This window comes from Massilia alkalitolerans DSM 17462, assembly GCF_000427785.1.
Classification (GTDB): Bacteria; Pseudomonadota; Gammaproteobacteria; order Burkholderiales; family Burkholderiaceae_D; genus Telluria; species Telluria alkalitolerans.
This window is the reverse complement of record NZ_KE386581.1, coordinates 72,634-121,940: the sequence shown is the minus strand read 5'-3', so window position 1 is coordinate 121,940 and position 49,307 is coordinate 72,634. Positions and strand designations below refer to the sequence as shown.

At 68.1% G+C, this 49,307-nt stretch carries 37 protein-coding genes, 1 tRNA gene and 1 pseudogene; 23 read left to right on the top strand and 16 right to left on the bottom strand.

Annotated elements, in window-relative coordinates:
* From YWC_RS0127405 to YWC_RS31275, 5 genes are all read left to right on the top strand, one after another.
* Positions 1 to 330 (top strand): transposase (locus tag YWC_RS0127405; protein ID WP_027868181.1); only part of this gene is annotated, 330 nt, incomplete at its 5' end.
* A gap of 143 nt (positions 331 to 473) precedes the next feature.
* On the top strand, positions 474 to 2,720 hold the full coding sequence (locus tag YWC_RS31285; protein ID WP_084416646.1) for a rhamnogalacturonan lyase family protein: 2,247 nt from the start codon (positions 474 to 476) through the stop codon (positions 2,718 to 2,720).
* Positions 2,721 to 2,746: 26 nt separating this feature from the next.
* Positions 2,747 to 3,274, top strand: a complete 528-nt coding sequence (locus tag YWC_RS0127395) for a PEP-CTERM sorting domain-containing protein (RefSeq protein WP_169728167.1) — start codon at positions 2,747 to 2,749, stop codon at positions 3,272 to 3,274.
* Positions 3,271 to 4,632 carry an acetylxylan esterase gene (locus tag YWC_RS31280; RefSeq protein ID WP_051306811.1) on the top strand — a complete coding sequence of 454 codons (1,362 nt, stop codon included), beginning with the start codon at positions 3,271 to 3,273 and terminating at the stop codon, positions 4,630 to 4,632. The genes YWC_RS0127395 and YWC_RS31280 overlap by 4 nt, the downstream gene beginning before the upstream one ends.
* 199 nt (positions 4,633 to 4,831) lie before the next feature.
* Entirely contained in the window at positions 4,832 to 7,582 is a 2,751-nt protein-coding gene (locus tag YWC_RS31275; protein WP_156923925.1) for a glycosyl hydrolase, read from the top strand.
* A gap of 43 nt (positions 7,583 to 7,625) precedes the next feature.
* Here the strand turns inward: YWC_RS31275 and YWC_RS0127380 are convergent, their stop codons facing one another.
* A complete protein-coding gene (locus tag YWC_RS0127380) occupies positions 7,626 to 8,450 on the bottom strand; it encodes a universal stress protein (RefSeq protein WP_027868179.1) in 825 nt (274 codons plus the stop codon).
* A 110-nt stretch (positions 8,451 to 8,560) separates the two neighbouring features.
* Positions 8,561 to 9,457, bottom strand: coding sequence for a LysR family transcriptional regulator (locus YWC_RS0127375; RefSeq protein ID WP_027868178.1), 897 nt, complete (start codon positions 9,455 to 9,457; stop codon positions 8,561 to 8,563).
* A gap of 154 nt (positions 9,458 to 9,611) precedes the next feature.
* Between YWC_RS0127375 and YWC_RS0127370 the strand changes: the two genes are divergently transcribed.
* Together YWC_RS0127370 and YWC_RS0127365 are read left to right on the top strand one after the other, a co-directional pair.
* Positions 9,612 to 10,661, top strand: coding sequence for an NAD(P)-dependent alcohol dehydrogenase (locus YWC_RS0127370; RefSeq protein ID WP_027868177.1), 1,050 nt, complete (start codon positions 9,612 to 9,614; stop codon positions 10,659 to 10,661).
* A gap of 59 nt (positions 10,662 to 10,720) precedes the next feature.
* Positions 10,721 to 11,296 (top strand): flavin reductase family protein, encoded by a 576-nt coding sequence (locus YWC_RS0127365; RefSeq protein WP_027868176.1) that lies wholly within the window; start codon positions 10,721 to 10,723, stop codon positions 11,294 to 11,296.
* Positions 11,297 to 11,319: 23 nt separating this feature from the next.
* Here the strand turns inward: YWC_RS0127365 and YWC_RS0127360 are convergent, their stop codons facing one another.
* On the bottom strand, positions 11,320 to 11,817 hold the full coding sequence (locus YWC_RS0127360) for a nuclear transport factor 2 family protein (protein WP_027868175.1): 498 nt from the start codon (positions 11,815 to 11,817) through the stop codon (positions 11,320 to 11,322).
* Between the two features lie 227 nt (positions 11,818 to 12,044).
* Between YWC_RS0127360 and YWC_RS0127355 the strand changes: the two genes are divergently transcribed.
* Positions 12,045 to 13,871 (top strand): PAS domain S-box protein, encoded by a 1,827-nt coding sequence (locus tag YWC_RS0127355; RefSeq protein ID WP_229413220.1) that lies wholly within the window; start codon positions 12,045 to 12,047, stop codon positions 13,869 to 13,871.
* A 3-nt stretch (positions 13,872 to 13,874) separates the two neighbouring features.
* Here the strand turns inward: YWC_RS0127355 and YWC_RS32540 are convergent, their stop codons facing one another.
* Positions 13,875 to 15,419 (bottom strand): aryl-sulfate sulfotransferase, encoded by a 1,545-nt coding sequence (locus YWC_RS32540; RefSeq protein WP_084416645.1) that lies wholly within the window; start codon positions 15,417 to 15,419, stop codon positions 13,875 to 13,877.
* 180 nt (positions 15,420 to 15,599) lie between these two features.
* On the opposite strand from YWC_RS32540, the gene YWC_RS0127345 reads away from it, so the two are divergent.
* The 4 genes from YWC_RS0127345 to YWC_RS0127330 all read left to right on the top strand — a co-directional run bounded on the left by YWC_RS0127345 (position 15,600) and on the right by YWC_RS0127330 (position 24,177).
* The gene (locus tag YWC_RS0127345; protein WP_027868173.1) at positions 15,600 to 18,074 is read left to right on the top strand and encodes a heavy metal translocating P-type ATPase; all 2,475 of its coding nucleotides are present in this window, start codon (positions 15,600 to 15,602) and stop codon (positions 18,072 to 18,074) included.
* 177 nt (positions 18,075 to 18,251) lie between these two features.
* Positions 18,252 to 20,909 (top strand): ATP-binding protein, encoded by a 2,658-nt coding sequence (locus YWC_RS31860; RefSeq protein WP_051306810.1) that lies wholly within the window; start codon positions 18,252 to 18,254, stop codon positions 20,907 to 20,909.
* Between the two features lie 90 nt (positions 20,910 to 20,999).
* Complete coding sequence (locus YWC_RS0127335) at positions 21,000 to 21,398, top strand: hypothetical protein (RefSeq protein ID WP_027868172.1); 399 nt, start codon at positions 21,000 to 21,002, stop codon at positions 21,396 to 21,398.
* 97 nt (positions 21,399 to 21,495) lie between these two features.
* The gene (locus YWC_RS0127330) at positions 21,496 to 24,177 is read left to right on the top strand and encodes a bifunctional acetate--CoA ligase family protein/GNAT family N-acetyltransferase (RefSeq protein ID WP_027868171.1); all 2,682 of its coding nucleotides are present in this window, start codon (positions 21,496 to 21,498) and stop codon (positions 24,175 to 24,177) included.
* A 34-nt stretch (positions 24,178 to 24,211) separates the two neighbouring features.
* Here YWC_RS0127330 and YWC_RS0127325 read toward each other — a convergent pair whose 3' ends face one another.
* The 3 genes from YWC_RS0127325 to YWC_RS0127315 form a co-directional block, all read right to left on the bottom strand.
* The gene (locus YWC_RS0127325; protein ID WP_027868170.1) at positions 24,212 to 25,459 is read right to left on the bottom strand and encodes a DEAD/DEAH box helicase; all 1,248 of its coding nucleotides are present in this window, start codon (positions 25,457 to 25,459) and stop codon (positions 24,212 to 24,214) included.
* Between the two features lie 74 nt (positions 25,460 to 25,533).
* Positions 25,534 to 25,662 (bottom strand): hypothetical protein, encoded by a 129-nt coding sequence (locus tag YWC_RS34090; protein ID WP_267872176.1) that lies wholly within the window; start codon positions 25,660 to 25,662, stop codon positions 25,534 to 25,536.
* 65 nt (positions 25,663 to 25,727) lie between these two features.
* On the bottom strand, positions 25,728 to 26,405 hold the full coding sequence (locus YWC_RS0127315; RefSeq protein ID WP_027868169.1) for a hypothetical protein: 678 nt from the start codon (positions 26,403 to 26,405) through the stop codon (positions 25,728 to 25,730).
* A gap of 217 nt (positions 26,406 to 26,622) precedes the next feature.
* On the opposite strand from YWC_RS0127315, the gene YWC_RS0127310 reads away from it, so the two are divergent.
* The 3 genes from YWC_RS0127310 to YWC_RS0127300 all read left to right on the top strand — a co-directional run bounded on the left by YWC_RS0127310 (position 26,623) and on the right by YWC_RS0127300 (position 29,256).
* Positions 26,623 to 27,912 carry a sensor histidine kinase gene (locus YWC_RS0127310; protein WP_027868168.1) on the top strand — a complete coding sequence of 430 codons (1,290 nt, stop codon included), beginning with the start codon at positions 26,623 to 26,625 and terminating at the stop codon, positions 27,910 to 27,912.
* Positions 27,905 to 28,696 (top strand): LytR/AlgR family response regulator transcription factor, encoded by a 792-nt coding sequence (locus tag YWC_RS0127305; protein WP_027868167.1) that lies wholly within the window; start codon positions 27,905 to 27,907, stop codon positions 28,694 to 28,696. Before YWC_RS0127310 ends, YWC_RS0127305 begins: the two co-directional genes overlap by 8 nt.
* Positions 28,697 to 28,788: 92 nt before the next feature.
* Complete coding sequence (locus tag YWC_RS0127300) at positions 28,789 to 29,256, top strand: hypothetical protein (RefSeq protein WP_027868166.1); 468 nt, start codon at positions 28,789 to 28,791, stop codon at positions 29,254 to 29,256.
* A 7-nt stretch (positions 29,257 to 29,263) separates the two neighbouring features.
* Here YWC_RS0127300 and YWC_RS0127295 read toward each other — a convergent pair whose 3' ends face one another.
* Positions 29,264 to 30,247: an aldo/keto reductase gene (locus YWC_RS0127295; protein WP_027868165.1), complete on the bottom strand. Its 984-nt coding sequence runs from the start codon at positions 30,245 to 30,247 to the stop codon at positions 29,264 to 29,266.
* Between the two features lie 147 nt (positions 30,248 to 30,394).
* Between YWC_RS0127295 and YWC_RS0127290 the strand changes: the two genes are divergently transcribed.
* Both YWC_RS0127290 and YWC_RS0127285 read left to right on the top strand, forming a co-directional pair.
* Positions 30,395 to 30,934, top strand: coding sequence for a DUF3592 domain-containing protein (locus YWC_RS0127290; RefSeq protein WP_036216479.1), 540 nt, complete (start codon positions 30,395 to 30,397; stop codon positions 30,932 to 30,934).
* Between the two features lie 67 nt (positions 30,935 to 31,001).
* Positions 31,002 to 32,303, top strand: coding sequence for an NAD(P)/FAD-dependent oxidoreductase (locus tag YWC_RS0127285; protein ID WP_027868163.1), 1,302 nt, complete (start codon positions 31,002 to 31,004; stop codon positions 32,301 to 32,303).
* Between the two features lie 104 nt (positions 32,304 to 32,407).
* Here YWC_RS0127285 and YWC_RS0127280 read toward each other — a convergent pair whose 3' ends face one another.
* A complete protein-coding gene (locus tag YWC_RS0127280) occupies positions 32,408 to 33,145 on the bottom strand; it encodes a sensor histidine kinase (RefSeq protein WP_036216476.1) in 738 nt (245 codons plus the stop codon).
* 184 nt (positions 33,146 to 33,329) lie between these two features.
* Here YWC_RS0127280 and YWC_RS0127275 point away from each other — a divergent pair, with 184 nt between their 5' ends.
* Entirely contained in the window at positions 33,330 to 33,785 is a 456-nt protein-coding gene (locus tag YWC_RS0127275; RefSeq protein WP_036208017.1) for a hemerythrin domain-containing protein, read from the top strand.
* A 52-nt stretch (positions 33,786 to 33,837) separates the two neighbouring features.
* Here YWC_RS0127275 and YWC_RS0127270 read toward each other — a convergent pair whose 3' ends face one another.
* Complete coding sequence (locus tag YWC_RS0127270; protein ID WP_036216473.1) at positions 33,838 to 35,460, bottom strand: ATP-binding response regulator; 1,623 nt, start codon at positions 35,458 to 35,460, stop codon at positions 33,838 to 33,840.
* A gap of 261 nt (positions 35,461 to 35,721) precedes the next feature.
* Here YWC_RS0127270 and YWC_RS31260 point away from each other — a divergent pair, with 261 nt between their 5' ends.
* Positions 35,722 to 36,171: a hypothetical protein gene (locus tag YWC_RS31260; RefSeq protein ID WP_051306809.1), complete on the top strand. Its 450-nt coding sequence runs from the start codon at positions 35,722 to 35,724 to the stop codon at positions 36,169 to 36,171.
* Positions 36,172 to 36,353: 182 nt separating this feature from the next.
* Here YWC_RS31260 and YWC_RS0127260 read toward each other — a convergent pair whose 3' ends face one another.
* From YWC_RS0127260 to YWC_RS0127245, 4 genes are all read right to left on the bottom strand, one after another.
* Positions 36,354 to 37,349: a GGDEF domain-containing response regulator gene (locus YWC_RS0127260; protein WP_027868159.1), complete on the bottom strand. Its 996-nt coding sequence runs from the start codon at positions 37,347 to 37,349 to the stop codon at positions 36,354 to 36,356.
* A 130-nt stretch (positions 37,350 to 37,479) separates the two neighbouring features.
* The gene (locus YWC_RS31255) at positions 37,480 to 40,557 is read right to left on the bottom strand and encodes a hybrid sensor histidine kinase/response regulator (protein ID WP_229413219.1); all 3,078 of its coding nucleotides are present in this window, start codon (positions 40,555 to 40,557) and stop codon (positions 37,480 to 37,482) included.
* Positions 40,554 to 41,639, bottom strand: a complete 1,086-nt coding sequence (locus tag YWC_RS0127250) for a uroporphyrinogen decarboxylase/cobalamine-independent methonine synthase family protein (protein ID WP_229413218.1) — start codon at positions 41,637 to 41,639, stop codon at positions 40,554 to 40,556. The genes YWC_RS31255 and YWC_RS0127250 overlap by 4 nt, the downstream gene beginning before the upstream one ends.
* Before the next feature lie 87 nt (positions 41,640 to 41,726).
* The gene (locus YWC_RS0127245) at positions 41,727 to 42,563 is read right to left on the bottom strand and encodes a response regulator (RefSeq protein ID WP_027868157.1); all 837 of its coding nucleotides are present in this window, start codon (positions 42,561 to 42,563) and stop codon (positions 41,727 to 41,729) included.
* A 374-nt stretch (positions 42,564 to 42,937) separates the two neighbouring features.
* Between YWC_RS0127245 and YWC_RS31250 the strand changes: the two genes are divergently transcribed.
* Genes YWC_RS31250 through YWC_RS31855 form a run of 3 tightly spaced genes read left to right on the top strand, consistent with a single transcriptional unit; the run spans position 42,938 to position 47,332 of the window.
* A complete protein-coding gene (locus YWC_RS31250; RefSeq protein WP_051306808.1) occupies positions 42,938 to 44,824 on the top strand; it encodes a TOL_0244 family TonB-dependent receptor in 1,887 nt (628 codons plus the stop codon).
* Between the two features lie 16 nt (positions 44,825 to 44,840).
* On the top strand, positions 44,841 to 45,440 hold the full coding sequence (locus tag YWC_RS31245) for a TOL_0243 family YfiR-like periplasmic protein (protein ID WP_169728166.1): 600 nt from the start codon (positions 44,841 to 44,843) through the stop codon (positions 45,438 to 45,440).
* Positions 45,440 to 47,332 carry a sensor histidine kinase, YfiR-like protein-associated gene (locus tag YWC_RS31855; RefSeq protein WP_051306806.1) on the top strand — a complete coding sequence of 631 codons (1,893 nt, stop codon included), beginning with the start codon at positions 45,440 to 45,442 and terminating at the stop codon, positions 47,330 to 47,332. The genes YWC_RS31245 and YWC_RS31855 overlap by 1 nt, the downstream gene beginning before the upstream one ends.
* A gap of 106 nt (positions 47,333 to 47,438) precedes the next feature.
* Here the strand turns inward: YWC_RS31855 and YWC_RS0127225 are convergent, their stop codons facing one another.
* Both YWC_RS0127225 and YWC_RS0127220 read right to left on the bottom strand, forming a co-directional pair.
* Positions 47,439 to 47,984 carry an FxDxF family PEP-CTERM protein gene (locus tag YWC_RS0127225; protein WP_027868155.1) on the bottom strand — a complete coding sequence of 182 codons (546 nt, stop codon included), beginning with the start codon at positions 47,982 to 47,984 and terminating at the stop codon, positions 47,439 to 47,441.
* Between the two features lie 498 nt (positions 47,985 to 48,482).
* Positions 48,483 to 48,559 (bottom strand) — tRNA-Arg (locus YWC_RS0127220).
* 385 nt (positions 48,560 to 48,944) lie between these two features.
* Here YWC_RS0127220 and YWC_RS34005 point away from each other — a divergent pair.
* Positions 48,945 to 49,280, top strand: a pseudogene (locus YWC_RS34005) (hypothetical protein); the annotation flags it as partial.
* Between the last annotated feature and the right edge of the window lie 27 nt (positions 49,281 to 49,307).

The following is a 49,307-nucleotide window of genomic DNA, read 5'->3' as shown; positions in this document are numbered from 1 at the left end:
CTGCACCGGTATCTGCTTCCGGTGCTGGACAGGGATGTCCTGCTGGTCACCGATTCCCATCCTGCCTACAAGGCGTTCGCTCGCACGGCCGCCATCTCGCACGAAGCGGTGAANCTGCGGGCTGGCGAACGCGTGCGCGGCGCCGTCCACGTCCAGAACGTGAATGCCTACCACCGGCGCTTCCGCCAATGGCTTGCCCGCTTCAATGGCGTGGCCTCACGCTATCTGCCCAACTATCTCGGCTGGCAGTGGGCGGTCGACGGACGTCGTATCGGATCGGCGGAGGCGATGCTGCGAATAGCGCTGGGCACGTCCAACACCGAACGGTGACAGCGCCAAAAAATCATCTGGATGAGTCATTGTGGAGGTGGCGATTTTTGCATGGGACAGCGGCTTATGATGCATCGCTGACATCGTTTTCATGTCAGGCAGTCGTAGGCAAAACCCATACCAAATACGCCAACGGAGACAACATGATTTACAAGAAAGCGAGAGCCTCGACCCTCGTGCTCGCATTGCTGGCCGCCGCCGGCAGCGCCAGCGCCGTCATCACCATCCCCGGCAAGCAGATCGAAAACCTGAACCGCGGCGCGGTCGCGATCGCGAGCGCGAACGTGTTCAACCCGGGGGTCTTCGTCAGCTGGCGCCAGCTGGCTACCGACCCCAGCGGCACCAGCTTCAACGTGTACCGCGGCGCGACCAGGCTCAACGCGTCGCCCCTGAATGCACTGAATTTCACCGACCCGAGCGGCACCGCCACCGACAGCTACACCGTGCGCGAGGTGGTGAACGGCGTGGAGCAGCCGGGCAGCCCTGCCGGCGCCACTTGGGCCAGGCCCTACAAGTCGATCCCGGTGCAGGCGCCCCCGAGCGGCGTCACGCCCGCCGGCGAAGCCTATACCTATGAAATCAACGACGGCAGCCCGGCTGACCTGGACGGCGACGGCAGCTACGAGATCATCGTCAAATGGCAGCCGAGCAATGCCAAGGACAACTCGCAGTCGGGCTACACCGGCAACACCTACCTGGATGCCTACAAACTCGACGGCACCCGCATGTGGCGCATCGACTTGGGCAAGAATATCCGCGCCGGCGCCCACTACACCACCTTCGTCGCCTATGACTTCGACGGCGACGGCCAGGCCGAGCTGATGGCGAAGACGGCCGACGGCACGGTCGACGGCCAGGGCGTGGTGATCGGTTCGCCGACTGCCGACCACCGCAACAGCGCCGGCTACGTCCTGGCCGGCCCCGAATTCCTCACCGTGTTCAACGGCCTGACCGGCGCCGCCATGAAGACGGTGAATTACCTGCCGGCGCGCGGCAGCGTGTCGTCCTGGGGCGACAACTACGGCAACCGGGTCGACCGCTTCCTCGGCGGCGTGGCCAACCTCGACGGCAACCGCCCGAGCGCGATCTTCTCGCGCGGCTACTACACGCGCGCCGTGATCGCGGCCTGGGACTGGCGCGACGGCGCCTTGACCAGCCGCTGGGTGTTCGACACCGACGTCGCCGGCAGCGCGGCCAGGGGGCAGGGCGCGCACTGGTTCGCCACCGGCGACGCCAACGGCGACGGCCGCGACGACATCGTCTACGGCGCCGCCACCATCGACAGCTATGGCCAACTGCTGTACACCACCAACCTGGGACATGGCGACGCGCTCCACTTCGGCAAGTTCGACCCGAACCGCGCCGGCCTGCAGGTCTACATGATCCACGAGTCGCCCGCGGCCTACGGCGCCAGCGGCTCCGGCCTGCACGACGCAGCGACCGGTGCGCTGATCTGGGGCGCGAGCGGCTCGAACGCCGACGTCGGCCGCGGCGTCTGCTTCGACGTCGACCCCAACTACCCGGGTGCCGAATGCTGGGCCTCGCGCGGCGGCCACCGCACGGTCACCGGCGCCCTGATCAACAGCACGGCGCCGAGCTCGATGAACTTCGGCGTCTGGTGGGACGGCGACCTGCTGCGCGAACCGATGGGCAGCGTGGCGGTCCAGAAATGGAACCCGGCCACCCGGACCTTCTCCACGCTGCTCGATACCGGCAGCTACGGCGGCACGACCAACAACGGCACCAAGGCCACGCCGGTGCTCACCGCCGACCTGTTCGGCGACTGGCGCGAAGAGATCGTCGTGCGCAACAGCAGCAATACCGAGCTGATGGTGTTCAGCACCGCGATTCCGACCAGCACCCGCATCAACACCCTGATGCACGACCCGCACTACCGCAGCCAGGTGGCGGCGCAGAACGCCGGCTACAACCAGCCGCCGCACACCAGCTTCTACCTCGGCCATGGCGCGACTTCCTTCCCGCAGGCCCCGGTGCACGTGCCCTACGACGGGACCGGGACGGTGCAGGCCGAGACCGCGATCGTCGGCGGCGGCACGGCCGTGAAAAGCGACCGCGGCGGCTACCGCCACCTGGGCTTCCTGAACTTCCCCCTGAACGGCGGCGCCGCGGAGTTCCAGCGCATCAACGGCGGGGCGGGCGGCGCCAAGACCATCACGATCCGCTACGCGAACGGCAACCCGACCCCGCGTACCGGGGTGCTGCGCGTGAACGGTGTGGCGCAGGCGGTCACCTTCCGGGTCACCGGCAGCTGGACCACCTGGAGCACCATGAGCGCCACCGTCAACCTGGCCCCCGGCCAGAACAACACGCTGCGCTTCGAATCGACCGGCCAGGGCCTGGGCAACATCGACGAGCTGATGGTCCCGTAATGAACAACATGCATAAGGTGATCCGGATGAAAAAACTTCACATGCTGTTTGCGCTGTTCCTTGGCCTGCTCTCCCACGCCGCGTGGGCCGCGCCGATCGGCTGGTACGAATACCAGGCGACCTGGCGCGACGGGACTTTCCAGGGCCGCTTCCACTACGACAGCGCGTCGCCGGCGCGCATCACGGCGGTCGAGGGCCTGCTTTCCACGTCGGTCCAGACCACGGCCGTCGACCAGGTCTACTACCTCGACTACGACCAGCCCGCAGACTGGAACTTCCTCGGCAATACCAACCCGGCCGACCCGGGCGGCCATGACGCGGGCTTCTACCTCACGCTGCTCGATCTCGGCGCTTCCTTGACCCTCGACCTGTCCGGCCAGAACGGACTGTATGACTGGAGCAGATTCGAGGAAGCCTACATCGACGACTCGCCCCTGCTGTCGTTCACGCTGCGGGAGGCGAGCGCCGTGCCGGAGCCGGGCAGCGCGATGCTGCTGCTGGGCGGGATGGCGGGCCTGGCCGCGCTGCGCCGCAGGAAGGGCAAGGGCGCATGAGGTCTTGCCGCCCGCTGTCGCTTGCCGCCGGTATCCTGCTGGCGCTCCAGCTGTCCTGGAGCGCCCCGGTCGGCGCCGCCGCACCCTCCGTGGTGCAGGTGGCGCAGGCGGCCTATCCCGAGCTGCCCCTGAAAGTGAGCCTCGACCGTCCGGACTGGACCTACCGCGCGGGCGAGCACGCGATCTTCCGGATCAGTATCGACAAGAAGCCCTATCCGCGCGAGGGCATCCGCATCAAATATCGCCTGGGACCGGACATGCTGGAGGGGCCGGAGCGCAGCGCGGTGGTGCCGGAGGACGGCCTGTTGCTGGCGGCGCCGGGCGGGGACAAGCCGGGATTCGTGCGCTGCATCGTCAGCGCCAGCATCGACGGCAAGGCGGTCGAAGCGGCGGCGACGGCGGCCTTCAGCCCGCTGGAGCTGCGCCCGGTGCAGCTTGAACCCGGGGATTTCGATGCCTTCTGGGCGGCGCAGAAGCGCGAGCTGGCCAAGGTCGAGCCGGCGTTCCGGCTGCTGCCGGCGCCGGCGCTGTCCACGCCGGAGGTCGAGGTGTCCTACCTCAGCTTCCAGAACGTGGGGCCGGGCACGCGCACGACCCGCATGTACGGCGTGCTCTCGGTGCCGCGCGGGGAGGGACCGTTCCCGGCGGTGCTGCAGGTGCCGGGCGCCGGCGTGCGCGGCTACAAGGGCACGCCGGAGCTAGCCGCGAAGGGCTTCATCACGCTGCAGATCGGGATCCACGGCATCCCCGTGGACCTGCCGGCGGAGCTGTACGAGCAGCTCAACTTTGGTGCGCTGGCCGGCTACAACCGCTTCAACCTGGACGACCCGCAGGCCTATTACTACCGCCGGGTCTACCTGGGAACGCTGCGCGCCCTCGACTACCTGGTCCAGCACCCGAAGTGGAACGGCCGCCAGCTCGCCGCCCAGGGCGGCAGCCAGGGCGGCCAGCTGGCGATCATGGCCAGCGCCCTGCATCCGCGCGTGTCGCTGACGATCGCGTCCTACCCGGCTTACAGCGACGTCACCGGCTACCTGCACGAGCGCGCCGGCGGCTGGCCCGGGCTGTTCCGCAAGGACGGCGAGGGCCGCCGGCAGGATCAGCCGGTCGAACCGAAGGCCGCCACCTCAGCCTACTACGACACCGCGAACTTCGCCAAACGCCTGCGCACCCCGGTGCTGTACTACGCCGGCTACAACGATACCGTCACGCCGCCGACCTCGACCTTCGCGGTCTACAACGTGATCCCGACCGCCCGCACCCTGGTGGTCGAGCCGGAGCAGGTGCACCTGACGTCGCAGGCGCACCGCGACATGATCGAACGCTGGCTGCTCGAGCATGCGGCGGGCAAGCGCTGATGGCCGTCCCGCGAAACGATCAAGTCCTTGATTACTTCGCGCCTGGTGGAGGATCGGCTGCCCGTCCTTCGTCTTTATGGATGACGGCCCCGTGCGGCCTGCCGCACGGCCGTCGACTCCATGGGCTTCTTTCGCTTGGAAGATGCTCTTACGCACGGCCCGTCGCGGCCGTGCTTTTTTTTGTCCAGCAGGAACATTCATGAGCAAGTCCTTCGTACACAAGCCCTCCCTCCTTGCCGGCGCCATCGGCGTTCTGGTGGCCTCGCTGTCCTGCGCGGCCGCCGCCCAGGATCCGGTGGTGTTCGACCGCATCGCCGACGTCGCCGCACGCGTGGCATCTCCGCCGCCGGATGCCAGGCCGCTGGTGCGCTGGTGGTGGTTCGGCCCCGCCGTGGTGCCGGCCCAGCTGGAACGCGAGATCGCGGCCATGAAGGCCGGCGGCTTCGGCGGCTTCGAGATCCAGCCGGTCTACCCGATGGAACTCGACGATGCGGCGCGCGGCATCAGGAACGTGCCCTACCTGTCGACGGAGTTCCTGGACGCCGTCTCCTTCGCCAACCGCCAGGGACGCGCGCAGGGCCTGCGCGTGGACATCACGCTCGGCTCGGGCTGGCCCTTCGGCGGGCCGCACGTCAAGATCCAGCACGCCGCGGCGCGCCTGCGCATGGCCAGCATCGAGGTGCCGGCCGGGAGCGGGAGCTTCGCGCTGCCGGCGGTGATGAACGGCGAGCGCCTGCTGGCCACCTTCGTCGCCCCCGGCAATGCCAAACAATACGAGACCGGCAAGCTGCAGCAGATCGGGGTCAGCCCGGATGCCGCCGGCCGCGCCGCGATCGCACCGAGCGCCGGGGAGCGCGTAGTGCTGGCCTACATCGCCAGCCGCACCGGCCAGCAGGTCAAGCGCCCGGCGCTGAACGCCGATGGCTTCGTGCTCGACCACCTCAGCCGCGAGGCGGTCGAACATCACCTCAAGCTTGTGGCCGAGCCCTTGCTGCAGGCCTTCGGCGACACACCGCCCTACGCGGTGTTCTCGGACAGCCTCGAGGTCTACGGCACCGACTGGACCGCCGACTTCGCCGAGGAATTCCGCAAGCGCCGCGGCTACGACATCCTGCCGCACCTGCCGGCGATCTTCCATGGCCAGGGCGAGCACGCGGGCTCGCTCAAGCGCGACTGGGCGCTGACCCAGACGGAACTGGTGAACGAGCGCTACCTCACCCCGATGGATGACTGGGCCAGGGCCCGCAAGACCCTGTTCCGCTCGCAGACGTATGGCTATCCGGCGGTCTCGATGTCGAGCAACCGCCTGGTCGCGCTGCCGGAAGGCGAGGGGCCGGAGCACCGCGCCTTCTCCTTCACCCGCCTGGCGAGCTCCGCCGGCCACCTGTACGGCCGCCCGGTGATCTCGGCCGAGACCTGGACCTGGCTGAATTCGCCAGCCTTCGCGGCCACGCCGCTGGACATGAAGGCCGAGGCCGACCGCATGCTGCTCGAAGGCGTGAACCTGTTCGTCGGCCACGGCTGGCCCTACACCCCGCCCGGGACCCGCGCACCCGGTTATTCCTTCTACGCCGCCGCCGTGTTCAACGACCACAACCCCTGGTGGAACGTGATGCCGGACGTGAATGGCTACCTGACCCGCATGAGCTGGTTGATGCGCCAGGGACAGCCGGCCAATCAGGTCGCGGTGTTCCTGCCCAACGACGACGTGTACGCCAGTTCCGTGCCGGGCAAGGTGTCGCTGTCCGACGGGATGAAACACTACGTGACGCCCGGGCTCACCGAACAGATCCTCGACGCCGGCCACAACCTCGACTACGTCGATGCCGAATCCATCCTCGCGCTCGGCCTGAAGCACCCGGTGCTGGTGCTGCCGCGCGTGAACCGGCTGGCGCCCGAGGTGCTGGACAAGCTGGCCGCCTATGTGCGCGGCGGCGGCAAGATCATCGCGGTGGGCGGCACGCCGTCGATGGCGCCGGGCTACCTTGATGCCGCGCGGATCTCCGCCCAGGTCGCGGCAAGGTCGACAGCCTTGTTCGCTTCCGGTCCGAACGTGGAGGTGGTGGCCGACGATACGGCGCTGGGCGCCGCGCTGGACAAGGCGCTGGCGCCGGACTTCAGGCTGGCGGCGAACGCCGCCCAGGTCGGCTTCGTGCGCCGCAAGCTGGTGGACGCCGACATCTATTTTGTCGCCAACACCGGCAACACGGCGGTGGACACCACGGCCACGCCCGGCGCGCGGCGCGCGCATGCGGCCTGGCTGGACCCGCACAGCGGCAAGTTGACGCGTGCTGCGGCCGGCGGCCCGCTGCCGCTGGCGCTGGCGCCCTATGAGTCGCGCGTGCTGGTGCTGTCCGATACGCCGCTGCCCGCCGCCGAGGCCCCGCGCCCGGGCCAGGCAAGCGTGCTGGCCGACCTCGGGCGCGACTGGCAGCTCGTCTTTCCCGGCAGCGCGGCCAAGCGGTCGATGCCGCAGCTGCGCTCCTGGACGGACGAGGAGGCGACCCGCTACTTCTCCGGCGTGGCGACCTACAGCAAGACCGTCAGGCTGGACGCCGCCCAGCTTGCGGGCCAGCGCGTGCTGCTGGACTTCGGGCCGGGCACGGCGCTGGCGAGCACGCCCAAGGTGCCGGCCGGAATGCGCGCCATGCTGGACAGCCCGGTGCGCGAGGCGGCCGAGGTCTGGGTCAACGGCAAGCGCGCCGGCGCAGTCTGGCATCCGCCGTATCGCGTCGACGTGACGCAATACCTGGCGCCGGGCAGCAACCGCATCGACATCAAGGTGGCGAACCTGGCCCTGAACGCGCTGGCGGGGCAGGCGCTGCCGGATTACCGGCTGTTGTCGGCGCGCTACGGCCAGCGTTTCGTGCCGCAGGACACCCAGCTGATCGCGCCGCGCCCGGCAGGCATCCTCGGGCCGCTCAAGCTGGTCGGGGAAAAGACCCTGTAAGCGGCGGGCTCAGGGCTGGAGTACGTACTGCCCGGGCGCGTCCTCAGTGCGCGAACAGGACCGGCAGCGGCGCGCGGTCGAGCAGCAGGCGGGTCACGCCGCCCAGCACGATCTCCCGGTAGCGGCTGTGGCCGAAGGCGCCGGTCACCAGCAGGCCGGCGCCGCAGGCCCCCGCGACGCCGAGCAGGGCCTCGCCCACCGGGACACTGGTGCGCTCCACCAGCACCTCGACGCGCACCCCGTGGCGCGCCAGGTAGAGCGCCATGTCGGCGCCCGGTTCCTCGCCGTGCAGGCCGGATTCGAGGTCCGGGTTGACCAGCGCCAGGCGCACCGTGCCGGCGCGCGCCAGGAGCGGCATGGCGGCGCCGATCGCGCGGATCGCCTGGGCGCTGCCGTCCCAGCCGACCACCACGCTGTCGGCGATCGGCGCGCCGCCGTAGGAGGGCGGCACCACCAGCACCGGGCGCACGCCGTGCATGGCCAGGTACTGCGGCAGGCCGCGCACGGTGGCGGCGTCGCCGGCGTCCTGGCCGGTCACGACCAGGTCGGCATAGCGCGCCTGCAGCAGCAGGGCGTCGCGGTTCTCGTCCTCGACCAGGCGTTCCTCGACCGAGGCCACGCCGAGCTGGCGGGCGCGCTCGGCGAAGCGCTGCAGGCTTGCCCGCGCCGTGCTGCGCAACGAGTCGAATTCGGCGACCGGCGACACCGCCATCGAGCCGGTGAGCATGGCGTAGGCGGGCCAGGACATGCCGGTGGCGGCGCAGCCCACCAGGTGCGCCTCGTGGCTGCTGGCGAGCCAGGCGGCAGCGCGCAGGCGGGCGTCCAGCAGCGGGCTTTCGTCGACATGGACAATGATGGTCTTGTACACGGCAGCACCTCCTGTGAATACGTCGCGGCAGCGATGACTCTACGCCGAGTGGAGGGCTGCGTCAGACGTGCGGCTGATACAGATCAAATCTTCGTCGAATTCCCCTGTGTTCATGCGCCGCGGTAGCGGATGGCGTCGATGACCAGGCCCAGCGCACGCGAGGAATGGCGCCGGCTCGGGTAGAAGGCGTGCAGGCCGGGAAAGCTCGGGCACCAGTCTTCCATCACGCTCGTCAGGCGGCCGGCCCGGACGTGGCCGGCGACCATGTCCTCGGGCAGGAAGGCCAGGCCGTTGCCGCTCAGTGCGGCATCCAGGTGGTGGCTGACGTCGTTGAAGACGGCCTGGCCGCGCACCCGCGCCTCGATGTCCTCGCCCTTGTGGCGCAGTTCCCAGGCGTAGATGCCGCCGCTGCTGGACAGGCGCAGCGTGATGCAATTGTGCTTCATGAGGTCGGCAACCGAGGCGGGCAGCGGGCGCCGCTCGAAGTAGGCGGGCGCGCCGACGATGCGCATCGGGACGTCGCTCGTGAGGCGCACGGCGATCATGTCCTTGTCGACCTGGTCGCCGTGGCGTACGCCGATGTCGAAGCGCTCGGCGGCGATGTCGACGATGCGGTAGTCGGCACTGAACTCGACGTGCAGGTCGGGGTATTGCGGCAGCAGCGGGGCGATGCGCGGCCACAGGACCTGTTCGATCACGTGGTCGACGGCGGTGATGCGGATGGTGCCCACCGGCTTGTCGCCGAGGTCGCTGATGTCCGCGATTTCGGCCTCGATCTCTTCCAGCCTGGGGGCGACGTTCTGGATCAGGCGCTCGCCCGCCTCGGTGGGGGAGACGCTGCGCGTGGTGCGCTGGAGCAGGCGCACGCCCAGGCGCTGTTCGAGCGAGCGCACGATGTGGCTGAGCGCCGACTGGGTCATGCCCAGCCTGGCCGCGGCGCGGGTGAAGCTGCGTTCGCGCGCGACGGCGAGGAACACGAGGATGTCGTTGATGTTGTCGCGAGCCATCGATAGGGGCATGTGTGGGAATTATGCAAATTTTCTCACGAATCGGGTGGGTCATTCATGACGTGCATTCATAAGCCCATGCAATTTCCAATACGTTTCTTGCGACCGCCAGCCGCTACCATGCTCCCTTTGCAAGAACATGGAAGGATCCAGCATGACTGTCAACGCATACGGCGCCCACGCGGGCGACCAGCCCCTCGGCCCGATCGCCATCACGCGCCGCGCGCCCGGCGCGCACGACGTCGAGATCGACATCGCCTTCTGCGGCGTCTGCCATTCGGACCTGCACCAGGTGCGCGGCGAATGGGCCGGCACGGTCTACCCCTGCGTGCCGGGCCACGAGATCGTCGGGCGGGTGGCCGCCGTCGGCGCCCACGTAGGAGGCTTCGCGGTGGGCGACCTGGTCGGTGTCGGCTGCATGGTCGACAGCTGCCGCAGTTGCCCCGACTGCGACGCGGGCCTGGAAAACTACTGCGACGGCATGGTCGGCACCTACAATGCGCCGACGCCGGACGCGCCCGGCCATACGCTGGGTGGCTATTCCGAGCGCATCGTCGTGAACGAGCGCTACGTGCTGCGCGTGCGCCACGATCCCTCCCAGCTGGCGGCGGTCGCGCCGCTGCTGTGCGCGGGCATCACCACCTGGTCGCCGCTGCGCCACTGGCAGGCCGGCCCCGGCAAGCGGGTGGGCATCGTCGGCATCGGCGGCCTGGGCCACATGGGCATCAAGCTGGCGCGTGCGCTGGGCGCCCACGTGGTGGCCTTCACCACCTCGGAATCGAAGCGCCGGGATGCGGAGGCGCTGGGCGCGCACGAGGTCGTGGTCTCGCGCGATCCGGAAGCCATGGCGGCGCAAGGGAGGCGCCTCGACCTGATCGTGAATACCGTGGCGGCCCCGCACGACCTCGACGCCTACCTCAGCTTGCTGAAGCGCGACGGCACCATGGTGCTGGTCGGCGCGCCTTCCTCGCCGCACCCCTCGCCGCAGGTCTTCAACCTGATCATGAAGCGCCGCGCGCTGGCCGGCTCGATGATCGGCGGGATCCCGGAAACCCAGGAGATGCTGGACTTCTGCGCCGAACACGGCATCGTCGCCGACATCGAGATGATCGAGGCAAGCGAGATCAACGCCGCCTACGAACGCATGCTGGAAGGCAAGGTCAAGTACCGCTTCGTGATCGACAGCGCCACCCTCAAGGCTTGAGGGAAAGCGCTGCTGCGGGCTTCCATGGCAGACTAGGGTTTTGCCGCACTGGAGTCCGCATGAACGAACACATCCTCCCTGTCCCCCTCGAGAAGGCCTACCGGCTGCTCACGCACGGCCCGACCGTGCTGGTGTCGAGCAGCCACGAGGGCGTGGACAACGTCATGGCCGCGGCCTGGGCCTGCGCCCTCGATTTCGCCCCGCCCAAGCTCACCGTGGTGCTCGACAAGTCGACCCGTACCCGCGCCCTGGTCGAGGGCAGCGGCAGCTTCGTGATCCAGCTGCCGACGGTGGCGCAGCTGCGCCTGACCCACGAGGTCGGGAACCGCACGCTCGATGCCGAGCCGGACAAGCTGGCCCAGGCCGGCGTCGTCTTGAAACGCATGGAAGGCGTGGCGGCGCCGCTGGTGGAAGGCTGTTCGGCCTGGCTGGCCTGCCGACTGGTGCCGGAACCGCACAACCAGCAGGCCTACGACCTGTTCATCGGCGAGGTGACGGCCGCCTGGGCCGATGCGCGCGTGTTCCGCGACGGCCACTGGCATTTCGAGACGGCCGATCCCTCCTGGCGCAGCATCCACCACGTCGCCGGCGGCAACTTCTATGCGATCGGCGAAGCGATGCGCGCCGCCGACTGAGGCCGCCGCGCCCTGGGGAAGCACTAGTGCGGGCCGCGGGTATCGGACTTGGCGGGCTGGGCGGCGGTGGTCTTGATCTCGGTGCCCTGGTGCAGCGAGATGCGCCAGCCTTCGGGCTGGCGGGTCCAGACCCGCACGTAGCGGCCGCGCAGCGGCTGGGCCGCGCCGAGGTCGAGGCGGGCGGCGCGGTAGGTGCCGGTGACGATCGCCACGTCCTCATTCACGACCTCGACCTCCATGTCTTCCAGCCCATAATTGCGGATGCGGTACTCGTCGCGCGCCAGTGCCTGCAGGAACTCGGTCTTGGACCGCAGCCTGCCGTTGGTCTCGACGTGGCGATAATTGCCGCCCATGAGGCGGCGCAGCAGCTCGATGTCACGTTCGTTCAGCGCGAGGGCACGCTGGCGCTCGGCTTCACGCACGCCGAGTCTGGCATCGCGCGCGGCGGCGTCGGAGGCGGCGGCGTGGAAGGGCAGCAACAGGCTGGCGAGGCAAAGGAGGACGACGGAAAGAGGGCGCATGGCGGGTCTCGAATCATACTGCTACGACGATGAACGGGCTTTCCTTAGAATAATGTCACAGATTTACCAGAATGCGACACATTGTTGGTACTTGTGACACGTTAATTTTGTGTCGGAAATGCAGTATCTGTTACAGTTCCACCTGGACGGCAGCCACGCCGTCACCTGACCACACGGACGTTATGCCTGCTGCCCCACTGCCTCCAGACGAACTTGACCGGCTGTCGATGCTCGACGCCCTCCACCTGCTCGATACCCCGCCCGAACCCGTCTTCGACCGCGTCACCCGCCTGGCCAGCCGCATGCTGGACGTGCCGATGGCGATGTTCTCGCTGGTCGATGCCGACCGCCAGTGGTTCAAGTCGCGCGTCGGCATGGAAAGCGCGGAGACGCCGCGCGAATACGCCTTCTGCGCCCACGCGATCGGCATGAGCACGCCGCTGGTGGTGCAGGACGCGCTGGAGGACGGGCGCTTCAGCGACAACCCGCTGGTCAACGGCCCGCCCAGGATCCGTTTCTATGCCGGGGTGCCGATCCGCACCACGGCCGGGCTGGCGATCGGCACCTTGTGCGCGCTCGACACCAGACCGCGCACGCTGAGCGAGGACGAGGCCGCGCTGCTGAACGACCTGGCCGCGATCCTGACCAAGGAAGTGCAGTACCGCGAGCGCATGGCGGTGGCGCGCGAGCAGCTGGCGCGTTCCAACGAAGTGCTGGGCGCCAGCGAGGCGCGTTTCCGCAGCGTGTTCGACATCGCCAGCGTGGGCATCGCGCTGGTGGCGCCGGACGGCGGCTGGATCAGCGTCAACAAGGCCCTGTGCGACGTGGTCGGCTACAGCGAGGAAGAGCTGTGGCGCCTCACCTTCCAGCAGATCACCCATCCCGACGACGTCGCGGCCGACCTGGAGCTGCTGCGCGCGATGGAGCGCGGCGAGCTCGACCAGTACCAGCTCGAGAAGCGCTACATCCGCAGGGATGGCAGCACGGTCTGGATCAACCTGGACGTCTCGCCCAAGCGCAATGCCGACGGGCAGGTCGAATACTACGTGTCGGTGATCAAGGACATCGATGCACAGAAGACCGCGCAGGCCGCGCTCACGGCCCTGAACCTCGAGCTCGAGCGGCGGGTCGAGGCGCGCACCGCCGAGCTGCGTGCGCGCGAGGCGGAAATCCGCAGCGTGGTGGAAAACGCCTACGACGCCTATATCAGCCTGGACGAGCAGGGCCTGGTCACGGCCTGGAACCGGCAGGCCGAGGACACCTTCGGCTGGCCGCGCGAAGAGGCCCTGGGCCGCAGCCTGGATGACTTGATCATCCCGGAAGAATACCGCGAGCGCCATCGCCACGGCATGCAGCGCTTCCTCGCGACCCGCTTCGCCAGCGCGGTCGACCAGCGCCTGGAACTGCCGGCGCTGCGGCGCGACGGCAGTGCGCTGACGGTCGAGGTGCGCATCCGCGCGCTCGAATCGAACGGGCGCACGATGTTCAGCGCCTTCCTGCACGACATCACCGAGCGCAAGCATGAACAGGCCCAGCGCGAATACGAGAACCGGCATGACCTGCTCACGGGCCTGTTGAACCGGCGCGCGCTGCTGGAAGCGATTCCCGTGGCCCAGTCGCGCGCCAGCCGCAGCGGCAAGGCGGTCGGCATGCTGTTCATCGACCTGGACGGCTTCAAGGCGGTGAACGATTCGCTCGGCCATGAAGCGGGCGACATATTGCTGCGCGAGATCGCCGGGCGCCTGCGCGCCGGGGTGCGCAAGACCGACAGCGTCTACCGCCTGGCCGGCGACGAGTTCACCGTGCTGCTCGAAGACATGGCCGATACCTTCGACGATGCCCACACCGTGGCCGAAAAGCTGATCTCGAGCATTTCCGAACCGGTGATGCTGCCGGGTCGGGCGATGCGCGTGCGCGCCAGTATCGGCATCTCGCTCGACAGCGGCAAGGCCGTGCGCTCCCCCGACGAGCTCCTGAAGGAAGCCGACCACTTCATGTACCAGGCCAAGAAGGCTGGGCGCGGCCGCGTGTGTTCGGCACGTTCTCCGTACTGAGTTCTAACGCAGTTTCAGGTCGTTCCAGGCCAGCGGCTCGGCAATGAACACCGTGTCGCAGATGGCGGCAGGGTAGCCGAAGTCGAAGGCCAGCTTGCCCTGGCTGTCCACGCCGAGCAGGCGGGCGCTGGTGCGCGCGGCGGCGGACGAGTAGGCGACCAGGTACTTGCCGGGCGTCGCTTCGTAGACGCTGGAACAGATGTCCGAATACAGCTCGCGTCCGCGCTCGTAGGTCCACACCTCGCGCGCGGTGCGCGCCTTGTCGTCGATCGCGTAGCGCGACGGCGCGCTGTAGCCGCGGGTGAGGCCGGGCGGGGCGCCGGCCGGCTGGTTCAGGCTGCCCAGGCCATTATTGAACAGCAGCAGCTGGCCATCCGGCGTCACCGACAGCGAGTGCTGCCCGATCGGGGCCTTGCCGGCCTCGAGCTTCAGGGCCAGGGCGCGCAGCGAGGGATAATTGACATACCAGTGCTTGCCCGTGTCGCCGAACAGCCAGCGGATCGCCCCGGTGTCGTAGTCCAGCTTGACGACGAAGTTCTCGCGGCTGGAGACCAGCAGCGAATTGTCGGCCGCGTGATAGATGGCCGAGTTCATGTGGAACCAGTCGAGGCCGTCGCGCACGAAATTGGCCGGGTTGTCGCCCTTAGAACGCATATATGCGGTGAAAATCCGGCCCAGGTCCCATTCCTTGAGCACCTTGCCGTTGGCATCGATCTCCGCCAGCAGTGATTCGAAACGCAGTACGCCGCCCTCGAGCGCATTGAGCTCGGCCAGCATGCCGGTCTTGCCGGGCGTCAGGTCATGGTGGAAGCCCGTGTACTTCGGGTCGGCCACCGGCACCGCGGTATAGGCGCCGTCCAGGCCCATCCGGTACAGCACCCGGTTGACCTGGTCGCCGATGAAGAAGGTGTCGCCGGCGAACATCGAGGTGAAGGAGTCGCCGAACACCGCGCCGGTCCAGCGCAGGTGGCCGTCGGTATCGATCACCACGGGCGAGGTGAGGCCGTTCTTGATCAGGACGAAATCGAAGCCGGGCACGCGCTCCGGGCTGCGCGCCACGTTGACGGCGGGCGCCGCGTAGACCCCGGCCGGCCCGCTGTAGGCCGTGGTGGCGATCGTGGTGCGGAACGCATGCCGCGAGCCGTCGCGGAAGCTGGCGCTCAGGCTGACGTCGTTGGGGTGCGCGGCGTACAGGCCGAACACGGGCAGCTCGAGCCGGCCGCTGCCGGACTGCCAGGCCGCGCGCCGGTCGAGCCAGGACTTGTCGAAACTGACCGCCAGCGGCTTCGAATGGCTGCCCGGGCGCGGCGCGATGCTGTAGGAGATGCCGGCCAGGTCGGCGTAGTTGCGCAGGCTGAAGCTGAGGTGCGCGATGAAGACCGTGGTGCCGGGCGCGTGGCGCAGGTCGCTGATCAGGGCCTGCTCGGCCTGGGTCCGCTTGTCGCCTTTGTCGCCTCCGGCGTCCTGCTCGTCCTCGCGTGCGCTGCAGGCGGTGAGCAGGGTGGCCAGTACGATCCATAGCAGCCGCCGCAAGAGAAAACTGGGCATGGACTTTCCTTTCTTGTCGTGTTCGGGATTCGACGGACAGCTCTGCCTTTAGTTCGCGCCCGGCGCGCGTGCGCCCGATGAGCTCAATCGTCACGCAGAATGTCCGGAAAAGATGCTTGACCTTCCCATCGTGGGAAGGAATATCCTTCGGGTATGGCATTCCACGATTGAAGGAAGCAAATGGACACGAGAACGCATCCCGAGGGCGCGACCCTCCTGAGTATCGAAGGCATGACCTGCGCGTCCTGCGTGGCCCGGGTCGAAAAGGCCTTGCAGAAGGTGCCCGGCGTAAGCGCGGCGACGGTCAACCTGGCCACCGAGAAGGCCAGCGTGCATGGCGGCGCCGCGCTCGACGCGCTGGTGGCGGCGGTGCGCGCGGCCGGCTACGAAGCCGCCGCGGTGCCGGCGCCCGGCACGGCCCGCTTGGCGCGCGACGGGAAGGCCGGCGCCGGCCTGCCGGCCTGGTGGCCGGTGGCCCTGAGCGCGCTGCTGAGCCTGCCGCTGGTGGCGCCGATGCTGGTGCAGCCCTTCGGCCTCGACTGGATGCTGCCGGGCTGGCTGCAGCTCATCCTGGCGACCCCGGTCCAGTTCTGGCTGGGCGCGCGCTTTTACCGGGCCGGCTGGAAGGCCGTGCGTGCCGGCAGCGGCAACATGGACCTGCTGGTCGCGATCGGCACCAGCGCCGCCTACGGCCTGTCGCTGTACCTGCTGCTGGCGGGCAGTCACCACGGCACGCCCCACCTGTACTTCGAATCCTCGGCGGTGGTGATCACCCTGGTCCTGCTCGGCAAGTGGCTGGAGGCCCGCGCCAAGCGCGAGGCGGTGGCGGCGATCGGGGCGCTGGAAGCCCTGCGCAGCAACGACGCCTTGGTGCGGCGCGACGGCCGCGACCAGCGCATCCCGCTGGCCGAACTGCGCGTGGGCGAGCTGATGGTGGTGCGGCCCGGGGAACGGGTGCCCGCCGACGGCAGCGTGGAAGAAGGGCGCAGCCACCTCGACGAATCGCTGCTGACCGGCGAATCGCTGCCGGTGGCGAAGGGGCCGGGCGATCGCGTGGCGGGCGGCGCCATCAACGCCGACGGCCTGCTGCTGGTGCGCGCCACCGCGGTGGGCGCTGATTCCATGCTGTCGCAGATCATCCGCATGGTGGAAGACGCGCAGGCGGTCAAGGCGCCGATCCAGCGCCTGGTGGACCGGGTCAGCGCGGTGTTCGTTCCGGCCGTGCTGCTGGTGTCGCTCGTCACGCTGCTCGGCTGGGGCCTGGCGACGGGCGACTGGCAGGCGGCGCTGCTCAATGCGGTGGCGGTGCAGGTGATCGCCTGTCCGTGTGCGCTCGGCCTGGCCACGCCCGCCTCGATCATGGTCGGCACCGGCGCCAGCGCCCGCCACGGCATCCTGATCAAGGATGCGGAGGCGCTGGAAACCGCGCATGCGGTGGGCGTGGTCGTGTTCGACAAGACCGGCACCCTGACCGAAGGCCGGCCGCGCCTGGCCGCGCTCGAAGGCGCCGATGCGGAGCGGGTCTTGCGGCTGGCCGCGGCCGTGCAGCAGGCCAGCAGCCATCCGCTGGCGCACGCGGTGCTGGAGGCCGCGCAGGCACGCGGCATCGCGCCGCAGCTGGTGGCGCAAGCCCGGGCGCTGCCCGGGCGCGGGATGCAGGCGGAGCTGGATGGTAGGATCGTCTTGCTCGGCAATGCGCGCCTGATGCGGGAGCAGGGCGCCGCCATCGCGGCATGGGAGGCGCAGGCCGCCGCGCACGAGGCGCAGGGGCGCACCGTGTCCTGGCTGGCCCTGGCGCGTCCCGAAGGCGCCGAAGTGCTCGGCCTGCTGGCCTTCGGCGACAGCCTCAAGCCGGGTGCGGCCGCGGCGGTGGCGCGCCTGGCCGCCATGGGCATCGAGTCGGTCATGCTCACCGGCGACAGCGAGGGCGCCGCGCGTGCGGTTGCCGACCAGGCCGGCATCGCGCGCTACCATGCCGGGGTACTGCCGGGCGACAAGGCCAGCCTGGTGGCGGAGCTGAAAGCGGCCGGCCGCAAGGTGGCGATGGTCGGCGACGGCATCAACGATGCGCCGGCGCTGGCGGCGGCCGACGTCGGCATCGCGATGGCCAGCGGTACCGATGTCGCCATGCAGACCGCCGGCATCACGCTGATGCGCGGCGATCCCGGCCTGGTGGCCGATGCGGTGGCGATCTCGCAGCGCACCTATGCCAAGATCCGCCAGAACCTCGGCTGGGCCTTCGTCTACAACGTGGTCGGCATCCCGCTGGCGGCCTTCGGCCTGCTCAATCCGGTGCTGGCCGGCGCCGCGATGGCGCTCAGCTCCGTCAGCGTGGTGGCCAATGCGCTGCTGCTGCGCGGCTGGCGGCCCTCGACAGCCGCCGCGCAGCAAGCCAACAAGGAAGATTTCATTCACCAAGGGCTGGAAACGCCCGTTCAACCAGGAGCACGAGAGATGTACCAACTGACCGTAGAAGACATGAGCTGTGGCCACTGCGTCGGCCGCGTGACCAAGGCCGTGCAGGGCATCGACGAGGCGGCGAAGGTCAGCATCGACCTGCCGAGCAAGCGCGTGAGCATCGACAGCGATGCCGATATCGACCGGATTGTTGCCGCGATCGACGCCGCCGGCTATCCGGTGAGCGCGCGGAGCTGAGATATCAGAAAAACAAGTGCTCAAATATCGCAAATGAGATATATTTTTATGTAGATTAAAAGAGGGCAAGATACGCGCCTGATACATATGCTCAGCATTCCACTGGGATGACCCATGCGATACGGTGTTCTAGCAGAACCGGCAGATCTGGCGAAACACCCTCCATCCGGTGCGCAAGTGCGCAACGTCCTCGTGGTGCTGGGGGTGCTGGCGGTCTTCTTTTCGCTGCTGGCGCCGTTTGCGCGCACGCCGCTGCCGGTGGCGCCGGAATTCATCCCGATGTACCAGTCGGTACTCATCGGCAGCAACCTGCTCACCGGCATCCTCCTGCTGGGCCACGTGCATACCAGCCGTTCCTGGTCGCTCGGCATCCTCACGCTGGGCTACCTGTTCACGGCGCTGATCGCGCTGGCCCACCTCCTGACCTTTCCCGGCCTGTTCTCTGCCCACGGTGTGCTGGGCGGGAACGACCAGACCACGCCGTGGCTGTTCATGATCTGGCATGCGCTGTTCCCGCTGTTCGTGCTCGGCTATGCCTGCAGCTACCGGCGCCCCTTGCCGGCGCACTTCATGCGGGTCGGCGCGCTCCTGACGGCGCTGTTCGTCTCGGCGCTGGTCCTGCTGTGCACCACCGGCGCCCCCTACCTGCCGGAGCTGATGGACGGGGACCGCTTCCGTCCCGCCTACCGCTGGATCAGCGCTTGCGTGCTGGCGCTGTCCCTGTTCGCCCTGTGGAAGACGGCCCAGAAGCGCCCGCGCGCCGTGCTCGACGTCTGGCTGACGATCGCGATGTCGGCCTGGGCCTTCGAGGTCTTGCTGTCCTGCCTGCTCAACGGCGGACGCTTCGACCTCGGCTTCTACGCCGGGCGGCTGTACGGCCTGGCGGCCTCGCTGTTCGTGCTCGGCGCCGTGGCCATCGACAACATCGCCCTGCACGGGCGCCTGCGCGACACCTTCGAAGAAATGATCGAGACCCGCTCGCGCGCGCAGTGGCAAAGCCTGCTCGGCTCGGTGCTGCGCCAGTTGCCCGACGGCGTGCTGATCGTCGACCGCGAGGGCCGCTGCGTGATGGCCAACGACCTGGCCGAGCAGATGGCCGCCCGTTTCGAGCACACCGGCACGGGCGGCATGGCCGGCCCGGCCGCGATGTTGTGCCTGATCGGCGAGCCGGTGCGGCGCGCGATCCGCGGCGAAGCCTTCCGCGATGCCGTGCTCGAGAGCCTGACGCGCGACGGGCGGCGCGTGTATTCGGTCAGCGGGGCGCCCCTGCGCGACGCCGCGGCCGAGCTGGCGGCCGCAGTGATCGTGCTCGACGACATCACCGAAAGGACCGAGGCGAGCGCCGCGCTGGCGCGCGCGCTCGACCAGACGCGCTACCTCATCGAAAACACGCCGCTGGCGGTGATCGAATGGGACCGCGACTTCGTGATCCGCCTGTGGAACCGGCGCGCCGAGGAACTGTTCGGCTGGACGGCCGAGGAAGCGGTCGGGCGCCGCATCGACGCGCTGCCGGTGATCCACGAGGAGGACGCCGGCATGGTGGCCGGCGCGATGGGGCGCCTGCTCGATTCGGCCACGCGCTACGTCGAGTCGAGCAACCGCAACCGCACGCGCGACGGCCGTACGCTCTGCTGCGAATGGTACAACTCGGTGCTGCACGACGAGGAAGGACGGATCGACCGGGTGTTCTCGCTGGTGCTGGACGTGAGCGAGCGCGAGGAAGCGATGGACGCTTTGCGCGAGGCCGACCGCCGCAAGGACATCTACATCGCCACCCTGGCGCACGAGCTGCGCAATCCGCTGGCGCCGATCGCCAACGCGGCCTCGCTCCTGCGCGGCAAGGCGCTGGCCCAGGACCGCATCGAATGGATCGCCGCCATGGTCGGACGCCAGACCGCCCAGATGGCGCGCCTGCTCGACGACCTGCTCGACGTCACCCGCATCAGCCGCGGCAAGATCGAACTGCACCGCGCGCCGGTGGAGCTGGGCCGGCTGCTGCGCGACACCCTGCAGACCAGCATGCCGCTGGTCGAGGCCGGGCGCCACACCGTGGCGCTCGATTTGTGCCAGGAGCCGGTCTGGGTCGATGCCGACGCCTTGCGCCTGACCCAGGTGCTGGCCAACCTGATCAACAATGCCGCCAAGTACACGCCGCCGGGCGGACGCATCGCGATCCTGCTGGAGGAAAGCTGCGGCGAGGCGCGGGTCGAGGTGAGCGACAACGGCATCGGCATCGAGCCGGATATGCTGGCGCGCGTGTTCGACGCCTTCGTCCAGGTGTCCAGCGCCAGTCACCTGGCGCAGGGCGGCCTGGGGATCGGCCTGTCGCTGGCAAAGGGCCTGGTGGAGCTGCACGGCGGACGGCTGGCGGCGCATAGCGAAGGGCCGGGACACGGCTCGGCCTTCACGGTGACGCTGCCGGCGATCCGGCCGGCGGCCACGCCTGAAGCCGCCGAGCAGCGCGGCGCCACGGGGGCGCGCCTGCGCAAGCACGTGCTGGTGGCCGACGACAACGTCGATGCCGCCGAGTCCCTGGCCTGGCTGCTGCGTTCGGAAGGCGCGACGGTGGACGTGGCGCACGACGGCGCGGCGGCCCTGCGCCTGTTCAACGAACACCCGGCCGACATCGCGGTGCTGGACCAGGGCATGCCCGAGATGGACGGGCTGGAGGTGGCGGCGATCCTGGCGCGGCGCCTGCCGCGCCCCTTCCTGGTGGCGGTGACCGGACGCGGGAGGCAGGAGGACCGCGCGGCCTCGCTGGCGGCCGGCTTCGACGAGCACCTCACCAAGCCGGTGGCGCCGCAGCAGTTGATCGACCTGCTGGGGAAGATATAGCTGTGCAAGCGCGCAACAGCAGCCCGGCGAGATATTGCCCCTAATGAAACGCACTGTTAGTATGCCCAGAATATTGACTTGGAGGGTGCGATGCAGATGCTGATCCGCCTGTTCGGCCCCCGTCGCAGGAAAAACCAGGAAGACATCGCCGCCCGCGCGGCCGAGGTGATCGTCCACGTCCTGTTCGACGTCGGGCTCGACCGTTTCCTGGCCGGCAGCATCCTGCTCGACCGTCAATTCCGCCTGCGCTTCTACGCAATGGCGCCGCAGCCGTCGCCCGCCATCCTGGCCTGCATCGCGGTGCGCGAGCTGGACGAGGCGCAGGTGTTCCGCGCCCAGGTGCTCGAAGCCGGGATCGATGCCCCCAGGCTCGCTACCCACACCCGCATCATGGCCAACGGCATCATGCGGGCGCTGCGCAGCCAGTCGCCGGCCCTGTGCGCGCTGCCGGCCACGCGCCGCGACCGGCGCAGCGTGCTGCGCCCTTAGAACGCGACAGGCCGTGCGCGCCGCCTCGTGAAGGGGCGCTATGCTTGGCGGGGCGGGGCGCAGGGGCGCTCCTGTTACCCGAGGAAAGGTCACCCGCATGAGCGTTCGCAACCTCGAGCACCTGTTCGCACCGAAGTCGGTGGCGCTGGTCGGCGCTTCCGAGCGGCCGGACAGCCTGGGCGCGACGCTGCTGCACAATCTGCTGGCCGGCGGATTCAAGGGCGAGGTGTGGCCGGTCAACCCCAAGTACGGCGAACTGGCGGGACGGCGCTGTTACGCCAGCGTGGCCGACTTGCCCGCGGCGCCGGCGCTGGCCGTGATCTGCACGCCGCCCGCGACGATTCCCGCGATCGTGCGCCAGCTGGGCGAGCGCGGCACCCGCGCCGCGGTGGTCCTGAGCAGTGGCATCAGCGATGGACGCACTGCGCGCGGCCGCGGCCTGCGCCAGGCCATGCTGGACGCCGCCCATCCCTACCTGCTGCGCCTGCTCGGGCCGAACAGCGCCGGCCTGCTGACGCCCGGCCTGGGGCTCAACGCCAGCGTCGCCACCAGCGGCGCGCTGCCCGGGCGGATCGCCTTCGTGTCGCAGTCTGGTGCACTGATGGTCGGGGTGCTGGACTGGGCGCGCACCCGCGGCATCGGCTTTTCCCACTTCATCGCGCTGGGCGACGCGGCCGACGTCGACCTGGGCGACGTGCTCGATTACCTCGCCAGCGACGGCGCCACCGGCGCCATCCTGCTCTACCTGCAGGACCTGCGCTACGCACGCAAGTTCATGTCGGCCGCGCGCGCGGCGGCGCGCAGCAAGCCGGTGCTGGTCCTTCGAGCCGGACGCGAGGACGATCCCCTGCCTTCCGCGGCGAGCGAAAGCGGCGCCCTGGCGGGGCGCGACGACGTGTTCGACGCCGCGATCCGGCGCGCCGGCATGCTGCGCGTGTACACCACCGACCAGCTGTTCTCGGCCGCCGAGACCCTGGCCTATGCGCGCCCGCTGCACGGCGAGCGCCTCGCGATCGTCAGCAACGGTGCCGGACCGGGCGTGCTGGCGCGCGATGCGCTGGCCTATGGCGGCGGGGTCGGGGCGCAGTTTTCGAACGAATCGCAGGCCCGCCTGGAGGCGCTGCTGGCGCCGGGCTGGCGGCGCGGGAACGTGGTCAACCTGCAGGGCGGGGCGGCGCCCGAACTGTACCGCGAGACCCTCGAGATCCTGCTTGCCGACCCGCAGGTCGACGCGCTGCTGCTGATCCAGTCGCCCACCGCGACGGTGCTAAGTCGCGACGTGGTGGAGGCCATCGCGCCGCTGGTGCGCAGCGCGTCCAAGACCCTGCTGTCGTGCTGGCTGGGAGGCGGCGCGGTATCCGAGGCCCGTGCCATCGCCTCCGGCGCGCGCCTGCCGGCCTACCGCACGCCGGAAGACGCGGTCGCCGGCTTCCTGCAGCTGGTGCACTACCGGCGCAACCAGAACCTCCTGATGGAGGTGCCGCCCTCGATGGCAGGCTCGGTGGCTCCCGACCGCGCCGCGGCGCGCGCGCTGGTGCGCGAAGCCGTCGCGAGCGGGCGCTACCTGCTGTCCGACCCCGAGACCAAGGCCATCCTGCGCACCTACGGCATGGCGGTGGTCGAGACGCGCCAGGCCGCCGGCGTGGAGGAGGCGGTGAGCGCCGCCCAGCGCATCGGCTATCCGGTGGCGGTCAAGATCCTGACGCCGGACGTGATGCACAAGTCGGACTTCGGCGGCGTGGCCCTCGACCTCGACGGCGACGAGGGCGTGCGCGCGGCCGCCACGCGCATGCGCCGGCGCCTCGCGGAGCTGTTCCCGCAGGCGAAGTTCGAGGGCTACTCGGTGCAGGCCATGGTCAGGCGCAGCAACGCGCACGAACTGATCGTCGGCGCGGCGCTGGACGCCGTGTTCGGGCCGGTGATCGTGTTCGGGCAGGGCGGGGTGACGGTGGAAGTGGCCGACGACCATGCGGTCGGCCTGCCGCCCCTGAACCTGGTGCTGGCGCGCGACCTGGTCGACCGTACCCGCGTGGCCAGGCTGCTGGCGGGCTACCGCAACCGGCCGGCGGCCAACATGGACGCGGTGCTGGCCACGCTGGTGCAGGTCTCGCGCATGGTCGCGGACATTCCCGAGATCGTGGAGCTGGATCTGAACCCGCTGCTGGCCGACAGCCGCGGCGCCGTGGTGCTGGACGCGCGCATGCGCCTGGCGCTGGCGGACCGCTCGGGCAGCACCCTGGACCGGCTGGCGATCCGGCCCTATCCGCGCGAGCTGGAAGAGACGATCGACTGGCAGGGCGCGCCGCTGCTGCTGCGGCCGATCCGCCCGGAGGACGGTCCCGCCCACCTGGCCTTTTTTGACGCGCTCACGCCGGACGACGTGCGCTACCGGATGTTCGTGCGCGTGCGCGAACTGCAGCCTTCGCAGCTGGCGCGCTTCACCCAGATCGACTACGACCGCGAGATGGCCTTCATCGCCACCCGCTTGACCCCGCAAGGCGTGGCCGAAACCCTGGCGGTGGGCCGGGTGGTGGCCGACCCGGACAACATCACGGCGGAATTCGCGGTGACGGTGCGCTCGGACCTGAAAGGCATGGGGCTGGGCAAGCTCATGATGCAAAAGCTGATCGACTACTGCCGTGCGCGCGGCACGCGCGAGATCGTGGGCGAGGCGCTGCCGCAGAATTCGCGCATCACCGGGCTGGCCAAGCGGATGGGCTTTACCGTCAAGTCGACCGGGCTGGAAGGCATGCGCGAAATGCGTCTGGTGTTGCAATAAAATTTCAAACTGGCCGCTTATATGAAATAATATTTCACTTCCTGAAGCGTACGTCCTCGACCACGACCTTCGCATCGCCCTTCGGTTTCTTGGGCTTTTTCGGCTTCTTGACGATCTGCCCGCCCGCGACCGTCTCGGGCACGCGGTGTTCCGGCTCGAAGCCGCTTTCTTCCACGCGCTTGATGGTCTGGCGCGTCAGGGCTTCGATCGCGGCCAGGAATTCGACCTCGTCGGCCGCCACCAGCGAGACCGCCTCGCCCGAGGCGCCGGCACGCCCGGTGCGCCCGGTGCGGTGCACGTAATCCTCGGCCACGATCGGCAGGTCGACGTTCACCACCACCGGCAGGTCGTCGATGTCGAGGCCGCGCGCCGCGACATCGGTTGCCACCAGCACCTTCACGTCGCCCGCCTTGAAGCGCTCCAGCGCGCGCAGGCGCGCCGGCTGCGGCTTGTCGCCGTGGATCGCATCGGCCGGAATGCGCTTGGCGTCCAGCAGGCCCACCAGCTCGTCCACGCCCTTGCGGGTCTTGGCGAAGGCCAGCACCTGGGTCCAGTCGTGTTTTTTCAGCAGGTGCAGGAACAGCTCGGGCTTGCGTTTCTTGTCCACCGGGACCAGCCACTGGGTGACCTTGGCCACCGTGGTGTTGCGCGGGCTCGCCTCGATGCGTACCGGCTCGCGCAGCAGGCGGTTGGCCATGGCGCGGATCTGGTCGGAGAAGGTGGCCGAGAACAGCAGGGTCTGGCGCTTCTTCGGCAGGGCCGCGAACACCTGGTCGAGTTCCTTCGAGAAGCCGAGATCGAGCATGCGGTCGGCCTCGTCCAGCACCAGGGTGATGACGTCGGTGAACTTCACCGCGTTCTGGCGGTGCAGGTCGAGCAGGCGGCCCGGCGTCGCCACCAGCACATCGACCCCCTTGCGCAGATTCATCATCTGCGGATTGATGCTGACCCCGCCGTAGGCCACCATGGTGCGCAGGTTCAGCCCGGCGCCGTAGCTGCGGAAGCTCTCGTGCACCTGCTCGGCCAGCTCGCGCGTCGGCACCAGGACCAGGGCGCGCGCGGCATTCGCGCCGACCGGCTTGTCGCGCTTGAACAGGCGCTGCAGGATCGGCAGGGCGAAGCCGGCGGTCTTGCCGGTGCCGGTCTGGGCCGCGGCCATGACGTCCTTGCCGGACAGGATGACGGGAATCGCCTGCTGCTGGACGGCGGTCGGAGTGCTGTAGTCGAGCGAAGCGAGGGTCTGGACGATCGGATCGATCAGTCCAAGCGAAGCAAAGGACATGGAAACCTTACGACGAGTAAATGTACAGGCCGTAGTTTAACTTGCCGGAGGCGGCAAGCGAAGGGCGCGCCGGCTCAGGCGAGGACAATCAGGACCGACAGGTCGACGATCGGCTTGACCGGCTCGCGCTGGTCCTTGCAGGCAGTCAGCAACAGGCAGGCAATTGCGAGCGCGGCGGCGGGGAAGAGGCGGCGCGGTGGCATGATGGCTCCTTGTCAAGAAACTCCATCATACGCCAGTCCGCGCCGAAAATGCATACGGCGCGAACTTAGAAGCTGTACGAGATGCCGGCGCGCAGTACCGGGTAGATCTTGTAGTCCGACACTTCTTCCTGCAGGCGCAGTTCTTCGACGTTGACGTCGCTCGCCAGCTTGCTGCAGAAGGTGACGTTGGTGCTGCAGCCGTAGGCGATCAGGTTGACGCGGGCCTTGCCCTGGTGGAAGACGCCGATGTCGGCATTGAAGTTCCAGCGCTTGTTCGGGGTGAGGGCGTTGCCCCAGCCGATGCCGATGTACGGCGCGGCGCGGCGGAAGTTGACTTCGCCTTTCAGGGCGCCGAAGTCGGCCGCCAGGTAGTTGATGCCGTTGAAGTTGAAGCTGCCGTTCGCGGTCGGGACGCCAAGGGCCTTGAAACGGGTGCCGTTGTACAGGATGCCGCCGGTCAGGCGGAAGCTGCTGTGCGGAATGACATACCAGTCGAACAGCACGTCGAAGGTCGCCAGTTTGCCGTCGAGCTTGTAGTCGACCAGGCCCGAGCGCTTGTCGAGCTCGTGCTTGAAGTAGTTGACACCGAAACGCCCGTTCAGGTTGCTCTCCATCGGGACGACCAGGTGGAGCCCGGCGCCGGTGGTCCCGAGGTCGGCGGTAACGGCGGCGCCGATTTGCGCCTGGGCCGACATGCTGGCGGCGAGGGCCGCCAGGGCGAAGAATGCGTGCTTGAGTGCCATGCTGGGAAAGCCTTGTGATGTTGAATTAGGGCATCATTGTAGCGGCAGTGTCTGCCGGCGGCGAGGAAAGCCGGCCTGGGTGAGGAGGATGTACAACGGTTTATTTGTGCCCGCCACGGCCGGTTTCGTCGCTACTATCCCGGCTCCGTCGCATAATGTCACCCGGCAATAGAGACCAGGACTAATCTGGCGCTGCCCTGACTACTGAAAGAACATCATGATCTCAAGCACTTTTCACATTGCACGTCTGCTGGCCGCCTGGCTCGGCTGCTACCTGGTCTTCGCGATCATCGTTGCCGAGGGGACCAGGGATATCGTCGAGCGCGACGTTGGCGGCTATTTCGCGCTGCTGGCCCTGTTCCTCGGCCTGTGGGTGCTCTCGGGCGTGTTCTCGCACATGCGCCGGGTGCGCCTGATCGCGGGTAGCCTCAACAGCAGCACCCTGTCCAACCGCCAGCGGCGCCAGATCGAGATCCCGTTCGAGGCCGGCGAGGCCTTCGACCTGATCGACGCCGCGATCCGCGAACTGCCCGGCGCCATCCTGGTCGAGAGCGCGCGCGACAGCCTTCAGGTGCGCGCCAAGGTCAAGCGCATCAATCCCTACGCCATGCACCACGACGGCCAGCCGCCCGCCGCCAGCTGGGCCTTCATTCCCTTCGGCGAGCGGCGCAACCAGATCCTGGCCACGGTCACGCCGAACGGCGATTCCGCCGGCAGCGTCACGCTGATCTGCGAACCGGAAGACCCGGCCTGGACCGACACCTTCCTGGTCGACCACGGCACCAACCTGGAAAACGCCGAAGCCATCGTGCGGGCGATTACCCGCCGGGTAGCCGAGCGGCGCCGCGGCGAACAGGCGCAAGTACGCCAGACCGCCACCGAGAAAGAGCTCACGGTGGCCAAGCTGAACCTGCTGCACGCCCAGGTCGAGCCGCACTTCCTGTACAACACCCTGGCCAGCGCCCAGGTGCTGACGCGCACCGATCCGGCGCGCGCCGACGAGATGCTCGGCAACCTGATCCAGTACCTGCGCCACTCGCTGCCGCGCACCGAGGATGCGCCCTCGACCATCGGCGAGGAACTGGAACGCGCCCGCGCCTACCTCGACATCCTGAAGATCCGCATGGGTCCGCGCCTGCAGCTGCAGGTCGACGTGCCGGACGCGCTGCGCGCGGTGCTGTTCCCGAGCATGATGCTGCAGACCCTGGTCGAGAACGCGATCAAGCACGGCCTCGAGCCCAAGCCGGGCGGCGGCACGGTGTGGATCCTGGCGCGCCAGGTCATGGGGGGGGAAATGAGTGCAGTGGCGGTGACGGTGGCCGACGACGGCCGCGGCTTCACCGCCGAGGGCGGCGGCACCGGGGTCGGCCTGCGCAACGTGCGCGAGCGCCTGCGCCTGGCCTACGGCAGCGCGGCCGCGTTCTCGATCGTGGCCAACTTCCCGAGCGGCGTGGCCGCCACCATCACCGTTCCCCATACCGTAGGGGCAGGAGCCCATCATGCTTGATTCCCGAATCCGGTGCGTCGTGGCGGAAGACGAAGCCCTGCTGCGCGAATCGCTGGTCCAGCTGCTTGGCCAGGTGTGGCCGGAACTCGAGATCGTGGCCAGCTGCGAGGATGGCGGCAGCGCCCTCGACGCGATCGCCGAACACCGTCCGGAAGTGGTGTTCCTGGACATCCGCATGCCCGGGCTGAGCGGGCTGGAAGTCGCATCGAACCTGCTTGCCGCCGGCATCAAGACCGAAGTGGTGTTCGTCACCGCCTATGACCAGTACGCGATCGACGCCTTCGAGCGCGGCGCCGTCGACTACCTGCTCAAGCCGGTGGCGCGCGAACGCCTGGCCGGCACGGTGGGGCGGGTGCAGGCGCGCCTGCAGCGCGGCGGCCAGGACAGCGGGCAACTGGGGCAGCTGCAGGCTTTGCTGCAGCAGCTGCAGGCGGTGGCGCCGCCGCAGCCGAAGGCGCCGCCGCTGGTCTGGCTGACCGCCAGCCGCGGCCAGGAAACGCGCCTGATCCTGGTGGACGACGTGTGCTACTTCCAGGCCGACTCCAAGTACACGGTGGTGATGACGATCGAGGGCGAGACCCTGCTGAGGAAGCCCATCCGCGACCTGCTCGAGGTGCTCGACCCGACCCACTTCAAGCAGGTGCACCGCTCGACCATCGTCAACCTGCGCGCAGTCAGCGGCGTGACCCGCGACGAGAGCGGGCGCGGCGTCCTGCGCCTGAAGAACCGGCCCGAGACACTGGCGGTGAGCCAGCCTTTCATGGGCCTGTTCCGTAACATGTAACCAGATGTGAAAGCCTGCACAGAGTGTATCGGAGCGATTGAATCTTGCTTGCCGATGGTAAAGTTATGCCATCAACAAGCCTGGAGGCACCCATGAAAGCCCTGATTCTCTCTGCAGCCCTGGCGGCAGCTTCGTTCCCGGCCCTGGCCCAGACCAATGTCAGCATCAGCATCGGCCAGCCGGGCTTCTACGGCCGCATCGACCTCGGCGACGGCTACCGCAGCTACGGCCCGCCGCCGGTGTACGTGGCCGAACCGATCATCATCGAGCGCCGCCACCGGGTGCGCGCCGAGCCGGTCTACCTGCGCGTCCCGCCGGGCCACCGCAAGAACTGGAGCAAGCATTGCCGCAAGTACGGTGCCTGCGGCCAGCCGGTGCTGTTCGTGCAGGACCGCTGGTACTCGGACGTGTACGTGCCGCGCTACCGCGAAGTGCATTATCGCGAGCGCTACGATGACCGTGGCGGCCGTGGGCATGACCGCCACCACGACCGTGGCCACGGGCACGGCAGGGATCATGACCGCGGCCACGGCAAGGGCCACGGCCGCGGCCACGACTAAGCCGGGTTTATTCCGGTAGCGGCACCCCGGCCGGCAGCAGTCCCTCCGCCACCAGCTCCTGCCAGAACGCCGCCGGAATCCTGATGTCCATCAGGTCGGCATTGCGGCGCAGGTGACGCGTGCTGCTGGCGCCGGGAATGGTGGCCACCACCACCGGGTGGGCCGCGCCGAACTGCAGGGCCGCCGCCGGCAGGTCGACGCCATGGCGCGCCGCCACGTGGCGCAGCCGTTCGCGCTGCTCGAAGTGTTTCGGCTTGGCCGGCACGTAGTCGTAGTGGTCGCCACCCGCCAGGAAACCCGAGTTGAACGGCCCGCCCAGCACGATGCCGGCGCCGCGCTCGTCGCACAGGGGGAACAGGGCCTCCAGCGGCGTGGTTTCCATCAGCGTATAGCGCCCGGCCAGCAGGAAGATGTCCGGGTCGGAGTCGCGCAGCGCGCGCAGGCATGGCTCGACCGTGTTCACGCCCAGGCCCCAGGCCTTGATCAGGCCTTCCTCGCGCATCCGCACCAGTTCCTCGAAGGCGCCGCCGCGGCCGGCGGCGATCCGGTAGTGGTGATCGAACTGGTCTCCCAGGTGGTCGGGGGAGAGATCGTGCACGTAGACGATGTCGATGTTCCCCGGCGCCAGGCGCTGCAGGCTGTCCTCGACCGAGCGGCGCGCGCCGCTCGCCGTGTAGTCGGTCAGGCGCCGGAAGGGCAGCGAAGACACGAAAGGCGGGGCGATGTCGCCGCCTGGATCGGGCACCAGCACGCGCCCGACCTTGGTCGACAGCGTGTAATGATTGCGCGGCCGGGTGCGCAGGGCCTGGCCGAAGCGGTGCTCGGACAGGCCGGTGCCGTAGTGCGGGGCGGTGTCGAAATAGCGGATGCCCGCTTCCCATGCCGCGTCAACGGTGGTGCGGGCCGCCTCGTCGCTCGTGGTGTGGTACATGTCGCCCAGGCCGGTGCCGCCAAGGCCCAGGCGCGAGATCGGTCGGTAGCGCTGGTTCATGCTGTCCTTTCGTGTCGAATGGTCGCGCCATGCTACACCGGCGCGCGGCGCGCACCATTGAACCGGGCGGCTGGCCCGCTGCGAATACCCGCACCGGATGTTCCGGATGAAATATCATGCTGCTTCCCGTTCCGATACTGTGCCGGCATGAAAGAGATTCCGCCCGATCCCCAGATGTCGATCCTGCTTGGCTGGTGCCTGATCGTGCTGCTGGCCGTGCCGTTCGGCGGCTTCGCGGCCTGGCATGTGGCATGCAAGGCGGACGCGCTGTCCTGGCCGAAGGCGGATGCGGAGATCCTCAGCCGCGAGCTGTACCGGACCACGAAGCCGGCCCTGTGGTGCGTCAAACCGAAGCTGCGCTACCGGATCGACGGACGGACCTACGAGTCCAGGCGGAGCTCGTCCTCGTGGGTGGCCGGCACTGGCTGCGACCGCGACCGGCGGGTGATGGAGGCCAGGCTCGAGCGCATGGCGCCGGGCGCGCGTATTGCGGTCCGCTACGATCCGGGCAATCCCGCCGGCGCAGTCGTCTACCTCGCCCCGCCGGTGGAATTCATCGACGTCTTCTTCGCCATCGTCGGTGCGGTCTGGCTCGGCTGCGGCATCTATGCCATCCGGGAGGGGAAGAAACAGCGGCGCGAGCAGGGGTCTGCACGCGTTGCCCGCGCCGAGCCAGCCTTGCGCTAACGTAGTAAGATTGCCACATCGCCCATGTGCTGGCATTGCCGGACGGGCGCCATGAGAGGAGCTTACTTTGCGTAGCGAATTCGTGATCGTGGGTGGTGGTGCGGGCGGCCTGGAACTGGCCTGCAAACTGGGCCGCAAGCTGGGGCCATCGAAGGTGACGCTGGTGGACAGCCGGCTGTACCATATCTGGAAGCCGTCGCTGCACGAGGTCGCGGCCGGCACCCTGGACATCCACCAGGAGGGCCTGTCCTACCAGATGCTGGCGCACGACAACGGCTTCAACTTCGTGTTCGGACCGATGACGGCGCTCGATGCCGCGTCGAAGACCATCACCGTGGGCGCGATCCTGGCGGCCACCGACGACGACGAGGTGCTGCCCGAACGCCGCATCGGCTACGGTTCGCTGGTGCTCGCGGTCGGCAGCACCTCGAACTACTTCGGCGTGCCGGGCGCGAAGGAGCACACGATTTCCCTGAACGCCACCGAGGACGCCGAGCGTTTCCGCCTGCGCATGCTGCGCCTGATGCTGGCCGCCGAGCAGGATCAGGAAGAAGGCAAGGGAAGCGGCCTGGATGTGGTCATCATCGGTGGCGGCGCCACCGGCGTCGAACTGGCGGCCGAGCTGCGCGAAGCCTCGGGCGCCTATGTCACCTACGGTTTCGACCAGCTGGACGTGAAGCGCGACGTGCGCATCACCATCCTCGAAGGCGCCCCGCGGGTGCTTGCTCCGCTGCCGGAGAAGGTGTCAAGCGCTGCCAACGACCTGCTGGCCAAGCGCGGCATCCGCGTGGTGACCGACTGCCGGGTCACGCAGATCGACCGCGACCGCGTGGTCGACAAGGATGGCAACGTGTATCCGTCCAAGCTGTGCGTGTGGGCAGCCGGCATCAAGGCGCCCGACCTGCTGGCTTCGCTGGGCCTGCCGACCGCCAGGGGCGGCCAGGTCGAAGTCGACGCGCACCTGCGCGTGAAAGGCGCGGACGACATCTATGCGCTGGGCGACTGCGCCGCCTGCGTCGACGGCAAGGGCAATGCGGTGCCGCCGCGCGCCCAGGCCGCCCACCAGCAGGCCGACTACCTGGTCACGACCTTCCTGCGCAAGTCCAAGGGCCATGCGCCCCAGGACCGGCCGTATGAATACCGCGACTACGGTTCGCTGGTGTCGGTGGGCCGCTCCACGAGCGTGGGCAGCCTGATGGGCTCATTGCGCGGCGCCAGCTGGTTCGTGCAGGGCACGATGGCGCGCCTGATGTACACCAGCCTGCACCTGATGCACCACCGCGCGGTGCTCGGCACCATGCGCACCGGGGTGCTGGCGCTGGCGCGCTTCCTGGTGCGGCGCGCCACGCCGCTGGTGAAGCTCCACTGAATGTAGGGTGGGCGGCTATGCCGCCCACGCGTTCAACCACATCCAGGACTTTCGCGGCATCTCAACGGACAGCTATCACCGCGTGGGCGGGAAACCCGCCCACGCTACGCCGCCGGCGCCTGCTTCGGCAAGGTCATGCGCAACACCGCGCCGCCGGTCTCGCCGGCGCCGAGTTCCAGCGTGCAGCCCAGGAAGCGCGCGCGCTCGCGCAGCAGGCGCAGGCCGTGGCAGCTGGTCGACTCCAGGACCTTGTCATTCTTCGGCAGGCCGCTGCCGTTGTCGCGGATGGTCAGCATCACCTGCTCGCCGTCGTCGTCCAGGATCACGTCGACCTCGGTCGCGCGCGCATGCGCGGCCACGTTGCGCAGGCCTTCCTCGACGCAGCGCAGCAGCACCACGCCCTGGGTGCGGGTATAGGACCCGTCCTCGTCGGGCAGGCTGGCGCGCGCCTTGATGCCGTGGGCGGCGGCGAAGCCGGGGACCAGTTCGGCCAGCGCGGCCTTCAGGCCGAGGAACTCGAGCTTGTCGTTCCACAGCTCGAGCTGCATCTTGCGGTTGGTCTCGATGATGTTGGCGAGCAGCCCCTTCATCTGGGCGCTGCGGTCGCGCATCGACTGGTTCTCGGCCGGGATGTGCTGGCTGAGCAGGGCAAGGTGCATGGTCAGCGCCGTCATCGACGAGCCCAGGCTGTCGTGGAGCTGGCGTGCCAGCAGGCGGCGTTCCTCGTCCCAGCAGGCGGCGAGGTAGCCCAGCATCTCGGTGAGTTCAGCGGTGCGGTCCGCGCCCGGCGCTGTCGATGCGACTGCGGCGGGCAGGGGCTGCGGATGTGCCGGTTCGGTCATCGTAGGCTCGGTTAAATGTTTCCCAAATCATACAACAGTTGGCCGCATGACGGCGCGCAAGGCCAGTGCATTGTATCGGGCGGGGTGCCCGAAGCAGCGTGCGCTGCCGTACAGTCGCGTTGCCCGTTTCAGGCGAAGCTTGGGGCGTGGCCATACCACTTTATTAATAACCGGGGGTAATACAATGACGACCGCAAGCAAATCGCAGGATGCCATCACGCTGCTCACCGCGCAGCACCGCGAAGTCCACGAGATGTTCGAGAAGTTCGAGAACATGACCGACCGTGCCAAGGTCAGCAAGAAAAAACTCGCCGACGAGATCTGCCAGGCGCTCATCATGCACACCACGATCGAGGAAGAGATCCTGTATCCGGCGGTGCGCGAAGCAACCGAGGAAACCGAGGACATGGTCGACGAGGCTGTCGTCGAGCACGCGTCGGCCAAGGACCTGATCGCCCAGATCCAGGAAATGGACCCGGGCGACGACCTGTACGACGCCAAGGTGAAGGTGCTGGGCGAGCTGGTCGACCACCACGTCGAGGAAGAAGAGAAGGAAATGTTCCCGAAGATGAAGGAACTGAAGCTGGACCTGCAGGCGCTGGGCCAGGAAATGGCAGCCCGGGCCGCCGAGCTGCAGTAAGGCAGGATTGTCCGGGCGCTGCCCGGACTCCCGGCAGCGCCGGGACTGCCAGTCAGGCCGCGTCGGCCTGCGCCGTCGCCGGCGCGAGCGCCTCCAGCAACTGGTCCATGCCGACCGGCTTGACCAGGTGCTGGTCGAAGCCCGCTTCCATCACGCGCCGCTTGTCTTCGGCCAGTCCATAGCCGGTCAGGGCGATCAGGCGGATATGGGACGTGGCCGGGTCGCCCCGCAGGCGGCGCGCGACTTCGTAGCCGTCGATGCCGGGCAGGCCGATGTCGACCAGCGCCGCGGCCGGGCGGCCGGCCAGCGCGGCCGCCACGCCCTGCAGCCCGTCGGCGGCGGTGTCCACCGGGAAGCCGTGGGCGGCCAGCATGGTCGCCATCATCTCGCGGCCGTCCTCATTGTCTTCGATCAGCAGCACCGCGGGCTTGCCGGAGTTGTCGCCGCTCGACTGCTGCGGGCTGACGGACGGCAGCACGGGTTCGGTGCGCGGCAGGCGGATCATGAAGGTACTGCCGCTGCCGCTGCCGTCGCTATGCGCGCTGGCGCTGCCGCCATGCAGTTCCACCAGGCGCCGCACCAGCGACAGGCCAATCCCCAGGCCGCCCTGCGAGCGGTCGATCGAGATCGCGCCCTGGACGAACACATCGAACACGTGCGGCAGCAGTTCCTCCGGGATGCCGACGCCGGTATCGCGTACCGTCAGCACCACGTCCTCGCCCGACTGCGCCACCCCGACGTCGATGCTGCCGCCCGCGGGCGTGTACTTGAGCGCGTTGTCCAGCAGGTTGGTGGTGATCTGTTCGAGGCGGGTCGGGTCGCCGTCGACCCAGTTCGGGGCCAGGTCGACGCTGATACGGTAGCCGGCGGAACGGCCGGTGGCGCGCAGGGTCTCCAGGCAGCCCGATACCAGGTTGGAAAGATCGATCGGCTTGCGCGCCAACAGGATCTTGCCCGACATCGCACGCGACAGGTCGAGCAGGTCGTCGACGATGCGCGACAGGTGCTGGCTCTGGCGCTGGATGATCTGCTTGGCGCGGCTCACCGTCTCGGCGTTGGCGCCGGCCATGCCGATCAGCGAGGAAGCGCTGCTGATCGCCGACAGCGGGTTGCGCAGCTCGTGGCCGAGCATGGCGAGGAATTCGTCCTTGGCGTGGCTCTTGCGTTCGGCGTCGCGGCGCTCTTCCATCTCGCGCACGAGGCGGCGGTTGGTCGCGGTCAGCTCGGTGGTGCGCTGCGAGAGCTTTTCGGCCTGGCGCTTGAGCTGCTCGTTCTTCATCGCCAGCGCCACGAACACCGAGACCTTGGCGTGCAGGATCTGCGGAATCACCGGGGTGAACAGGAAGTCGGCGGCGCCGCGCTGGTAAGCCTTGAGGCGGTCGATCTCGTCGGCCAGGAAGGCGGTGACGAAGATGATCGGGATATCCGCCGAGCGCGCGCGCTGGTGGATCGCCTCGGCGGTCTCGAAGCCGTCCATGCCGGGCATGTTCACATCGAGCAGGATCACGGCGAAATCGTGGAGCAGCACCTGGCGCAGGGCGTCCTGGCCGGAACGCGCAGAATGCACCGAATAATTGCTTTCTTCCGCCCACTGGTCGAGCAGGCTCGTCAGCGCTAACAGGCTGGCGGCGTCGTCGTTGACGACCAGGATCTTGGGTTTGTCAGTGTGTGCCACGATGGTTCGCTGTGCTTTCCCTCAAAGGGTTTGCCTTTAGGAAAGATCTTACCAAATCAAGTGTGTAGGGTTTCAAAGAATCACTGTAATAACAAAGAATGATATCACGGGCAATTTAAGTGCAAATAGGCAAAACTCAATCGTGCGCATGGTGACGTGTACGGTGCCGCACATACGTCTCTGGGTGGGCTGTGCGATAGTGGAAGCCTCCAGTTCAACCGACTCCATGGGAACGGGGCTGCCTACATGAAAGGACAGATAATGAATATCGACTCTATCGTAAATCAGGATTATCACGGCAAATCGTTCCGTGAGCTCGTCAATTCGCCGCTGACCGCCCTCTGTGGCGTCAGCGAACAACAAGCCAGTGCCTTTGCCGCCGCCGGCGTGCACACGATCGGCGACCTCGCCAACATGCAGATCGTGAACTACGCCGTGGCCATCAAGGCGCTGTCCAGCTGCGAAAACGCCTCGGGCAAGGAGCAGGCCGAGGAAGAGCTGCTCGACGACGCCGTCGAAATGACCTTCCCGGCCAGCGACCCGGTGTCGGTCCAGTCCAGCATCACCCGCATCGAGGTGGCGCCCGACAAGGTCGACGCCAGCCGCGACCACCAGGCGGCGCAGGCGATCGAGTCGCATAGCGAGGAGATGCTGCGTTCGGCGGAAATCAATACCAGGTATCTGCAGAAGGACGAGGGCGGGAACCGCTGATCGATCAGCGCTTGTCGGTTTCATGACGGGCCACGGGCGGCGCAGGCTGCTTTGTGGCCCGTCTGTTTTTGTCTGGCAAGGGGAGCTCACAGAAGTGCGATGAACTTGGGGGGAACAATGCCTCGCATTGTTCCCCCCCCAATTTAGCCTGCAGACCGCAAACGCGAACCCGAAGCGCCCGCTCAGCGATGCGCCGCGGTCTCCACCGCCGCTGGATTTGCCGCGGGCATCTTGGTCGCCGCCTGGCGGTTGGCCGCAGGCGAGCAGAAGCGGTTCTTGCCGGCGCGCTTGGCTTCGTACAGCGCGTAGTCGGCGATACTGATCAAGGCGTCGACCGATTCGGCGTCGTCCGGATAGATGCTGATGCCGATCGAGGTCGACAGGCGCAGGGTCAGGTCGTTGATGAAGTAGGGCTCGGACACGGCTTCGACCAGCTTGGCCGCCGGGCCCTGGGCGTCGGCCAGGCTGTGGATCTCGCCCAGCACCACCATGAATTCGTCGCCGCCGAGGCGCGCCACCGTGTCTTCCTTGCGCGAATTGGCCAGCAGGCGCTGCGACACCATCTTGAGGATGTCGTCGCCATAGGCGTGGCCATAGGTATCGTTGATCGCCTTGAAGCCGTCCAGGTCGAGGTACATGATCGCGGCCTTGGTATGGCTGCGGTTGGCGTGCTGCAGGGCGGTCTCGATGCGATCTTCCAGCAGGCGGCGGTTGGGCAGGCCGGTGAGGGCGTCGTGCAGCGCCAGCTCCTGCTGCGCGCGGGAATACTGGGCCAGCTCCTTGTAGAGCAGGCGTACTTCCAGCATGTTATGGATGCGCTTGTGCACCTCGAGCAGGTCGAACGGCTTGCTGATGAAGTCGCGGGCGCCGGCTTCCAGCGCGGCGATCTTGAAGCTCGGCTGGGCTGTCAGCGCCAGCACCGGCAGGTAGCCGCCCTGTTCGATTTCCTTCAGGCCCTTCATGACCTGGAAGCCGTTCAGGCCGGGCATCTGCAGGTCGAGCAGGATCAGGTCGTAGTTGTGCTCTCGATGCAGCGGGCATACCTGCTCGGGCAGCATCGTCGAACTGACGCAGGTGTAGCCTTCCTCACGCAATATCTCTTCCATCAGCTCGATATTGTCGGGCGAATCGTCCACCACCAGGATCTTCGCGTTCAAAATGTCTTGTCTGCTCGGCATGCTCGTTCTCTTCTACTCTGTCGGGAACGTGTTCCATTTCCTTTTGGAATGGACGCCTCCCATATCTTCATAGTCTAGCAAAAGCCTAAAAATTTCTTGTAGGACAGCGCCGCGTGTCCGGGTAGGATCATTATCGACCAAGCCCGCGTCCTGCGCCATTGCCCATCTGTGCAGTCGGAACTGCTACCGAAGCGACGGCGGCGATGAGTTCTCCCGGTTCCACCGGCTTCGAAATATGGGTCGAAAAACCCGCTTCCAGCGCCTTCAGCCGGTCTTCGGGCCGGGCAAAGGCGGTCAGGGCGATGGCCGGCAGCTGGCCGCCGGCCTCGCGCGGCAGGGCGCGCACCCAGCCGATCAGTTCGAACCCGTCGACCTCGGGCATGCCCAGGTCGCTCACCAGGACGTCCGGGCGGTCGGCGCGCAGCGCATCGAAGGCTTCGCGCGCGCTGGCGGCCACCCGCACCCGGGCATGGCAGTCGGTCAGGATGCGCGCGATCAGCTCGCGGCCGTCGCGCGCGTCGTCCACCACCAGCACCGTCAGTCCGGTCAGGTCGCGCACTGCGCCGTCGGGCGCTTCCGGCGCCGGCGAGGGCGCCGGCGCTGCGCGTGACGGCCGGCTGCTTGATGCCGGCGCCTCGGCGCGCGGCAGCTCGATCGTGAAGCTGGCGCCCAGGCCCTCGCCGGCGCTCTCGGCCCGCACCGTGCCGCCGTGCTGCTCGACCAGGTGCTTGACGATCGACAATCCCAGACCCAGGCCGCCATGCCGGCGCGTCATCGACGCGTCTTCCTGGCGGAAGCGCTCGAACACGTGGGTGATGAATTCGGGACGGATCCCGACGCCGTTGTCGCGCACGGTGATCGCCACCACCTTGCCGCCCGCGCCATGACCGTCGTCGCGTTCGCTGATCTCGACCGCCACCAGACCATCGCGCGGGGTGAACTTGATCGCATTCGACAGCAGGTTCCAGATTACCTGCTGCAGCCGGCCGGTGTCGCCAGCCACGAGCGCGCCCGGCGCCCGGTAGTGCTTCTCGATGGCGATGTGCTTGGCGTCGGCCGCCGGGCGCACGGTCTCGATGGCGGCGTCGATGAAGGTCGCTGGCGCGATCGCCTGCATGTCGAGCAGCACCTTGCCCGAGGTGATGCGGCTCATGTCGAGCAGGTCCTCGATCAGCTGGGCCTGGGCGCGCGCGTTGCGTTCGATGGTCTGCAGGCCGCGCTGCAGGTCGGCGCCGTCGCGGCTGCCGCGGCGCAGGACCTGCGACCAGCCGAGGATCGCCGACAGCGGGGTGCGCAGTTCGTGCGACAGCGTGGCCAGGAACTCGTCCTTCATCTGGCTGCTGCGCTCGGCCTCGGCGCGCGCCTCGCGTTCGTTCTCGAGCAGCACCTTGCGCTCCTCGGCGGCGCGGCGGGTGGCTTCGTACAGGCGGGTGTTGTCCACCGCGATCGCGGCCTGGGCGGCGATGCCGCGCACGATGCGCTCGCTGCGTTCGGTGAACACGCCGGGTTCCGGATGGCCGAAGAACATGGTGCCGAGCAGCTCGCCCGAGCGCGCCGCCACCGGCACCGCCATGTAGCTGCGCAGGTCCGGCTCCCCGGCCGCCGGGTGCCCGGCCGGCAGTCCGAACTGGGGCGCGCTGCCCGCGTAGCGCGGGTCGCGGGCGATGTCGTCGATGCGCACCAGGCCCTCGGTGCGCGAGGCCGGCGGGTAGAGCGTGCTGGCGCGCGGTTCGCCGAAACTCTGGAATTCGCTGGATGTCGCGCCCGACAGCGTGACCATCGAGAACAGGGTGCCGTCGCCTTCCTGCCCGTAGTGGATGAAGGCGCCGAAGCGCGCGCCGCTGACTCCCAGCGCCGCCTCGGTGGCCGCGCGCAGCAGCGAGCGCAGGTCGCGGGTCGAGGCCAGGATGCTGCCGGTATTGTTGAGCAGCTCGAGCACGTGCGATTCGTCGCGCAGCGCCTGTTCGGCGCGCTTGACCTGGTCGACGTCGGTATTGGTGCCGAACCAGCGCACCACGCGTCCGTCGGCGTCGCGCACCGCGCTCAAGCGCGTCAGGTGCCAGCGATAGCTGCCGTCGGCGCCGCGCAGCGGGAATTCCATCTCGAAGGGTTCGCCGCTGCGGATGGTCTCGCGCAAGCGCCCCATCACTGCGGGCAGGGTGGCGGGGTCGATGGTGTCCTGCCAGCCCCAGCCCACGCTCTGCTCCGGCGTGCGTCCGGTGTATTCGTACCAGCGGTCGTTGAACCAGACGATGCCGCCGTCGGTGCCGGCCATCCAGGCCAGCTGCGGGATCGTGTTGGCCAGCGCGCGCAGCAGTTCCTCGCTCTGGCGCAGGGTGTCTTCGGCGCTCTTGCGGCCGCTGATGTCCTGCACCACGCCGGTCATGCCGATCAGGGTTTCCTGGCCCTTGCGTTCGGCATAGTCGGGGCGGCCGACCAGGGCCACCCAGCGCGCGGCCTGGCTCTCGGAAGCGCCGCTCGCGACCCGGCACTCGATGTTCAGGTCGGCCCGCGCCTCGAAAGCCTTGATCACGGCGCGCCGCACCTGGATGCGGTGCTCGGGATGCAGGCGTGCGCGCAGCTGCGGCCAGGGCAGCGGGGTCTCGGCCGGCAGGCCCAGGATGCCGGCCGCGCGCGGACCGAGGAGCACGCGGTCGAGCGCCGCGTCCCAGCGCCAGTCGCCCAAGCGCCCGGCCGCGAGCGCCACCTGCAGGCGGTTGTTGTTCTCGACCAGGGCCTGCTGGTCCAGCTTGCGCTGGGTGATGTCCTGGAAATACAGGGTCAGCCCGTCCGGCGACGGGTGCAGGCGCATCTCCAGCCAGCACTGCAGGCGCACATAATAGAAGTCGCGCACCACGGTCTCGCGCCGCTCCATGGCGCGCCGGCAGTCCTCGGCCACCGAGGTGCCGTGCAGGTCCTCGAACTCGTCCCACAGGTTCTTGCCGACCAGGCCCGGGCGGCTCTTGTCGAGCGGGGCGATCATGTCGAGCGCGCGCCCGTTGATGTACATGATGCGCCACTCGCGGTCGACCGCGCAGAAGCCGTCGGACAGGCTTTCGAGCATGTTCTCCATGCGCTCCTTGGCGCGGCGCAGCGCTTCCTGCGCCCCCAGCAGCTCTTCCTCGGCGCGCTGGCGCGCCGCCAGCACGCTCTGGGCGTTGCGCAGCGCGGCCGAACGCATCAGCTCGAGTTCGTGTTCGTCGCTCACGCGGCCCCCTCCAGCAGTGCGCTTGCCAGGCGCGTGCCCTCGACCCGTGCGCGTATCTTGGCGAAGGCGGTGGCGCGGCTGACGCTGTCGTCGTCGAAGAAGGGAGCGAAGCCGGCGTCGTCGGTCGTGCCCAGGCGCTGCGGGTCGAGGTATTGGGCCGCCAGCAGCACCCGGTCGCGCACCTGCGCGGCGCTCTCGATGCGCGCCTCGAACGGATCGACGACGCCGACGAACACGCGCTGCTCCGGGCGCGCATAGTCGCGCGCGATGCGCAGCACCCGAACGGGGTCGGGCTGCCCGGCCACCGCGATATAGAAGCTGCCGGCGCGGATCTCGAACAGTGCCGGCAGCAGCTCGGCGTAGTCGACCTCGGCCTCGGCTCCGCCGGCGGCAGGCCGGACCCCGGCCGCCGACACGTGCAGCCCGATCAGGGCGCGTTCGGCGGCGGAAAAGCGCGCCAGGGCCATGTTGTTCAGGTGGACGAAGCTGGCCAGCAGGGCGCCGCTCGGGTCGAGCCGCATCGCCAGCGGACCTTCGGCGAAGTCGATCTGGACCTTGTGGGCGCCGGCCTCGAGGCAGCGCCGGATCTCGGTCTCGTGTTCGCGTACCAGGTCGTCAAGGAATTGCTCGCGCGGATAGCCGGCCAGCCCGTCGGGCGGGTAGAGCAGCGACAGCGCCGAAGGCGAGATGATGGCCTGCTTGACCGGCTGGGTCGCATGGCGCCGCGCCGCGCGCAGGTACTGGTCGGCGTAGCACTGGTAGCGGAAGGGGCCGTGCGTGAGGCGCGGCATGCGGTGGCTGGTGGGGCCGGAACCGGTTTGCACGGGAATACGGAAGCCGTCCGGCGCGGTATTGGCGGCGCCGCGCACCGGATAGCTCCAGAAGTTCTCGAGCTTGCCCTGCTCGCCGTCGCTGATGACGCTTGCCCCGGTCGCCTCGAACTCAAGCACGGTCGCGCGTACCGCCGCATCGAGCAGGGGCGCGAGCGCGTCTCCCGCTGCGCCGCCGCGGATCGCGGCGACCAGCTCGGGCGGACGAGGAATGCTGCCGATCGGTTCAGTTGGAATCATCAGTGCTGGCATGGTGGCAGGCGCCGGACGCACGACTGCGCCTGGCCTGGTAAAGGCCATTGTAGCCCAGCCGAAGCCTGCCGGCACGCGGCACCGGCCTCACCTGGCGGGCGCCGGCTGGCGCGCCACCTTTGCCAGGGCGTCCTGCAGCTGGTCCAGCTCGTAGGGCTTCTGCAGCGACAGGTAGGGGAACTCGAGGTGGCGCAGCAGCGAATCGCCGTAGCCGGACGCGAAGATCACCTTCAGCGCCGGATGGTCTTCGAGCGCGCGGCGTGCCAGGTCCACGCCCGACATGCCGGGCAGGCTGACGTCCGAGAACAGCACCTGGTAGCGCTGCCTGGCCAGCAGGGCCAGGGCGTCGTCCGGATGGGCCACGCCGTCCGCTTCGTGGCCGAAGGCCTTGAGCATCTCGCAGACCAGGTACTGGGAATCGAGGTTGTCCTCGACCACCAGGATGCGCAGCGCGGCGTCTTCGGGCTCCGTCTCCAGCGCCGCCGGCGCGGCGGCCGGGGGCGCCAGCAGGATGTGGATGCCGCCGACGCCGCCGTGTCCGTCCGGCAGCGGCGTCAGGCGCAGGTCGCAACGATGTTCGAGCGGGCCGTCCGCGTGGCGGAAGCTGAGCGTCGTGCCTGCCGCCAGGCCGGGCTGCCCGGACCAGGCCCCTTGCAGGGCGGGGCCGGCGGCGGACAGCGGCGGCGGCAGCACCGAGGGCACAGAGCCGCCCGGCACCCGGCCGCAGCCGAGGCCGGCTAGCGCTGCATAGGCCTCGTTGAACACCAGGATGGTTTCGCGCCCCCACACCAGCAATCCCGGCAGGGGGGAGTTGAGCAGCAGGTCGGCCGCCACGCGCAGCGGCGCGGGCCAGCGGGCGGGTTCGCCCAGGCTGCTTCCAGACCAGTCATAGGAGGTAGCAGTGCGCGGATCGTGTTCAGGCATGGGCAGACTGTTGTAGGAACGAAAACATGGCGGCCATCCTACACCAAATGCAGCCCAACTGCCGTCTCGATCCGTGCGAACCATGCCCGGGCAAAAAAAAGCCCGCTTCTGGGAAGCGGGCTGAATCTATTTCCTTGGAGGAGAATAGAGGAGACAGGAAGCATGATGCTGCACCGCCGCAAATTAGTCCAATTTATATTTCAAATGACCGCCATCAAGATTATTGATGAGCCCGCTTTGTCAACGGGGCCGTGGCGTGGCCGCGACGCCGGTCCGGCAGGAGGCGCGCACGCTTGGTGCACGGGTGAAAATGTTCTACGATGGCAACTATGTCAAAACCTTCCCGGCTAGCCTGCGTCTGTGCGGCACTGTTTTTGCTGCACGCAGGCGGCGGGCTTGCGGCTGGGCACGCCGGGCAGGGGCAGGAAGGAGCGGACGCGCTTGCGCTGGAAGACTACTCCCTGGAACAACTGGCCGATATCGTGGTTACCTCGGTCTCGCGTCAGCAGGGGCGGCTCAGCAGCGCGCCGGCCTCGGTGTACGTGATCAGCGGCGCCGAGATCGCGCGCTCGGGCGCGACCACGGTCCCCGAAGCGCTGCGCCTGGCGCCGAACCTGCAAGTGGCCTTCACCGGCGCCCAGGAATATGCGATCAGCGCGCGCGGTTTCTCCTCGCAGCTGGCCAACAAGCTGCTGGTGCTGGTGGACGGCCGCAGCGTCTATTCGCCGCTGTTTTCCGGCGTCTTCTGGGAAGCCCTGGACGTGGTGCTGGCCGACGTCGAGCGCATCGAGGTGATCAGCGGCCCCGGCGGCACCATCTGGGGCACCAATGCGGTCAACGGCGTCATCAATATCATCACGCGCAGCGCCGCCGATACCCAGGGTGGGCTGGCACAGGCGCACGCCGGCAAGCGCTATGCCGGCGCCGTGCTGCGCCACGGCAAGCGCCTGTCCAACGGCGCCTACCTGCGGGTGTACGGCAAGCGCGACGAAGCCGGAGCGGCGCCCGCCGACGGCCCGGATGTGCAGGGCGGCGGCGCTGGCCGGCGCCAGGCGGGCTTCCGCCTCGATTGGGACGGCGCAGGCCACGACCTGAGCGTGAGCGGCGACCTGCATGCCGGCGCGCTGCGCGCTGCGCGCGAGCCGCGCACCGATTTCTCCGGCGCCAACCTGGTGGCGCGCTTCGATACCCGCGTGGGCGGCGACACCGCCCTGCGCCTGCAGGCCTGGCTCGACCAGCAGCAGCGCGAGCAGCCCGGCGCCGGCCGGCACAAGCTCGATACCGTCGACCTCGAGGTGCAGCTGGCCACGCGGCTCGGGCAGCGCCATTCCCTCAGCTGGGGCGGCGGTGTGCGCCAGGCGCGCGACCGCTTCGACAATGGCCCCATCCTGCAATTCGCGCCGACCCATCGCACGCTGCGCTCGACCAACCTGTTCGCCCAGGACGAATTCAGCTTCACGCCGGCCCTGCGCGCGACAGCCGGCCTGCGCCTGGAGCACAATGCCTACACCGGCACGGAACTGCTGCCCAGCCTGCGCCTGGCCTGGGACCATGCGGCCGGCGCCATGCTGTGGGCGGCCGCTTCGCGCACGGTGCGCGCCCCGGCCCGGATCGACCGCGACCTGCGGCTGCTGGACCCGGCGTCGAACGGCCAGCGCTACCTGATTGCCGGCGGCCCCGACATGCAGTCCGAAGTGGCCCGCGTACTGGAGCTGGGCTACCGCGCCCAGCCGGCCAGCGCGGTGTCGTATGCGATCACCCTGTTCTACAGCGACTACGATCGGCTGCGCACGCTGGAGCCGCAAGCGGGCGGGGCGGTATTTCGCAACCTGGGGCACGGCCGGGCGCGCGGGGTGGAAGCCTGGGGCAGCTGGCAGCCCATGCGCGGCTGGCGCCTGTTCGCGGGAGCGGTGTTGCAGGATATCGACACCGGCGTGGACCCCGGCAGCCTGGATGCCTCGGCACGTGCCGGCCTGGCCACCAACGACCCGCGCAGCTCCTGGCAACTGCGCTCGTCGCACGAACTCGGCGCCAGGCTGAGCGCCGACCTGCTGCTGCGGGGCGTCGCGCGCCTGCCGCAGCCGGCCGTGCCGGGCTATCATGAACTCGACGTACGCCTGGCCTGGCAGGCAGGCCCCGCCGTCGAACTGGCCCTCGCGGGCCGTAACCTGCTGCACGCCCGCCATCCCGAGTTCGGGGCGGCGGGCCTGCGCCAACTGGCTGAACGGCATGTGTTCGCCAGCGCAACGCTGCGTTTCTGAAAGCTCCATGACAAGAATGAAGACAAAGCTCCCTGACCGAATGCGACGCCGCCTGGCCTGCCGGGCGCTAGCCTTACCCTTGCCGCTGTTGCTGGCAACGGCTGCAGGGGTGGCGCCGCGCGCGCTGGCAGATGGGGGCGGCGCCCATGCGCTCGAGCGCCGCGTCAAGGCGGCCTTCCTGTATAAATTCCTCGGCTATGCCGAATTTCCGGCGCATGCGTTTGCCGACCCCGGCGGGCCGCTAACGATCGCCGTGGTCGGCTCGGACGAGATGGCCGCCGAACTGGCGCGCATCGCCAGCGGCCGCGCGATCGCGGGGCGTCCGATCGCGGTGCGGCAGGTGGCCATGAACGAGGCGCCGCCGGCGGTGCACCTGCTGTTCGTGGCAGGCAGCGACGCCGAACGGGCCGGCCGCGTGCTGCGCGCCGCCCCCGGCGCCTACCTCACCGTGACCGAATGCGACGGCGGTCTGCGCTATGGCAGCGTCATCAACTTCCGCATCGTCGACGAGCGCGTGCGCTTCGACGTTTCGCTGGATGCCGCCGAAAAGAAGAACGTGAAACTCAGTTCGCGCCTGCTGACCGTGGCGAACCGGGTACAGAAGGGAGGATCGTGATGGGCATGCACGATACCGGCTCGGTCCGCAGCAAACTGATCCTGATGGCCGTGGCGACCACCATCGTCGCGCTCCTGACGGCCGCCATCGCCATGATCGTCGTCGACGCGCGCAGCTTCCAGCGCGTCTGGATCGACGACCTGAGCACCCAGGCCGACATCGTCGCCGACGTCGCCGCCCCGGCGGTGTCGTTCAACGACAGCAGCGCCGCCGAGCGCAGCCTGGCGGTGCTGCGGGTACGGCCGCAGATCATGGCTGCCGCCATCTATACCAACAGCGGCCAGCGCTTCGCCACCTATGCCAAGGCGGGCACGGAAGCGTCCTTCCCGGCGCGTCCGGAAGCGACCGGCCACCGCATGGAGCGCGGCGAACTGGAGGTGTTCCGCCCGATCGTCGAGAACGGCGAGCCGCTCGGCACCGTCTACCTGCGCTCGCGCTTCGGACTGCTCGACCGGGTGCTCAGCTATGGCGCCATCCTCGGCGGCGTGATGCTGGGCGCGCTGGTGATCGCGGCGCTGGTGGCCTCGCGCCTGCAGGCCTCGATCACCCGGCCGCTGCAGGCGGTGACCAACGTGGCGCGCCAGGTGATGCTGCGGCGCGACTTCAGCTTGCGCGTGCCGGGCAAGGAAAAGGGCGAGATCGGGGTGCTGGTGGAAGCCTTCAACGACATGCTGGCCGAGATCGGGCGCCGTTCGGACGCGCTGCAGGCGGCCAACCGCACGCTGGAACACGAAATGACGGTGCGCGAGCGCGCCGAGCAGGCCCTGATCGTGGCCGACCGCAGGAAAGACGAATTCCTCGCGACCCTGGCGCACGAACTGCGCAACCCGCTGGCGCCGATTCGCACCGGCCTGGACATCCTGCGCATCCGCAGCGGCGACGCCCAGGCGACCCAGCGCGCCACCGACATCATGGAACGCCAGCTGCGCCAGATGGTGCGCCTGGTCGACGACCTGCTGGACGTCTCGCGTATCAACACCGGCAAGTTCACCATCAAGATGGGCCGCGTGGAGCTGAAGGCCGTGGTCAACGATGCCCTCGAGGTGGTGCGCTCCTATATAGAGCTGCACGGCCACGAGCTGGTGATCGACCTGCCGGACCGCCCGGTGTTCCTGCACGGCGATGCGACCCGCCTGGCCCAGGTGCTGTCGAATCTCCTGAACAATGCCGCCAAGTACACCAACCGCGGCGGACGCGTCACCCTCAAGGCGGGCGTCGAGGACCGCACCCTGGTGCTGGAAGTGGCCGACACCGGGATCGGCATCGCGCCGGACATGCTCGACACCGTGTTCGAGATGTTCGTGCAGGTCGATTCGACCCTGGAGCGCAGCGTCGCCGGCCTGGGCGTCGGCCTGTCGCTGGCGCGCAAGCTGGTGGAGCTGCACGGCGGGACCATCGAAGCCAAATCCGAGGGCCTGGGCCAGGGCAGCAGTTTTGTCGTGCGCCTGCCGATCGTGGTCGACCCGGAGCCGATCGCCAAGCCGACGCCGGCCGCCTTCATCAGCACCGAGTCCTACCGCATCCTGCTGGCGGACGACAACGTCGACTTCGTCAACAGCATCGGCGCGCTGCTCACCGCCATGGGCCACAGCGTGGTCATCACCCACAACGGGCCGGACGCGCTGGCGGCGGCGGCCCGCTTCTGCCCGGACTACGCCTTCCTGGACATCGGCCTGCCGCACATGTCGGGCTACGACCTGGCGCGCGGGATCCGCAAGCTGGCCTGCGGCCCGATGACGGTGCTGATCGCCGTCACCGGCTGGGGCCAGGAGAAGGACCGCCAGCTTGCCTTCGAGGCCGGCTTCGACCACCACATGGTCAAGCCGGTGCGTTTCGAGCAGATCGAGGAAATCCTGGGGAACCGCAGCATCATCAAGAAGCTGCGTACCTGATCCGGCACAGGTGGCGCACTCGTCGCGACATTCAGCTTTTCTCCGGACGAAAAAAAGACGGAAGCGCTTGCGCGCTTCCGTCGTTCTATTTCAGCAGGTGTGAGGCTCAGGCCTGCTTGGCTTTGCGGCGGCGTGCCAGGAAGCCCAGGATACCGAGGCCGCCCAGCATCATGCCGTAGGTTTCCGGCTCTGGAACCGGAGCCAGCATCACGGCACCGCCGAACGAGGCGCCGGTATCCGACACCAGATTGCCGCTGACCTGCAGGTAGTAGTTACCGGCGGCCAGGTTGTCGCTGGAGATGCTCCAGACATCCATTGCTCCGCTCATCAGCGAGGTACCGGTGGTGATGAGCGTTTCGTCTTCGCCATACAGGGCCAGGGCGGTGATGTCCAGGCCCTCGCTTTCGCTGCGGCTGATCGACGAGATGATCGCATCCAGGTTCATCGGCATATCACCTTCGACGGTGAAGGTGAAGCGGTCAGCGAAGGTATTACCTTCGTTGTCAGCCTCGAAGGTGTCACCGAAGAAGGCGGTGTTGTCGATCAGCTCCAGAGCCTGTGGGGAGTTGCCGACGATGTCCTGGGCCATGACGGCCGACGAACCGAACGAAGCGGAAGCAAACACAATTGCAGCAATCAGAGATTTTTTCATTTCTTTCCTCGCATTAGAATCAGCCGCGTCCTGCAGCCTGGGTTTCAAGTATCGGGGAACTTCATGCTATCAAAAGGGCAAAAAAAAGCACGTGGAAGTGTGATTGAACGTTCAATGCGTGCTACATGTTCCGCAAAACAAGAGATTTCTGAGAGGATATACTTTGAGGCTTCTCTTCATAGGAGAACTCGTTTTATAGGGGTTGATAGGTAGAAAAAAATTCCCGAGTTGCTGAAAATGTGTAAGTGCAGTCCTACAGAAACGGGAGGGGCTTTCCGGCGCTGAGCCCGTGCGATTTCAGTCCGGTTTAATGAACGAAGCGTAGAAGTTAGCGCGTTTTAGGATGTTTTTGCTGAGTTACCTCAGCAGCGGGTCCAAGCTTCGGCACGCGCGCAAGCAGACATCGTAGGGAATGAACCTACCTGCGTCGGAAAAACGAGAGGGGATCGCCGAAAAGAAAAATGGCCCAGAATCGCTTCTGAGCCATTTTATAAAAGTTGGCGCGGCTGGCAGGAATCGAACCCACGACCCCTTGGTTCGTAGCCAAGTACTCTATCCAGCTGAGCTACAGCCGCCCGAGGCACGCATTATAGCAGCATTGGATGATTTGGCAAATCCCCCGATTCGTTGAACCCAAGCCCATCCGGAGTGATTCCCCCCACCCCGTTGCGAGGAGCGGACGCCCGGTAAAGCGCGGCGGCCGCGGGGGAGGGGAATCGAATTGCGATGCTGCGGGATGAATCTTCTCAGAGCCGTCTTAGAAGGCGCTTAAGCGTGGGGAAGGCGGGCGCAACATGTGGATCTGCCAAGGGGAGCCAGTGAGCGGCAAGGAGAGCGGCCGCATCAAGCGGATGCCGCCACGAACAAGGCGCTGTCCTTCTTAGCTATGGATGAGGGCGGAACTGCTGAGCTGCTTCATGGTCGAATGCCTGTCACCACAGACCGGAACGACCATGCGCCCACGGGGCGTATCGCAGTTTCGCCCGCAAACATGGCATTGCGCACGAGGCGGTGAACCTGCGTGCGGGCGTGCGGGTACGCCGCGGCGTTGCCGGGGTCATCCATGTTCAGAATGTGAACGCCTACCACCAGCGCTTCCGGCAATGGTTGAGCCACTTCCGCGGAGTAGCTTCGCGTTACTTGCCGAACTACCTGGGATGGCGTCGGGCGCTCGATGGCGGACGGATCACGACGGTGGAGCAAGCGCCACGAAAAAAGGGACCAGATTTTTCAATCTGGTCCCTCGTATTCTGGTGCGGCTGGCAGGAATCGAACCCACGACCCCTTGGTTCGTAGCCAAGTACTCTATCCAGCTGAGCTACA

Coding starts and splice junctions, on each gene's coding strand:
- YWC_RS31285 (WP_084416646.1), top strand. CDS start 474: ATGATTTACAAGAAAGCGAGAGCCTCGACCCTCGTGCTCGCATTGCTG.
- YWC_RS0127395 (WP_169728167.1), top strand. CDS start 2,747: ATGAAAAAACTTCACATGCTGTTTGCGCTGTTCCTTGGCCTGCTCTCC.
- YWC_RS31280 (WP_051306811.1), top strand. CDS start 3,271: ATGAGGTCTTGCCGCCCGCTGTCGCTTGCCGCCGGTATCCTGCTGGCG.
- YWC_RS31275 (WP_156923925.1), top strand. CDS start 4,832: ATGAGCAAGTCCTTCGTACACAAGCCCTCCCTCCTTGCCGGCGCCATC.
- YWC_RS0127375 (WP_027868178.1), bottom strand. CDS start 9,457: ATGGCTCGCGACAACATCAACGACATCCTCGTGTTCCTCGCCGTCGCG.
- YWC_RS0127370 (WP_027868177.1), top strand. CDS start 9,612: ATGACTGTCAACGCATACGGCGCCCACGCGGGCGACCAGCCCCTCGGC.
- YWC_RS0127365 (WP_027868176.1), top strand. CDS start 10,721: ATGAACGAACACATCCTCCCTGTCCCCCTCGAGAAGGCCTACCGGCTG.
- YWC_RS0127360 (WP_027868175.1), bottom strand. CDS start 11,817: ATGCGCCCTCTTTCCGTCGTCCTCCTTTGCCTCGCCAGCCTGTTGCTG.
- YWC_RS0127355 (WP_229413220.1), top strand. CDS start 12,045: ATGCTCGACGCCCTCCACCTGCTCGATACCCCGCCCGAACCCGTCTTC.
- YWC_RS32540 (WP_084416645.1), bottom strand. CDS start 15,419: ATGCCCAGTTTTCTCTTGCGGCGGCTGCTATGGATCGTACTGGCCACC.
- YWC_RS0127345 (WP_027868173.1), top strand. CDS start 15,600: ATGGACACGAGAACGCATCCCGAGGGCGCGACCCTCCTGAGTATCGAA.
- YWC_RS0127335 (WP_027868172.1), top strand. CDS start 21,000: ATGCAGATGCTGATCCGCCTGTTCGGCCCCCGTCGCAGGAAAAACCAG.
- YWC_RS0127330 (WP_027868171.1), top strand. CDS start 21,496: ATGAGCGTTCGCAACCTCGAGCACCTGTTCGCACCGAAGTCGGTGGCG.
- YWC_RS0127325 (WP_027868170.1), bottom strand. CDS start 25,459: ATGTCCTTTGCTTCGCTTGGACTGATCGATCCGATCGTCCAGACCCTC.
- YWC_RS34090 (WP_267872176.1), bottom strand. CDS start 25,662: ATGCCACCGCGCCGCCTCTTCCCCGCCGCCGCGCTCGCAATTGCCTGC.
- YWC_RS0127315 (WP_027868169.1), bottom strand. CDS start 26,405: ATGGCACTCAAGCACGCATTCTTCGCCCTGGCGGCCCTCGCCGCCAGC.
- YWC_RS0127310 (WP_027868168.1), top strand. CDS start 26,623: ATGATCTCAAGCACTTTTCACATTGCACGTCTGCTGGCCGCCTGGCTC.
- YWC_RS0127305 (WP_027868167.1), top strand. CDS start 27,905: ATGCTTGATTCCCGAATCCGGTGCGTCGTGGCGGAAGACGAAGCCCTG.
- YWC_RS0127300 (WP_027868166.1), top strand. CDS start 28,789: ATGAAAGCCCTGATTCTCTCTGCAGCCCTGGCGGCAGCTTCGTTCCCG.
- YWC_RS0127295 (WP_027868165.1), bottom strand. CDS start 30,247: ATGAACCAGCGCTACCGACCGATCTCGCGCCTGGGCCTTGGCGGCACC.
- YWC_RS0127290 (WP_036216479.1), top strand. CDS start 30,395: ATGAAAGAGATTCCGCCCGATCCCCAGATGTCGATCCTGCTTGGCTGG.
- YWC_RS0127280 (WP_036216476.1), bottom strand. CDS start 33,145: ATGACCGAACCGGCACATCCGCAGCCCCTGCCCGCCGCAGTCGCATCG.
- YWC_RS0127275 (WP_036208017.1), top strand. CDS start 33,330: ATGACGACCGCAAGCAAATCGCAGGATGCCATCACGCTGCTCACCGCG.
- YWC_RS31260 (WP_051306809.1), top strand. CDS start 35,722: ATGAATATCGACTCTATCGTAAATCAGGATTATCACGGCAAATCGTTC.
- YWC_RS0127260 (WP_027868159.1), bottom strand. CDS start 37,349: ATGCCGAGCAGACAAGACATTTTGAACGCGAAGATCCTGGTGGTGGAC.
- YWC_RS0127250 (WP_229413218.1), bottom strand. CDS start 41,639: ATGCCAGCACTGATGATTCCAACTGAACCGATCGGCAGCATTCCTCGT.
- YWC_RS0127245 (WP_027868157.1), bottom strand. CDS start 42,563: ATGCCTGAACACGATCCGCGCACTGCTACCTCCTATGACTGGTCTGGA.
- YWC_RS31245 (WP_169728166.1), top strand. CDS start 44,841: ATGAAGACAAAGCTCCCTGACCGAATGCGACGCCGCCTGGCCTGCCGG.
- YWC_RS31855 (WP_051306806.1), top strand. CDS start 45,440: ATGGGCATGCACGATACCGGCTCGGTCCGCAGCAAACTGATCCTGATG.
- YWC_RS0127225 (WP_027868155.1), bottom strand. CDS start 47,984: ATGAAAAAATCTCTGATTGCTGCAATTGTGTTTGCTTCCGCTTCGTTC.